The organism is Bacillus atrophaeus (assembly GCF_001584335.1).
GTDB classification, from domain to species: Bacteria; Bacillota; Bacilli; order Bacillales; family Bacillaceae; genus Bacillus; species Bacillus atrophaeus.
Genome location: NZ_LSBB01000001.1, coordinates 920,358 through 978,028 on the forward strand (window position 1 = coordinate 920,358; position 57,671 = coordinate 978,028).

Consider the following 57,671-nt stretch of genomic DNA (forward strand, 5'->3'; position numbering starts at 1 on the left):
CGATTGTGGAGAGCAACCGCGCGTTCTTAAATAAGCAATACAGTGAAGTCATCAGCAAGCTGTCCAAATACGATGCGGAAAGCCTGCCGGAATCGGTGCAGTATCAACTGGCTTCATCATACGTGGCGGTTGAAAAACTAGGTGAGAACCAACGGAAAAACATTCAAAATCTGGTCACGCTTCAATCAGACCCTCAGCATTTTCTGTATTGGATTGATATTGGAAGAGGCGATAACAAAGAAGCAATCAGCATCGGGCGCAAGCTTGAATACAACCCATATATAGGTTTAGGCCTCATTAAATATAAACAAGAACTATTAGCAGATGACAGTATGAAAGATGAAGAAAAACAAAAAGAACTCGACTCTGTACAAAGTGAGCTAGAAAAAGCAGATAAAGAAATAAATGAACAAAAAGAAGAATCAGACACTGAAAACGCTCAAAGCGATACAGCCGAACAAACATCCGCAGAAGAGGCGAAAGCAGCGGAAGAGAAAAAGAAAGCGGAAGAGAAAGAAAAACAAGAACAAGAGAAAAAAGAAGATAAGAATGATAAGAAAGATGAGAAAAAAGATGATAAATAGCTTCATTCAAAATGTGCAAATTGATACATGCTGTGCTAAGGCCGCGAGGAGGTTCGCCATATGAGTCTTTTATGGATTTTCTATCAGCAAAACTTCCAAAAAATAAAATTGTCTGATCTCCCGATATCCCAGCCGGTGACAATCGGACGTGATGTGAAGGATTCCGTCACCATCCTCAGTATGCCGTTTGAAAACGGAGCTGTTTCTCTTCACAGGAGTGAGGATGATGAATATGAAGTTTTCCTGGGAAATGACCGACTCGGCGTTTTGTCCTTAAGAGAATGGTTTTCTTTGCAGTCCGGTCAGCAGGAGGTTCGGCTGCTGTTGACAGACGATCAGCAGGGCGCGTCTTTCTTCTATGTAGGTGAAAAAAACGAAATCACTTGTTCATCTGATGTTCAAAAAGCCGACGTTTATAAAGAGAGAAATGAGTCTGCTTTTCCTGGTAAAGGCGCTTTTTCATTGCTTCAAACGATGGGGTGCTGGAATGTCATCCCGGCAGATCAGGACGTTTTCCTGAATGGTGAGAAGGTGAAAGAGGATACGCCGCTTCAGGCAGGAGATGAGCTATTTTGGAATTTTATTCAAATGAGAATTGTGGAACATGATCTTTTGGAGATTATGCATTATGAACCATATGAAACAACTTTAGTGGAAACGGCAAAGCCAAGCTCGGAAATGAAAAAGAAATATCCGCAATACCGGAGAACACCGCGGATGGTTTATGACCTTCCTGAAGACCGAGTGTCATTCAGCTTTCCTTCACAAGAAAGCGATCAAAACAACAGAGGGCTGTGGCTTGTTATCCTGCCGCCTATTGTCATGCTGATCGTGATGGGGATTGTTGCCCTCATTCAGCCGCGCGGAATCTTTATCATCGTGTCTCTGGCAATGTTTATGATGACCCTTATCACGTCGACGGTTCAATATTTCCGTGAAAAAAGCCAGCGGAAAAAACGGGAAGAAAAACGAGAGCGTGTCTATAAGCTTTATCTGGATAACAAACGGAAAGAGCTTCAGGAATTGGCTGAAAAACAAAAGCAAGTGTTGGAATTCCATTTCCCTTCTTTTGAAAAAATGAAACATCTCACCACAGAAATCAGCGACCGCATTTGGGAAAAATCACTGGAAAGCGCTGATTTTCTTCAGCTCCGCCTCGGGACCGGAACGGTTCCGTCCAGCTATGAAATTTCGATGAGCGGCGGAGACCTGGCAAACCGGGATATCGACCATTTAATGGAGCAATCGCAACACATGCAGCGGGTATATAAGGAGATCCGCCAAGCGCCTGTTACGGTTGATTTGGCAGAAGGGCCAATGGGGCTTGTGGGAAAATCGCAAATTGTGAAAAACGAAATTCATCAACTGATCGGACAGCTGGCTTTCTTTAATAGCTATCATGATTTGCGGTTCGTCTTCATTTTCCATGAGCATGAATATAAAGACTGGGAATGGATGAAGTGGCTGCCTCAATTCCAAATGCCTCATATTTATGCGAAGGGCTTTATATACAATGAACAAACCCGCGACCAGCTTTTATCTTCCATTTACGAAGTGTTGAGAGAGCGCGATTTGGAAGAGGAAAAAGAAAAGCTGCTGTTTAAACCGCACTTTGTATTTGTGATTACGAACCAGCAGCTCATTTCAGAGCATGTCATCTTAGAATATTTAGAAGGGCGGCACGAGCATCTCGGCATCTCTACGATCGTTGCCGCGGAAACAAAGGAAAGCTTATCGGAAAATATTCATACCCTTGTCCGCTACATCAATGAGCAGGAAGGGGATATTTTAATCCAAAAGAAAAAAGCGGTGCGGATTCCGTTTCAGCTTGACCATCATCAGCGGGAAGACAACGAACGGTTTTCACGAACGCTCAGAACACTGAATCATCAAGTCGGCATTACCAACTCCATTCCTGAAACGGTATCGTTTTTAGAACTGTTTCATGCAAAGGAAGTCAAGGAAATCGGAATCCGGCAAAAATGGAAAACTAGCGAATCAACGAAGTCGCTGTCCGTTCCGATCGGCTACAAAGGGAAAGATGACATTGTCTATCTGAACCTCCATGAAAAAGCCCACGGGCCGCATGGATTGCTTGCGGGGACAACGGGTTCCGGAAAAAGTGAATTTCTCCAGACCTACATCTTATCGCTTGCGGTTCATTTTCATCCGCATGAAGCGGCCTTTTTATTGATTGACTATAAAGGCGGGGGCATGGCTCAGCCGTTTCGCAATATTCCCCACCTGCTCGGTACGATCACCAATATCGAAGGAAGCAAAAACTTCAGCATGCGGGCGCTCGCTTCCATTAAAAGCGAATTAAAAAAACGGCAGCGCCTGTTTGATCAGTATCAAGTCAATCACATCAATGATTATACAAAGCTGTTTAAACAGGGGAAAACAGATATCGCAATGCCGCATTTGTTCTTAATTTCAGATGAATTCGCCGAGCTGAAGAGCGAGGAGCCTGATTTTATCAGGGAGCTTGTCAGTGCTGCGCGTATCGGCCGAAGCCTCGGAGTCCATTTGATTTTGGCGACGCAGAAGCCTGGCGGAATCATTGACGATCAAATCTGGAGCAACTCGCGCTTTAAAGTGGCGCTCAAGGTTCAGGATGCGAGCGACAGTAAAGAAATTCTGAAGAACAGCGACGCCGCAAATATTACCGTAACAGGACGGGGGTATTTGCAGGTCGGAAACAACGAAGTGTACGAGCTGTTCCAATCCGCGTGGAGCGGAGCACCTTATTTGGAGGAAGTGTACGGCACTGAGGACGAAATCGCCATTGTGACGGACACTGGGCTTATCCCGCTTTCTGAAGTTGATACGGACGAGCTTGCGAAAAAAGAAACACAGGCTGAAATTGAAGCCGTTGTTGATGAAATCGAACGAATCCAGGAAGAGATGGGAATCGAGAAGCTGCCAAGTCCATGGCTGCCGCCGCTTGCGGAACGAATTCCGCGCACTCTCTTCCAATCCAAAGACAAAGGGCAATTTCATTTTGCTTATATTGATGAGCCTGATAAACAAAGCCAAACGCCGCTTGCTTATACGATGATGGATGATGGGAATATCGGTATTTTCGGATCGTCCGGCTACGGAAAATCCATCGCGGCGACCACGTTCCTAATGAATTTCGCGGATGGGTACACGCCTGAAGAACTGCATATGTACATCTTTGACTTCGGCAACGGAACGCTGCTCCCGTTAGCGAAGCTGCCGCATACAGCGGACTACTTTTTGATGGATCAAACACGTAAAATCGAAAAGTTCATGATTCGGATCAAAGAAGAAATCGACCGCAGAAAAAGGCTGTTCAGGGAAAAAGAAATCAGCCATATAAAAATGTACAATGCGATCAGCGAAGAAGAGCTTCCGTTCATTTTCATCACGATTGACAATTTTGACATCGTGAAGGACGAAATGCATGAGCTTGAATCGGAATTTATCCAAATCACCCGTGACGGGCAGAGCTTAGGGATTTATTTCATGCTGACAGCGACACGGGTAAACGCTGTCCGCCAATCGTTATTAAACAACTTAAAAACAAAGGTCGTTCATTATTTAATGGATCAGTCTGAGGGCTACTCCATTTATGGCCGTCCGAAATTCAGCCTGGAGCCGATCCCCGGGCGCGTTATTATTAACAAAGAAGAGCTTTATTTCGCGCAGATGTTCCTGCCGGTGGAAGCAGATAATGATATGGACATGTTTAATGAATTAAAAGCGGACGTTCAAGCCCTTCTGGAGCGTTACAGTTCGCACCAGTCTCCGGCGCCGATTCCGATGCTGCCGGAAACCTTGTCATCAAAAGAATTTTCTGTCCGCTTCAAAAAAGACCGCGCGCCTTTATCTATTCCGATGGGCCTTGATGAAGAAACAGTCAGCCCGGTGTATTTTGATTTGGCGAAACATAAGCACTGTCTCATCTTGGGGCAGACGCAGCGCGGAAAAACAAATGTCATGAAAGTGATGCTTGAACACCTGATAGATGATGAGACTGAACTGATCGGCCTGTTTGATTCAATTGACAGAGGTATGTCGCAGTATGCAAAAGAAGCGGACGTGTCCTATCTGGAAACGAAAGAAGATATCATGCAATGGATCGATGCTGCCGAAGAAATTTTCAAAACGAGAGAAGCAATGTACTTAGAAGCCGTTCGGCAGGGAGATGCCGCCAGCCTTCGTTTCTCACAAGTTGTGCTGATGATAGACGGCATCACGAGATTCCAGCAAACCATCGACACGAGAATCCAGGATCAGCTGGCACTGTTTATGAAATCTTACGCCCACCTTGGCTTCAGCTTTATCCCGGGCGGAAATCACAGTGAATTCTCAAAAGGCTATGATTCATTGACGACAGAAATGAAGCAGATTCGCCATGCGATTCTTCTGATGAAAAAATCTGAACAAAATGTGATTCCTCTCCCTTACCAGAGACAAGAGCCAGACATCCAGCCGGGCTTTGGCTACATTGTTGAAAACGGGAAGGAGCAAAAAGTTCAAATTCCTTTATGTTCTGCGGAAAGGGAGAATGCAAGATGACAGAACAACGAAAAAGCGTGATCAAATTAATATCTGCCATCATCATCATTTTGCTTTTGCCGGTGTTGTTTTTCCGATTTATCGGAGACGACCCGACAAAGCAAAAAATAAACGCAACACGGCAAATCGCCGTGGTCAATGAAGATACCGGCTTATTAAATGAAGAAGTGTCGGCGGATGAAGAGGATGAGCAATCGGCACAGTTCGGTAAAGAGGTGGCAGCTGTCTTAGGCGAGCGCCCCGATTACTCGTGGACGGTTGTCAACCGAAGCGCCGCTGAAACCGGACTGGCATCCAAAAAGTATGATGCGGTAGTCTATATACCTTCTGATTTTTCGAAAAATATTTTGAGCTATGATCAAGAGCGCCCGCAAAAAGCAACGCTGGAATTCAGTGTTCAGGATAATCTGAATGCCGTAAACAAAGAAAAGGTGCAGCGTGAGCTTGAGGATGCCCAAAAGTCCATGAACAAAAAAATGTCGACATTATATTGGAACTTTGTCTCGCAGAAAGTTGACAATGTCAGAGAAGAATTTGACAACATCGTCAACAAAGAATCAGAATTTCAAAATGTCATGTACAATTTCTATAAACCGAGCTCCAATGATTTAGCAGGTGAGATCAAACGCCAAAAAGACCTGATCGACGAGCTGAAAAAATCAATGAATGAAGCGCAAGGCACAACGAAAGAAAAAGCGACAACAGCAGACGAAGCGAAAAGCGTGATGAAAGACTTCGTCGAAACGGTTGAGAAATACAAACAATATCAAGAAAATCAAAAGAAGCTGCTACTGGCGGCACAAGATTCAAACCAAAAACAAATCCAAACCGGACTTGACGCGATCAAAGCACAGCAAGCAGCTAATCAGTTCAGCGAGATGATGAGCCGACTGTCTACAGGCATAAGCCAAGTGAAAACCCAGCTTGGGCAAACAAGCACAGTTTTGGCAGCTACCCAGCAAATCAGAGAAGGCCAGGTGCCTAAGCAGGAATTTGGAATGGCGAAGATACAAAGCGAACTTATCAATCAATATCAAGCCGCATCAAGACAGACTGCGCTAAACCAAGTGTATGGTCAGCTCGTTGACGCGCGTAAAGCGCTCACGATTGCGAAAGATGACCCGGTTCCGGATGAAGATAAAGGTTCTGACGATAAAAATCAAGATCCAAAAAAAGAAGATCCGGAAGAACTGAAAATTGATCTGGAAAAACAGCGTGATGAACTGAAATACATCGCCGCCGACATTCAGGACATTTCAGACAGTCTGAAGGAGCCTGAAAAAGAAGATCCAACGACAGAAAAACCGAATGACGGAAGCACTCCTGGTCCCGGTCCTGATGATCAACAGGGAGACGCTGGGAACGGCGATAACGGCAGTGATACCGGGGACAACGGACAAACGGACGGCGGGACTCAGGAGGATAAGGACCAGCAGCAGGGGACTGCCGGCGAAGATCAGAACGGTGACGCCTCTAACGGTAAGTCATACAGCGGAGAAACCGAAACAAATGCATCTGCCAAACAAACTGCGTCATCTGATTCAGCACTCAATTTTGTCCAGCTGGCAAATGAAGACGGAACCGGAGATTCTGGTGATACCGGAGGCGGCGGAGACACGATACAGCCAGAGGATGAAGATCAGGCAGGAAGCGATTCTGATATCGCCAAAGCAAAAGAACAGCTCAGCAAAGCATCAGCACGAATTAAGAAAATTGAAGAAGAGCTTAAAGAAAAAGAAAATACGCATAATGAAGAGCTGAAAAAGAAACTCAAAGAACTGCAAGATCATATGGATGGTCTTAATGATGAAATTGACGATTTGAAAGACCAAGTAAAAACGCTCGATAATAAACTCGAAAGACTCGAAGAGAAACGAAAGCAGGAGTTTGAGAGGATTTACACTGCAATTCGCGAATTAGAATATAAAGATCAGCTTCAATTCTATGGAGAAATCAATACAGAAAGCATCTCTGCTTTAATGAAATACTATAAATATTTATCTGTATATGACTCTGTATTATCAGGAACCATTGATGCTGCTGCAAAAAGCAGTGCCATTGAGGGCCAACAAGGAAACGTCACATCAATCCTAGCCATCAAACCGGAAGAAACCGCAAGCTGGGAGAATCTTAAAAACAATACGATGGCTACCGATGAAGACATCGACAATTTCATTGAAGGCATGACTGAGTTTGCGAGCAACTACAGCAACTATATCAGAGACGAGCAGTCTGGCGTGTTAGATGAGCTTTCCAAAATCTCTGAAAGCGCGGCAAATGCTTCTGATCAGTTGGCAAGCGGCGCGGCTCAAGAAGCAGCCACATTTAATGACGGCGGCCTCTCGGGTACGATGGCGCTTACTGTACAGGATACGGTAGGGCAAAAAGTGCTTCAGATCTCAGACATGATGGGCTCATTATCTGACCGCCAGTCAGGCATCATTAATTACACCAGCAACATGCAAGAGAGTGTAAATGAAGTACAGACGAAAGCAGATACGTTAAATAACAACTGGGGTAAAAATGTGGATTCCACGAAGCTTGTGCGTAAAGATGTCTACGGAATCTTGGGCAACACGCTCGTCGACGGGCAAAACAACGGGTATGTCTATGACTATTTGGCGAATCCGCTCAAAATCAGCGGTGAAGTTCCTGAAGAACGGACACAGACTGTACCGCCGGTTGTGATACTCGTCATTATTTTAATCAGCAGTCTGCTGATCGGATATTTCAGCTCGTATTATCAAAATGCCCCGATTCTTGTAAAAGGTGCGCTCTTTGGTATTCTGAACATTTTGGTCGGACTGATGATCAGCTTGTTCGGGCTTAATATCTATTCACTTCCTGACGATCAGACGATTCAGTGGTCAATCTTTACAATTTTGCTTCTGGTTGCAAGTTCGGCCTTTATTCGGGCGGCATTTATATTTGGATCAATAGCGGGCTGGATCGCGTCATCGGCTATGATTTTATTCTATGTCGCACCGCTGATTGATTTGGTTATGCCGAACTTCAGCTTCGATAACCCTGTTTCAAAAGTATATATCGACATTCAGTACGGAACGGGCCATTTGTTTACGATGGGAATCACTGCTTTACTGATCATTACGCTGATTACAGTGGCTTTGCCGCTGGTTATTCGGCTGATGGCAGATAAAACGGCGGAGATTGAAGAAACCCATGACGTATAAGTGGTGTATGGAAAAGGGGATCATGCTTTTTATGCTCTCCTTTTTCCTTTTCATTCCGTCCGCCGCCGCCGTAACTGAAGAGAATACAGATGTAAAACCGAATGAGTATCAACAGAAAGATGTTGAGATCAATACAGATTACTTACATGAAGAATCCTATTATGAAGAAAAAACGGCTTTGCCTGAAGAGCAAAAAAATTTAACATTTGAACTGCCGTCAAAAGATCCCGACGCTGAGCTGAAAAAAGAGCTGTTCACCTCATCTGATATTGAGGATTCAAACACTATTAAAGCCCAAACGAAACAGCTGGGACTTACGTTTGATGAAAAACCGGCTGTAAAGTCAGCTCAAAGTCAAACGGATGAAACGGCTAAACCATCATTTTTGCTGCCGATGATATACACAGTTCTGATTTTGCTCGGAATTGCCGGCATTATCTTCCTCATTCCGAGGGTAACGCTGCAAGACAACAAAAAGCGTTAAGTTCAGATGCTTGTTTTCCCATTCTGCAGTACGTAAAATAAACCAGGAAGGAGGAATTGCCATGCAGCTTTATATCATCACCGGGGCTTCAAAGGGCTTAGGAGAAGCGATTGCGCAACAAGCTTTAGAAAAAGGCCACAAGGTGCATGCCTTATCCAGATCGGAAAGCAGGATCAGCCATGAGAGGCTCTCACAGCATCAAATCGACCTGACGAATCTTCAGGAAGCGGAGCATCAATTTAACACGCTGCTTCAATCCATACAGCCTGATGACTTCTCCGCCGTCACACTGATCAACAACGCCGGAATGGTCACGCCGATTAAAAGGGCCGGAGAAGCGTCGCTGGAAGAACTGCAGCGCCACTATGATCTCAACCTGACAGCTCCCGTGCTGCTAAGCCAGATGTTCACAAAACGCTTTAGCACATTTGAGGGTGAGAAAACGATCGTAAACATCTCATCCGGGGCTGCGAAGAACCCATACAAAGGCTGGAGCGCATATTGCAGTTCAAAAGCCGGTTTGGATATGTTTACGAGAACATTCGGATATGAACAAGAGGACGAACGTCTTCCAGTGAAAATGATTTCATTCTCCCCAGGCGTCATGGACACCGATATGCAGGCGGTCATCCGCTCATCATCAAAAAAAGATTTTCATGACATCGAACGGTTTCAAAAGCTGAATGAGACAGGAAACCTGCGCAGTCCGGAATTTATCGCAGGCACCTTGTTATCTCTTTTAGGCGATGAAGTGGAAAATGGGCGTATATATAGTATAAAAGAGTTGTTGTAGAGCGGGAGACATCCCGCTCTTTTTTATATGGAGAATTGGGCAGTCTCGGGGCCGGCTTATGTCCAATCATTCTCCAGTCGGGTGCATATACTGACTGAAACATACTTTTTGCCGTATAGGAAATGAGGATATAAGGCAAAATGATGTGACATAAGAATTGAGTTTCTTCTCAGGATATGTTAGGATTCTAAAAATATATAAAGGAGGGGTTTCCATGAGAAAGGTTACATTAATGGATGTCTTCACCCATCCAGTTGCACAAAAATATTTACAGCGTTCCGGTGTGGCTCATGCGATTGCCTGCGCTTTTCATGCGTATCGTCTTTCGGTAAAAGCGAGTGTCAGTCCTGATTTGGCTGCGAAAGCGGCGCTGCTGCATGACATCGGACATTACGAATGGTACACAGACGGTGAATGGGATTATGAAAAGTACAGAAGAAATGATATTCACGCCATCAAAGGTGCGGAGCGCGCCCATAAGCTGCTGATTCGGCTTGGTGAAGAACCTAAAGCGGCAAAAGAAGTGGCGCTGGCCATTTTGCTTCATACTGATTCTTATTTGCCTGAAGGCGAGTTGGATAAAAACACGCTGCAGCAAATTGTGAAAAAAGCGGACGAACTGGATGAAGAACCTGGCGGACATCATCATTACCGTCAAATAGATCACACGGCCGCGCTCAAAAAAATTCAAAAGCTTGATCAGTTAATCGACCAAGCCCAATCCCCCATAACAAAGCCAGTATAGGCCTTTTTCGGCCTTCCGCTTTTACATAACCCAACGGCGACACCGTTTCCCGTCATGTATCCCGCCCTTAGTTGTCTCCGCGTTGAATCTCTTCCTTTTCCTTTTCATTTCTTGGCGGTTTGCCTATGTCATATGCCTTATTCGAGGCATATGCTGAGGTAAACCAAGAAATAAAGGGGACTAAAAGAAATGGCTCATCAGGGAAGTCCGCAATTGGTGTCTTTAGTAGATCCTTACGTATATCAAACTATCCAAAAACTGATCGGCTCCAGGTTCGTTGTTCAGACTGTAAAAGAAATCGTCAGAGGGAAATTGAAAGAAGTCAATCCGGACCATATCATTATTGAAGGCAGCGGCGGTTCCGCTTTCTTAGTCAGAATCGGGCAAATCGTATCCGTTATGCCGGATTACAGCGAAAGAGTGTAAAGGAAGGCGGCATAGAAAGAGGAAGAAGGGACGATCCGGTTTTCCGGGGATGTCCTATTTTTCTGTTGCACGCTATAACGCAAAGAAACGCGATTTGCACCTCATCCTGCATAGATGGCTATGCTCTTAAAGAACTCTTTAAAACATGGAGTACTGACAGCCTCCTTTTTTTGATACAATCATAGTACCAGTCCGATCTTTCATCAGAAAAGATCGAAAAAACTAGGAGGAAAAAGCTTGTTGAAATCGAAAGTTCACTTTTGGACATTGCAAATCTTATTTGTATTGCTCATTATCCTTGTATCAACGAAAGTGTCATTTATTTTTCAGCCGTTTATCATCTTTATCTCTACGCTGTTCTTTCCGATTTTAATTGCAGGGATCTTATTTTTTATTTTCAATCCGGTTGTCCGTCTGCTTGAGAAAAAAATACCGAGGACATTATCAATCTTATTGATTTATTTACTGTTTATCGGTTTGCTTGTTTTTGTATTTGCGACGGTCGGGCCTATTCTTACGTCCCAAATCTCCGGATTATTTGGAAATCTTCCTGAATACATAAAACAAATTCAGGGCTTAACAAATGATTTATCCCATTCCCAGTGGTTTACATGGATGATGAATCAAGATTACGTGTCGATATCAAAAATCGAACAGTCACTGACAAGTTTTCTCCAGAGCCTGCCGCAAAATATTACATCAAGCCTGTCAGCGGTCTTTGGCGTAGTGACGAATATCACGCTTGTCATTATCACTGTTCCGTTTATCCTTTTTTATATGCTGAAGGACGGCCATCGTTTTCCGCACTTGGCTGTCAAAATATTGCCCGCCTCTTATCGGACGGAGGGAATGAAGATTTTTAAAGACTTATACGATACGCTGGCTGCTTATTTCCAAGGCCAGCTGCTGATCTGTCTTTTTGTCGGAACCGCTTGCTTTATCGGTTATTCCATTATTGGTCTGCCGTATGCTTTGATTCTCGGACTCGTCATGGCAGTCACTAATATTATTCCGTATGTCGGGCCATTTCTCGGTGCGGCTCCCGCAGTCATCATCGGGCTGATGGATTCACCGGCTAGAGCGCTTTTTGCGATCATTGTTGTAGTGGTCGTTCAGCAGCTTGACGGCAATCTTCTGTCACCGCTTGTTATCGGAAAAAGACTGAATACCCATCCATTAACGATTATCCTTTTGTTAATCGGGGCCGGAAGCTTTGGCGGTATTCTCGGCATGATTTTGGCTGTGCCGGTTTACGCCGTGTTAAAGGCGTTTTTCCTGAATATTGTCCGGCTCATTAAGCTTCGCCAGCGATCTAAGCTTGAAGCGGATCATTCACGCCTATAAGACGCGGGCACCTTTTCAGCCCATCCGCATATGATGCTTGAAATAAGCGCGGGAGGTGTGTGTATGCCTGCAATTGTAGGGCCGATCTATATCATGTCATTAACCGGAGATGCCGCGGCAAGCTTCGGCGATGTTTTTGCCATTTCCCCCAAAAGCGTTGATCAAACAGGCGCGGGATCCGGTGCGTTTCACAGCGGTGATTTTATGAAAGTAAACAACCGTTACAGCAAAACATATTACAGCGACGCCGATGTGATTGACGAGACAATATCTTTTAACGGGTAACAGCCTTGATAAGAGGCTGTTGCTTTTTTATAGTATAATATGAATAGTCTTTTATTAGAGGAGCAGTCTTATGAAAATCAGAAAAGCAAACATCATTGCACAAATCGGCATGATCGGCGACGTCTATCTTCATGAAAATAAAAAAGAATTTCATACACTTGTCGCCGTTCCCCAGCTGGAATGGAGCACAATCATCTCATATGAAGAAGAGAAAGCCTCTCTTTCTGAAAGGCTGGAGGTGTCATTACGGCGTCTGACAGAAGAAGAGCCGGCTTTAGAATTGACGAAAAAAATCATTCATTGGGTAACTGAAATGTAATCAGGCGGACAAGCATTCCGCAGATCAGTTTAGCCTCCGCCGCACGAGGGAATACTCCTTATCGGGGAGTACTGAGGGCGGGGCTGACATGCCAAGCGGTCTTGTCTGTGGGCTATATTGATTTCGAATCATTGAGTCCGGCATCATGCCGGTCACACATCATGTTATCTGAACCAGGAGGACGGGCTTTTGAGCGACGAAACAATTGATCTCTATTTGCAGCAGGGGATGTATGGGCCTTTGGAAACAAAACCTGATGAACGGCACTTATTTTTAGGCTCACTTCGGGAAAGAGTCATTATTGCGTTAACGAAAGGACAGGTTCTGAGGAGCAAACCCTACGAAGAAGTGAGGCAGGCGATTCAGAAAAATAAAGGAGCGTCTCTATTAATAAATGGTGAGCTGAATTATACGGCTTATTCTCCGTATATGAAGATGGCCCGCCAGAATGGCATGCATTTTTCTATCATATCAGACCTGCATTTCAATACGCCTTTAGGCCTCGTCATTGTTGAGCAACAGGCGATTAATCGAGATGCCATATATGTTCAGGACGATATTTTTAAACGGTCGGTTCTGAAAACCTGAAAGAGGCAAACTTACGGTTTGTCTTTTTACTGATTTTTCAGTTGCCAATTCACTTACAACTGTAGATAAGATATAATGTTCTCATACCGATGGCGGGGAGGCCGGCTATGAAAAAAGCACTTATTTGTATTGATTATACGAATGACTTTGTTGCAAGCGGCGGCAAATTGACTTGCGGAGAGCCAGGCAGATTGATTGAAGATGAAATCGTCAGTTTGACAGCGGCCTTTATAAAAAATGGTGAATACGTCGTTTTTGCCGTAGATTCACATGAAGAAGATGATGCATATCATCCGGAAACCCGGCTTTTTCCTCCGCATAACGTAAACGGAACGGAAGGAAAAGAGCTGTTCGGAAAGCTATTGCCTGTTTATCAGAAACATGAGAACGAAAAAAATGTATACTATATGGAAAAAACGAGATATTCTGCTTTTGCGGGTACCGATTTAGAGCTGAAACTGCGTGAGCGGCAGATTGAAGAGGTGCACTTAGCCGGAGTCTGCACCGATATATGTGTGTTGCACACAGCTGTCGATGCGTACAACAAGGGCTTTCGGATTGTTGTTCACAAACATGCTGTCGCAAGCTTTAATCCTGAAGGGCACACTTGGGCTCTTTCCCATTTTGCAAATAGCATCGGAGCGAAAGTGGCAGAGTAAGGAAGGGGAAATAAATTGGTGGAGCATGGTTTTAAAGATGACAGTTTGTCATTACATACAGATCTTTATCAAATTAATATGGCGGAAACGTATTGGAGAGACGGCATTCATGAAAAGAAAGCGATTTTTGAGCTTTTTTTCAGAAAGCTTCCGTTTGAAAACGGTTATGCAGTGTTTGCCGGACTAGAAAAAGCGATTGAATACCTGGAAAATTTCAAGTTTACCGAGAGCGATCTCAATTATTTAAGACTGGAGCTTGGGTACGAAGAAGATTTTATCGAGTATTTGCGCGGCTTGACGTTTACGGGTTCGCTTTATTCCATGAAAGAAGGCGAGCTTGTTTTTAACAATGAGCCGATCATGCGTGTGGAAGCGTCTCTTGTCGAAGCCCAGTTGATTGAAACGGCTTTGCTCAACATTGTGAATTACCAAACATTAATTGCTACAAAAGCAGCGCGGATTAAAGGCGTCGTAGGCAATGAAGAGGCCCTCGAATTCGGCACGAGACGGGCGCATGAAATGGATGCGGCCATGTGGGGAGCGAGAGCGGCCCTGATCGGCGGATTTAGCGCAACAAGCAATGTCAGAGCCGGTAAGCGCTTTAATATCCCGGTTTCGGGCACACACGCACACGCACTTGTCCAGGCCTATCGTGATGAGTACACCGCTTTTAAAAAATATGCGGAGACCCATAAAGACTGCGTATTTTTAGTGGATACCTATGATACGATCCGTTCAGGAATGCCGAACGCGATCAAGGTGGCAAAGGAATTCGGAGACCGCATTAACTTTATCGGCATCCGCCTCGACAGCGGCGATTTGGCTTACCTTTCAAAAAAAGCGCGGGCGATGCTTGATGAAGCGGGATTTCCGGAAGCTAAAGTCGTAGCTTCAAGTGATCTGGATGAACATACCATTTTGAACCTTAAATCACAAGGAGCACGGATTGATATCTGGGGAATCGGCACGAAGCTCATTACAGCTTATGATCAGCCGGCTCTTGGCGCGGTGTATAAGCTTGTTTCGATTGAAGAAGACGGTAAAATGGTCGATACGATCAAAATCTCTTCAAATCCGGAAAAAGTGACCACACCGGGAAGAAAGAAAGTATACCGCATCATCAATAAATTGAATCACCATTCTGAAGGAGATTATCTGGCGCTTTACGACGAGCAGGTGAATGATCAGAAGCGGCTGAAGATGTTTCATCCGGTTCACACGTTCATCAGCAAATTCGTTACGAACTTTTACGCGAAAGACCTTCATGAACAAATTTTTGACAAGGGCGTCCTTTGCTATGAAAACCCCGAAATTACGGACATCCAGCAATATGCACAAGACAATCTTAAGCTTTTGTGGGAAGAATATAAGAGAATCAGCAAGCCGGAAGAATATCCGGTCGACTTGAGTGAAGAGTGCTGGAGCAATAAAATGCAGCGCATTCATGAAGTGAAAAGCAAACTTGATGAAGAGCTTGAATAAGTATGAAACAGACCTTTCTGACGCGGAAAGGTCTGTTTTTGATTTGAATATTATTTTTCATATTTAGACAAGATTCGCCAATTTATTTGATATACTTAAGATTGAAGGAATGCGCCTATGCTAAGGAGGATAAATCAATGAGGGTGTTTGTTGCAAGACAGCCTATTTTTAATATAAAAGAACAGGTTGTCGCTTATGAACTTCTATACAGAGAGAGTGAAGAGAATGTTTACTCGGCCGCAGACGGCGATCAAGCAACAACCGATTTAATCATTAACAGTTTTTTAAACATCGGGATTGAGAAGCTGACAGAAGGAAAACGCAGCTTTGTAAACTTTACCGAAAGCCTGATGTTTTCAGATCTCCCCACCTCCTTCAATCCGAATCAGCTCGTCGTTGAAATTCTTGAAGATATTCCGATCACCCCGGCTTTGATCTCAAGATGCAGACAGCTGAAAAAAATGGGGTATACCTTAGCGCTGGATGATTTTTATACCATAAACCCAACGGATGAACAACTGCTGCACAAGATGATGCAATATATTGATATCTTAAAAATAGACTTTTTAAAGACATCGCGAGTGGAACGAAAAAAAATTATGCAGACCTATAGATCCAAAGGGCTGAGCTTTTTAGCGGAAAAAGTGGAGACCCGCAAAGAGTATGAGCAGGCTGCGGCAGACGGCTTTCATTTGTTTCAAGGGTACTTTTTCAGTGAACCGCGCGTGATCTGCGGACATGATCTGTCGTTTCATTTTCACTCATATTACGAGCTGCTGAATGAATTGAGCAAGGAACAGCCCAATATACAGCGTGTCACAGAATACATAGAACGGGATTTATCATTATCCTATCAAATATTAAAGTTCTTAAATTCATCGCACACCCGCTTGACCCAAAAAATCGAAAGCATCAAGCAGGCCATTATGCTGCTTGGCTTTAATGAAATAAAAAGATGGGTGTATATTCTTTCTTTTAAAGATTTAAAGAAAAAAGGAAATTCAAGCAAACATGAGGTTATTAAAATCTCTTTAATGAGAGCAAAGCTCTGCGAACTGCTCGCAAAAAAAACAGCCCGCCCGCATCCATCCTCATATATGCTGATCGGAATGTTTTCTTTAATAGACACACTGCTGCATAGAGAAATAGAAGATATCGTGAAAGAACTGCCATTAATGGACGAGGTCGGACAAGCTTTGCTGGGGCACGAAAATGATTATTATAACATTCTTAAGCTGGCGAAGCTGATAGAGTGCAACAAATGGGACAGCTGCGAAGAAATATACCGTGAACTAAACAGAGAAGATGCATATAAATGTTATCTGGAAGCCATAGAGTGGTGCGATAAGCTTATGGGCGAAAAGGGTTAAAATTGTATTACGTTCTGCTTACGACCACTGCAGTGCAACAACAAAACGGCTGCGCGAATGAAGCAGGCTGATATGAATCCCATCTGGATTAAAGGAGACATCAAGATTGCTTTTCACGCCTGTTTGCCGAATCAGCCGTTTCACAGTTTCTGTTTTAGACTCCTGCGCAGCGGCGATAATGCGGCGTGACAGTTCGGGTGAGGCCGCAATGCCATAAATTACAAGCTGGGCATCCGCAAGCAGCCCCGCAGCGTCTTTTGCGGAGCGAATAAAGGATGCTGTATTCACTGACGGATAAGCGGGCGGACGCCAAGAAGCGTCTCTATATAGGCGGACAGCTGATGGATTCACATGATAACAGGGAATGGGGTATCTCATTCGGCACCTCTTCTCGAAGGGTATCGTCTATATTAGTATAGACCCTGCCATAAAAGATATGACAATGCAAAAAGGCCCCAACCTGAGTTGCGGTCTTTTCGGTGTTTGTCGGTCAGGAATCATTCATGTCGGCGTATCGAATTTTGAAAAAGAAACGCAAAGGACTATAGTCTTGGTGGAAGAATTGAGAAAACACTGAAAAACCAATGGGGGCAAGATTTTCTGCAATATCCATTCAAAACATTTGCTTATAAACTTAGAGCAATAGTCCCGTTCTCTTTATGAGCAATTAGTGAATATTGACCTATTGATATTTGCGGTGTCACGCATAGACTTTTTGCATACTTTTCGGTGAAAAATAACGCAAAACCGTTTACACTATTAATAACAGATCAAATACCTAGGACTCGTTCACCATACACAATTCATTGATCTTTCAAAAAAAGGAGTGTGGAAACGGTGGAAAAGAAAAAACTTGAAGAAGTAAAACAATTATTATTCCGACTCGAACTTGATATCAAAGAAACGACAGATTCATTACGAAACATTAACAAAAGCATTGATCAGCTCGATAAATTCACATATGCAATGAAAATTTCGTGAAAAAGACTTGGAAACAAGTCTTTTTTTTGTGCTTTCCCATACAATAAAAGGATAAAGTATTATATGATTGTTAAAAAACGAAAAACCCGCTGTCCAACCTGGGCGCCATTTAGTAAAATGGAATGGGAGGGGGAAGTCGTTATTGAGCAAATGTGTTTAGATACTACTCTGATCAAGATGAAAATGAAGGAGATTGTAAGCCAAAAGATATTTAATGAGGATTTGAATCGATATCTTCAAAATTTTATTGAATCCAAAGGTACGTTTGAGTTTGCTGAATTGGCTTTTCATCATTATCAAGCTTTCAATGGACAGGACGAGAAGGCAATTGAACTGTTAGCTGCCGGAATTGAATTGTTAATATTGTCATTTGATATTTATGATGACTTAGAGGATAGAGATAACTTAAATGCTGAATGGATGAAGATAGACTTGCCTATTTCTTTAAATTCAGTGACTGCTCTTTATACGCTAAGTATACAAATTATGAGTCAATCCAGTCATGATCCTCAATTTTCACAAGAGATATTGAATTTTGCATTAAAATCTATTCAAGGCCAGCATGATGACATCGTTAATGCTCCGCAAACAGAAGAAGAATGTCTTGAAATGATTAAAAATAAATCGGGTTCGCTAACAGCACTGCCATGTGTTATGGGAGTAATGCTTGCGACTGGAAAAATCGATCCAATCGTTGTGTCTTATTCTTATGAGCTCGGCATTATTTCACAAATCGAAAATGATTACCAAGGTTTATTTTACTTAAATAACGATTTTGTTCAGAAAAAAAATACATTGGCATACTTATATTTGAATAAGCGTTTTAATGAAGAATCAGTAGAACTTCTGCGTTTATATGAAAATCCAGATGTGTTTGTTTCAATGAATACTAAAATTTTAAAACAAAAATTAACTGAAGCCGGAGTAATACAATATTTACTTGTGATGAAACATTTATCTCTTCAGAAAATTAAAAAAGAAATTTCGCATTTGAAATTAGAAAATTATAAAATACAAAAATTGTTGTCAGTTATGATCAAATAAAGGAGGGGATATAATATGCAAGAAATGGTTGGATATTTAGTTAGATACCCACATGTTTTAAGAGAAGTTATGGAAGGCAATGCATGTCTATTGGGTGTGGATAAAGATCAAATTGAAAGTATTATAAACGGTTTTAAAGGCTTTGAAATTTATTCAAATGTCGATTGGAAGTACTGAGGCTTAAATGAAGGCTAGATATAATAAAATTTCTATTCTGTTAGTTTTGATGAGCTTGGTATATGTAATATATTTAACTTATATTAGTAATAATAATTTGTTAGTTGGAGCATCTGTTTCTAAAAATAAAAAAAGTGACGTTGTAATCACGAATGTAGAAGATTATACAATGGCTTATTACAGCGGTATACAAAAAGGCGATATTGTAAAACGTATTAATAATAGCAATATAAATCCAAATGAAATAAAAATGAATAAACTGAAAAATGTGAGCTCAATGATTGTGGAGAGAGATGGCAAGAATGTTGAGCTTAAGCTGACTTTATTAAATGATAAGAATTTTTCTACCTATTTAATACCATTAATATTTTATGCTGTTTGTTTATTTTGTTGTTTATTTATATTGAAAATAAATGAATCAAAGAATTTACTATCGGCTTTAATATTAATCGTTTTTCTATTATCAGCCTCTATTGCATTTATAAGTGCGGGAGGATCTACTAAGGGAGATTTACTTAGCAGATGTATGATGGTATTAACATTAATATCTGTGCCGCTTAACTATCTTCTCTTTCTTTATCAATATTTTAAAGAGTTAGGCACTATATTATTTAGTAAAAAAGTTTTTATTTTGTATTTGATTCCTGCAATAAATGTAGTATGTGAACTGTTTCGTTCTTATCTTTTTTTCAGAGATTATGTGCCTAAACTAAATCTACTTTCGTTTTTTATTTTATTCATAATAGTAGGTATTTATTTCGTTCTTATTTTAATGAAAAATAAAGATACTGAACAAGCACATATTATAAAAATTCTTGCGATAATTAATATCTTTTCATTTTCGCCGTTCTTGTGTTTATATCTGATACCTTATGTTTTCTTAAATGCGCATTATGTTTCTTCATTTTTATCTGCTTCATTTATGTTGCTTATACCATTTTCTTTGGTTTATCAATTTATGACAAATAAAATTTATAATATTGATTTTATTTTAAGCAGATTAAAATACTATGGTTTTTTAGCTCTAACTCCAACAATTATTCTAATTTCTACAATCGAGTTATTTCGTAGCCCGGAAAGTGATTATTATAATATTAAACTAACTTTGTTAATTTACATTATTATGCTTGCAGTTTTTTATTATAAAGAAGTGCTGGATTTTAGGTTTAGATTAAAAAGGGTCTCTGAAAAGTTTAATTATTAAGACAGTGTATATAAATTTACACAACTAATTAGAGACTCATCTTCTGTAACGCAGGTATTTGGAGAACTAAAAACTACCATTCTTGAGGTTTTACTTGTAAGCCGAGCCCATATATATGAAGTTACATTTGATGGGAATATAAAACCATACGAGGAAGTAAACTTACATTCATATCATGATATCTATCAAAAACAATTTAGTAAAGTAATATCTGAAATTGGGAAAATCGTTGAATTTAATAACGGTTTTGTCATGAAGATAGGTGAGCGCGGTGGTAAATCATTTGTTATACTTTGCTTATCTAAAATGAATACTCCCCGTCTCACGCTTGAAGAAATTTCTTGGCTTAAAACATTGGCTTTTTATACAAATGTCTCGATTGAAAACGTCATGAAAATTGAAGAACTGATGAGTCATTTAGAAGAAATAAAACAACAAGAATCAAACCCAGTCTGGCTCAAAAAACTGATGTACACTATCGAAGAAAAACAACGATCCGACCTGGCGCGTGACCTCCATGACTCCGTTCTTCAGGATTTGATCTCCTTAAAACGGCAATGCGAGCTGTTTCTTGCTGATTTTAAGAAGGAAGATCCTTGTAAGAATGAGGTGCAGGACAAGCTGGTGCAAATGAATCAGCAGATGTCTGATGTGATTTTGATGACGAGGGAGACGTGCCATGAATTGCGGCCGCAGCTCTTGTATGATTTGGGATTGGTAAAGGCGCTGTCAAAGCTTGTTGCGCAGCAGCAGGAAAGCGCGCCGTTTCATATTCGGCTGAATACGGGAAGGTTTACGGCATCGCTCGATCTGGATTCTCAGCTGAATTTGTACCGGATTATTCAAGAGTTTTTATCAAATGCCATGAAGCATTCCCAAGCCGGCGAGGTGCTGATTATGCTGATCAGTTTTCAAAATAAAATCGTTCTTCATTATGAGGATGACGGCGTTGGCTTTGATAAGGAAAAATTGAATGAACAATCGATGAGTATGGGGCTTTCAGGCATTAAAGAGCGGGTTCGTGCGTTAGACGGGCATCTTCGGATCGATACAAGCGTAGGAAATGGATTGCGAGCCGATATTGAAATGGAATTGTAATGGATTTATAACGGAATCGACTTGGCACAAGCCAAGTCTTTTTTATAAAATGGAAATGAATGAGTAAAAGGGAGGAAAACATGAAAAAGATACTTGTGATTGATGACCATCCGGCTGTCATGGAAGGCACCAAGACAATTCTGGAAACAGATGCAAATCTTTCTGTCGATTGTCTCAGTCCTGATGCCAGTGAACATTTTGTTCATAATCATGATTTTGCGGCTTATGATCTCATCTTAATGGATTTAAATCTAGGTGAAATCAACGGGATGGAGCTTTCTAAAAAGATTTTAAAAGAGAATCCTCTCTGCAAAATCATTGTTTATACCGGCTATGAAGTGGAGGATTATTTTGAGGAGGCCATTCGTGCGGGGCTGCACGGCGCGATCAGCAAGACCGAATCAAAAGAAAAGATTACGCAATACATATATCATGTGCTCAATGATGAAATTTTAGTGGATTTTTCTTATTTTAAACAGTTGGTCACTCATCAAAAAACAAAACCTGCTGCCGCTTCGCAAAATGATCAAGATGTTCTGACGCCAAGAGAATGTCTTATTCTTCAAGAGGTAGAAAAGGGATTTACCAATCAGGAAATAGCTGACGCGCTCCATCTGAGCAAGCGTTCGATTGAATACAGCCTGACGTCCATTTTCAACAAACTGAACGTCGGTTCCCGGACGGAAGCGGTACTGATCGCAAAATCGGATGGCGTACTTTAAAAAAGGGAGTTAACGTAATGGATATGAAACATACATTGCTTGAAGCGCTGGGCATTGAGATTACGGAGAGCACGGCGGAGAGGTGTGTTTGCATAATGCCCGTTGACCATCGTACGGTGCAGCCGTTTGGCTACCTGCATGGAGGTGCGTCAGCCGCACTGGCGGAAACAGCGGCAAGCGTGGGAGCACAGCATTTGATCGACCAAGATACTCAGGCATGTGTGGGTCTGGAGATTAATGCGAATCATTTGAAAGCTGTAAACAAAGGAACGGTGAAAGCGATAGCTGAGCCCGTTCATAAAGGCAGAACGACAATTGTGTACGTCATCAACATTTATGATGACGAGGAGAGACTCATTTGTATCTCCCGATGCACGATGGCTGTCATTACGAAATAGAAAAACAGCCGGAACTCTGCCAGTCCGGCTGCTCACTTTTATAAGTATGAATCCTCTTTTCGTTTAATCACAAAGTTCCTGATTCCCTCGTAATCATCCTGCACACTTCTTTTATCCAGCTTGACGCCCGAATTATACGCGGCACGGCAGATTAAGTGTCCGCCGACAGGCGCTGTGATAAAGATGAATAAAATGCCGAGCAGAATTTTAATCGATATTTCTCCCGTTATAAACCACAAAAAGAAAAATACTCCTAGCAAAATCACATTCACACCGAGTGTCGATCCTTTTGAGGCGGCATGGGACCGCGTATACATATCCGGCAGCCGGAGCGTCCCGAAGGAAGCGACAAGACAGATGAGAGATCCCATAAGAATAAAGATGGCCACAATCCATTCAGCGATCTCGATCATTTTCGATAATCTCCCCTTTTTCCAAGAATTTAGAAAATGCGATTGTTCCGATAAAAGACAGAATGCCTAATAGCAAAATAATATCCAAAAACACGCTCGTGCGCAGCAAAATGGAGACGAGCGCCGTAATGGCAATCAGGTTGATGCCGATTGCATCAAGCGCAATCACCCGGTCTGGCACAGACGGCCCTTTGATGACCCGGATGACATAAAGAAGAGTCGAAACCGCCATAATGCCGAGTGAAATCTGAAGAATGACAGTAAGCATCAGCGGCTCACCTCCTGAATTGCTTTTTCAAAAGAAACGCGGATGTCGTGTATCGCTTTTTCAGCATCTTCGATATCCATCGCATGGATATAAAGAATGTCTCCATCATCGGAAATATCCATCACAAGTGTACCCGGCGTTAAGGTAATAAGCAGAGAAAGCAAAGTGATCTCCCAATCCTCCGTTAACTCTGTTTTAAACGCGAATATCCCAGGCCGTATGTTGAGTTTCGGCTTTATAATCGTTTTTAACACACTGACATTGGCAAGGTACAATTCTTTTATGAATATCAGAACGAGTTTGATGACAGCCCACAGCTTCCACAGGTAGAATGGGTGGGCAAAGAAGCGCCTGAAGAAAAAGAGCGACACCATGCCTAACACAAACCCCGTTACGAAGCTGACGGCGCTCGCATCATTACTTAGCAGCATCCAGCAAAAAGCGAGAAGAACATTTAATAAAAGTTGAAAAGCCATGCCATCTACTCCTTCAAAACAGCTTCAATATATTTTTCCGGATTCAGTAATGTTTCTGCCGCCTGGTTGACGTAAGGTGACACATACTCTGTTCCGAGTCCGAAAAGAAGGGACAATAGGAGGAATACCGCTGCCGGATAAAGCAGTCCCTTTGCTGTTCGTTTTTCCTGATTTGGCGTTTCTTTTTCTTCTCCCCAAAAAGCATACATGAAGATTTTCAGGACCGAGTACAGAACGAGCAGGCTGGACAATAAGACCAGTATGGATATCACAAATTCCCCTTGGGCAAAACCGCCTTCCGCAATTTTAAACTTACCGACAAACCCGCTGAACGGCGGGATTCCCGCGAGAGAGACAGCGGATATTAAAAACATCCAGCCGAGAACCGGATACCTCTTAATCAGTCCGCTCATTTTATGAAGGCTGGCCGTGCCTGTCAGCGTGATCAGCGTGCCCGCCAGCATAAATAACGCGCCTTTAATCAACATATCGTGGATTAAGTAGTAAATCGCGCCTTGAATCGAAGCGGGTGTATTGACCGCAATCCCAAATAAAATGACGCCAACCGCCGTAATAATATTATAAATGACAATTTTCATCACATCAGAATAGGCGATTGAGCCGATGACCCCGAATAAAATCGTAAGAGCCGCAAGCCACATCATGAGCTGATGGGTAAATTGGGTATCGTGGATGAAAATGAGCGTAAATACCCTCGTAATGGCATATAAGCCGACCTTTGTCAGCAAAGCGCCGAACAAAGCGGCAATCGCGGTCGGAGGCGCATAATAAGATCCCGGCAGCCAAAAATAGAATGGGAAGATCCCGCCTTTGAGACCAAACACGATGAGAAAAAGAACGCCGATCACAGTAATCAGTCCCGTTTGGCCCGATTCACTGATTTTTACACTCAGATCCGCCATATTTAACGTCCCTGTCACAGCGTACAGAAAGCCGACACCGATGACGAAAAGTGCGGATGACACAATGTTAAACACAATATACTTTAACGATTCTCTAAGCTGGATCTTTGTTCCTCCGAGAACGATCAGCATATAGGATGCAATAAGCAAAAGCTCAAAAAATACATACATGTTAAATAAATCGCCTGTTAAAAACGCCCCGCTGACACCGGCAAGCAAAAATTGCACACCGGAATAATAGAATGAGCGCTCCCGTTTTTCGCCGATTGAACGGTACGAATAGAGGACAATCAACAGGCCGATGACGGCTGTTGTTAATACAAGCAGGCTGGCAAACTGGTCTGCGGCAAGCACAATGCCGTAAGGCGCTTTCCAGCCGCCGAGATTCAGCGTTTGGACCCCTTTTGTAAAAACGGTCTGAACGAGGATTGCGCTGATGACAATCGCAAGAACAGAAGCCGCCGCGCTGAAGACCCGTGTGAGCATAATGCGCTTGTTCATAAAAATCAGCGCTACTGCCGCCAGCAGCGGAATAAGAATTGGTAAAATAACAAAATTATTCATGTTGATCATTTCCCCTCATTTGATCCATATCATCTGTATGCAATTCCTGATAGGCTCGAAAGGCCATAACGAGGATAAAGGAGGTAACGCCGAATGAAATGACGATAGCCGTCAAAATCAAGGCTTGCGGAAGCGGATCAACAAATGCCTTCGCATGCTCGCTTAAAACCGGCGGAGCGCCTTTCTTTAAGCCGCCCATGGTAAGAAGCAGCAAGTGTACGCCATGACTCAAAAGCGCCGTTCCGATAATCACCCGGAGCAGGCTTTTAGAGAGCAGCAAATAGGTTGCCGCCATAAATATAATTCCGGCAATTACAGCCATTAAGATTTCCATTATTCTTCCTCTCCAATCGTCTGAATAATGGTCATCGTCACACCGACAACAACAAGATAAACACCTAAATCAAACAGCGTGGCTGTCGCCAGTTCAGTTTTGCCGAGAAACGGCAAATGAAAATACCCGAACGTATGGGAGAGGAAAGGGGCGCCGAAAACGAAAGCCCCCGCACCTGTTAAAATCGCGATGAGAAGTCCCGTACCCGCCACATAAATGAAATTTACCGGCAAAATGGCCTTTACTGTTTTTAAATCGTAGGCCAAGAGTAAAAGGACGATAGAAGACGAGGTAATCAGCCCGCCGACAAATCCTCCGCCAGGCGCATTATGCCCTGATAAAAACAAATAGAAAGAGAAAAGCAAAATAATAAAGGATACGAGTTTTGTTACGGTTTGCAATATCATGTCATTTGTCTTCTCTTGGTTCAACGCTTTTCCCCTCCTCATTCACTTTTATTTTGATCATGCCGTAGATGCCGAGAGCGGCAATCGTCAATACCGTAATTTCGAACATCGTATCAAAGCCCCTGAAATCAACCAGGATGACATTGACTACATTGTCTCCTCCGCCAAGATCATGGCTGTGTTTTGTGAAAAAGGAAGCGATGCTGTCTTTTGTCCGCTGGCTTGAAGATGCGATGCCAAGCAGAGTGACGATGATGCCGACTCCTAAGCTGATGATAAAATTGTTCAGGCGGAACGTTCTTGTTTTCTTTTTCCATCGGAGTTTCGGCAAATGATAGAAGCAAAGAAGAAACAGCGCAACAGAAATCGTTTCGATGACAAGCTGTGTCAATGCTAAATCCGGCGCTCTGAAAATCACAAAAAACAGCGCAAGGGTATAACCGACGACCCCGAGCGAAATAATGGCAGTTAATCTTGATTTGGCGAATACAGTCGCCGCGGTTGCGCTGATCATGACAACTGAAAGAATGATTTCATATACCCCGATTTTTGCAGTTCCTTCTGTCGAAAACGAAAATCCGCCTTTAAAGACGAGAGCCGACCCCATCAGAATGATAAAAGCCGCAAATACATACAGCAAATAATCTCTTAAAAATCCGGTCATATACCGTTTTGTCACTTGATACGACCCTTTTTCCATCCCGATTGTCAGCTTGTCGTAAAGCCGGTTCAGCGTGAGCTTTTCGGGAAATAGCTGATAAATGCCTTTCCACTTCGATAAGGTCAAGTATCCGGCCGTTCCGATGACAATAATGCCTAGTGTCATAAATACCTCGGCAGTAAATCCATGCCATTGCGAGATATGAACATGAAATTTTTCATGGCTGTCCAGGAGAGTCGGATAAATCGAACTCACCGCCGGCTCTATCACGCTGTAGGACAATATATTCGGAAAGAAGAACAGGCTCACCGCAAACGCGACAAGAATAACAGGTGAAATCAGCATGCCGATCGGAGCCTCATGTGCTTTTTTCTCAAGCTTGTCCGGCTGATAGCTGCCCCTGAACGTTTGAAACAGCAGTTTCATGCTGTAGATAAATGTAAAGACACTACCGATCCAAGCGAGTACAGGGAAAAGCACTCCCCATGTCTGGACATTAAATAGGTCAACATGAGTTACCCGAAGCATACTTGTAAAAAACATTTCTTTACTCAAGAACCCGTTAAATGGCGGAAGGCCGGCCATTGAAAACGTTCCGATCAGAGAAATAGTGAAGGTGATCGGCATAATGGCCATCAGACCGCCCAACCTGCGTATATCTCTTGTACCCGTTTCATGATCAATGATCCCGGCTGCCATAAATAAACTTCCTTTAAATGTGGCATGGTTGATCAAATGAAAGATTGCGGTCATTGTTGCGACCGTATAGTACTCTGTGTTGTCATAATGCAGAGCGGCTGCACCGGCCCCGAGCATGGACACGACCATTCCAAGCTGGCTGACTGTGGAAAAGGCCAAAATCGCTTTTAAATCAGTTTGTTTCACAGCATGGAACGAGCCCCATACCATGGTAATGATTCCGGTAAGAGACACAATCCAAAACCACTCAGAAGAAAAGGCGAAAACAGGACTGAATCTTGCAATGACATAAATGCCCGCCTTTACCATAGTAGCGGAATGAAGATAGGCGCTGACAGGGGTTGGCGCTTCCATGGCATCCGGCAGCCAGATGTAAAATGGAAACTGTGCTGATTTGGTAAATGCCCCTAATAGAATCAGAATCATCGCAGGAATAAAGAAATCATGACCCGCAATCAAGTGAACCTGGTTAATCATTTCTCTGATACTGAAGGAATCTGTAATGATATACAGAAGGATAAAGCCCCCAAGCATACAAAGTCCGCCAAATACAGTAATCAACAATGATTTCGTTGCCCCGTAGCGTGACTTTTCCCGTTTGTACCAATACCCGATCAATAAAAACGATGACAGGCTAGTCAGCTCCCAGAACATATAAAGGACCATTACATTGTCTACCAAAACAACGCCGAGCATGGCGCCCATAAACATCAATAAGTAGACATAAAAAGGGCCGAGCTGTTCCTTTTCCTTTGATAAGTAAAAAATGCTGTACAGGACTACCAAAGCTCCGATCCCCGTGATCAATAAGGCGAATAGCAAACCGAGACCGTCTATATAAACGGTAAAGTTAATGCCTAATGACGGAATCCATTCTAATACGGACCTGACTGTCTCTCCAGCCATCGTGATGCTGAGCATACGAATAAAGTATATAAACAGCAAAACGGGAAGGACTAATACAAACCAGCCTGTATGAATTTTTTTTGCATATTTTGCAAAAAAGGGAATGAAAAAAGCGAATAAAAAAGGCGATAAAATAGCGAAATGTAATAGCTGCAAAAAATAAGACCTCCTTCTGTCTTTCTCAATTGGCGTATGGCTCTATGTATAAATAAATCGTAAGAATAAACGGTCAAACGACCCAGTCCAAATTATAACGCACATTTTATACGAATGTCATGATTCAATGCGAGAAAATGAGGTTTATAAGGTCTTTTGAACTCAAATTAAGTTTAACAAAAATCAGTCTCTTTGTATATTCAATTTGGCCCTGGCTCATGCTGTTAACAGGGAGCTGATAAGATGAGAAGAAAAGCCGCCGTATGTTCACTCTTATTTTGTTCGATCACAGCGGGAACATTCATCATGAATAAATATGAAGGTCGACGCTCATTCACAAGTGTGGATGAATGGGAACGATTTTTTCTTGCAGAGCATCTGACAGATGAGATAAAAGAAACGGAATCTCAGCATATTCCATTCGAGCCGCGGGAGTATATGAGGATTGTCACACGATAAAAAAGAGTTCTGCCGTAAGGGCAGAACTCTTTTCCGGTATACTATGAAGTGAAAAAGCGCAGTAAGATCGTTGCTGAGATGACTGTTCCCGCTCCGCCGAGACGGGTTGAGATTTGAGCGAAAGGCATAAGGCCCATTCTTCCTGAAGCGGACAAAATCGCGACATCTCCTGTTCCGCCGAGTCCGCTGTGACAGCAGGTGACAATTGCAGATTCGACAGGGTACATGTTCATCAGCTTGCCCACAAAATATCCCGAAGTAATCATGGCAACGACTACTGAGATACAGATGATAACAAATGGAATCGAAATCACAGACGCTACGTCATCTAACGGAATAAACAAAATACCGAGGCCTACCATAAGAGGCCATGTAAAGCTTGAAGAAATAAATTTGTAAAGCTGATAAGCTCCATCTTCCATCTTTTTCGGCAGGATATTCGCATATTTCACTGCCGCTGCCGAAATGATCATTAAAATCGCGCCGGGAATGAAAATGAATTTTTCTAATAATCCACCGAAGATAAAGAATGTACAGGCAAGCAGAACACCTGCACCCATTAGTTTAAAATCTATTTTTGCTTCAACTTCCTTCTGGTTGAAGATATCATTTGCTTGCTTCGACTTCACGAGGCGCCCATTGCCGTTAAGCTCCGGTCGTTTTTCGCCTAATTTTTTCATCAAAGCTGCACAGATGATGGCGACAACGTTTCCGATGATCGCAGCCGGCACAAGCTGAGACACGTATACATCGGCTGAAGAACCCAAGATTTGCGAGTACGCAAGCGAGAGAGGTAAAATTCCTTCACCTATTCCCCCGGCAATAATCGGAACGACCACAAAGAAAAAGGAGTCGTACACGCTGTAGCCAAAAATCAAACCGACAAGCACACCCGCAGCCACCGCAGCAAGCGTACCGGCGACCAAAGGGACGAACATTCTGATAAATCCCTGGATCAATACTATTCGGTTCATGCCGAGGATACTTCCTACAACAAGACAAGCAATATAGAAATAAAGGAAATTCGATGTTTTCATTAAATTTGTAACCGCGTCTAAAGAGGCGGGGTTTAACACCTTAAAAAACACCAAAAAAGAAGGAACAAACAGAGACAAAATAGCCGGTCCGCCGATATCTTTTAAAATCGGAATGCGCTGGCCGATATCTCCGAGAAAAACACCCAGTATCATAATGATGGCAAAACCGCCAAGCATGTTTGCCGGCAGCTCATTGTAATAAGCTGAAAGAATAATAATAACTGCTAAAACTGTATATAATGGCAGAGGTATCACACCGATTTCCCTTGTCCATATTTTTTGAAACAGGTTTTTCTTTTGTGGTACATCAGGTGAAACCACCTCTGTTTTATTGACAGCTCCCATTGTCATACACCCCCATGTCGTTTGTTACAGTGTAAAAGAAAGCGTTAACAATTTATATTTTTTTAAATTAAAAAATCAATAAACAATTAAATTAATAGGGTATATTGTCATAGAAAAAAATCCCCAGGAACATGCTTCCGGGGGAGGGTGAGTTAACGTTTTCCTTTAATATAAGGGACGCCGTTAGCTTTCGGCGCATCCGCACGGCCGATAAAACCGGTCAGTGCGAGAATGGTTAATACATAAGGTGCAATAAGCATATACACGTTCGGTATGTCCTTGAAAAGCGGAAGCAGCGAGCCGATGATGCTTAAGCTTTGCGCAAAACCGAAAAACAATGCCGCGCCGAGTGCTCCGATTGGATGCCATTTTCCGAAAACAAGTGCGGCGAGCGCGATGAAACCTTGGCCGGAAATGGTGGAGTGGGTAAAATCAAGTGCGATCGTAGAAGCATACACGCCGCCGCCGAGACCGCCTAGCAGTCCGCTTATCATGACGCCGATATACCTCATTTTATATACATTGATCCCCATAGTATCAGCCGCCAGCGGATGCTCGCCGACTGACCGGATGCGAAGGCCGAATGGTGTTTTGAACAGAATAAACCAAGATACAAAGGCCAGCACAATGGCGAGGATAGATGTATAATACACATCTGAAAAGAAAACCTTTCCTAACACGGGAATATCGCTTAAACCCGGGATATTCGTTTTATAAAAGGGTTCTGGGATTTTATCGGTTTGCGCTTTTCCATAGATGAGCTTTACGATAAATAAAGTGGCCCCTAATGCGAGCATATTAATCGCTACTCCGGTGACGGTTTGATCCGCCCGAAATGAAATCGCGGCGACTGCGTGAATGAGCGAAAACAGCGCGCCGGCAATCATAGCCGCTAAAAGCGAGAGCCAAGGTGCGGCTGCCCCGAGATCATGCCCAAAAAATAAGTTGAATAAGACACTGGTGAAGGCGCCGACGATCATCAGCCCTTCAAGGCCGATATTTACTACGCCTGATCTCTCGGAAAAAACCCCTCCGAGCGCCGTTAAAATGAGCGGGGCTGCATACACAAGCGTGGCCGGGACAATGATTGATAAAATTTGCAGGAAGTCCACTTATTTTGCCCCCTTTTTCTTCAATTTCTCCAGCATCAAACGGATGGCATAGCTGGACGCAACAAATAAAATAATAATGGCGATTACGATGTCGACAACTTCTGTCGGCACGCCCGATTCAATCGGCATATTTAAAGCGCCGACCTTCAGTCCGCCTAACAGACAAGCCGCAAGCACAACGCCTAAGGCTGTGTTTCCTCCGAGAAGAGCCACGGCGATTCCGTCAAACCCTACGCCTGTAAATGCTCCTTTCACTCCGGCGTAACCAAATGTTCCGAGACCTTCCATAGCGCCGGCAAGGCCCGCAAAAGCTCCGGATATCAGCATGGAGGTCATGATGTTTTTACGCACGCTCATTCCGGCATATTGCGAAGCGTGCTGGTTGAAGCCGACTGCCCGAAGCTCAAATCCTTTGGTTGTTTTATTGATGATAAACCACATCAAAACAGCCGCGAGAAGCGCGACAAGAATCCCCCAGTGAAGCCGCGAAAAATCCGTAATCTGCTCAAAAAAAGGAGAGCGGAGGGAGGCCGATTCATGGATTTTCTCTGTTTTATCCTGATTGTCTGTCATCACATTTGAGATCAAATAATTGGTCACATGCAGTGCAATATAATTCATCATAATGGTGACGATTACCTCATGAACGTAGAAGCGCGCTTTTAAAAATCCGGGAATGAATCCCCATAAACCGCCGGCGGCAGCTGCTGTAATCAGAGCAAGCGGCAGGTGAATATACGCCGGGCCGTCAAATGCCGTTCCGACCCACACGGCAGCCGTCCATCCGACAAGGAGCTGGCCCTCAACACCGATATTAAAAAGACCGGTTCTGAATGCGAAGGCTACAGCTAAGCCGGATAAAATATACGGTGTAACCTGGCGCACCGTTTCGCCGATATAGTAAATTTCGCCGAATATCCCATTCCACAAGGCGGAATACCCGCTGACAATGCTGTAGCCGCTGGCAAGCATAATCACTGCCCCGGCTGACAGCCCGAGAATAATGGCGATCAGCGGAATGAGTAAATGAGAGAGACGTTTATACATTTGCTTTCCCCGCTTCCTTGTGCATACTTCCTGCCATCAGGAGGCCGAGCTCCTGTTCCGTGGTTTCTTGCGGATTTACATTTGCGATAATGCTGCCTTCAAATAAGACGGCAATCCTGTCACTTAGATTGATGATTTCATCCAATTCAAAAGACAGAAGGAGAACGGCTTTTCCGGCGTCGCGCTGTTCAATCAGCTTTTTATGGACAAATTCAATGGCCCCGACATCAAGCCCGCGTGTTGGCTGTGCGGCGATTAACAAATCCGGGTTCCTGTCCACTTCGCGGCCGATAATGGCTTTTTGCTGGTTTCCGCCTGATAAAGCCCGCGCATGTGTATATTCATCAGGCGTCCTGACATCGTATTCTTTTATCAGGCTGTTCGCTTTTTTATAAATCTCGCTTTTATTTAAAACGCCGAATGCCGAAAAAGGTTTGTGGTAATAGCTTTGCAGGGCAATATTTTCTCCGATCGGGAAATCAAGCACGAGCCCGTGTTTATGGCGGTCCTGGGGGATATGACCGACGCCTGATTCTGTCACCTTTCTTGGCTTCAAGTTTTGAATTTGCTTTCCGTTTAAGGAGATTGTTCCAGATTCCGTTTTTCTAAGGCCAGTGATCGCTTCGATTAACTCGGTCTGCCCGTTGCCGTCGACGCCGGCTATACCGACGATTTCACCCGCCCTTACAGAAAGGGACAGCTTTCTGACCGCTTCTACTCCGCGGATATCTTTTACAGTGACCGCATCAAGCGTGAGAACTTCCCCTTTTTGCCGGGCGGCTTTTTTTTCAGTTGTGAACGAGACGTCCCGTCCGACCATCAGGCTGGCCAGCTCATCTTTGGTGGTATTTTGCACATCAAGTGTTTTGATGCCTTGTCCTTTTCGGATGATGGTGACGCGATCGCAAACCTCCATGATTTCTTTTAATTTATGGGTGATGAGAATAATGGATTTTCCTTCACTCACCAAGTTTTTCATAATTTGAATCAGCTCTTTAATCTCCTGAGGCGTCAAAACAGCAGTCGGCTCATCGAAGATCAGAATGTCGGCTCCGCGATACAGGGTTTTTAAGATTTCCGCACGCTGTTGCATTCCGACTGAAATATCGGATACCTTAGCTTCCGGATTAATTTGAAGGCCGTATCTGTCAGATATCTCCTGTACCTCTTGGGAAGCCCGCTTCCGGTCTATCCGGCCAAGCTTTTTTGGCTCCTTGCCGAGAATGATATTTTCGGCGACCGTAAACGTATCAACGAGCATAAAATGCTGATGCACCATACCGATTCCAAGTTCATTCGCCTTGTTTGGGCTGTTAATGTGGACGCGCTCCCCGCGAACCCGTATTTCGCCTTTTTCAGGCTGATAGAGGCCAAACAGAACATTCATAAGGGTTGATTTCCCCGCTCCGTTTTCGCCGAGCAGCGCATGAATTTCGCCTTTTCCGACTTGGAGAGTAATGTTGTCATTGGCGACGATTCCGGGAAATTCCTTGCGTATATTGAGCATTTCAATAATATATTCCACAGGTTTGACCGCTCCTTTTATGTAGAGATGCTTTTTAGAAAGAGTCTGGCAAAAGAAAAGCGGCAGAGGAGAAAGTGCAGCTTTTCCTTTACCGCTCTGTCAGTAAAACAGGGGATAAGGGTTCGCTTCTCCTTATCCCCTGGGCTCTTATTCAGCTTTGAAGTTTTTAAGTTCCTTATCGGTTGACGGAACTTTTAGCCCGTCGATGATTTTTTGTTTCCATTCATCAACTGATTTTTTGACATCGTCAGACAGGTTTTGGTCAGAGGATGAGATGCCCACCGCATCTTGGTCTAATCCGTATGTGATGGTTTTTCCGCCTGGGAAGTCGCCTTCACTCGCTTTTTTCGTTAAGTCTTCAACAGCCGTATCAACCTTTTTCACCATAGAGGTCAGTGTGACGTTATCGTCTGTTCCCTCCACTTGGCCTTCTGCGTATTGGTCTTTGTCAACGCCGATGACCCAGACGTCGCGTTTAGGATCTTCTTTTTTCAGGTTTTTCGCTTCTGTGAAGACTCCGGTTCCCGTCGCGCCTGCCGCGTGATAGATGACGTCTACGCCAGATTTATACATGCTTTCCGCTGTGGCTTTGCCGACTTCGGCTTTATCAAAAGCTCCGGCGTACTTTACTTCGACTGTCGCTTTAGGATCGGCAGCTTGTACACCCGCACGGAACCCGATTTCGAATTTTTTAATTAATTCAGATTCCATTCCGCCTACAAATCCGATTTTCCCTGTTTTACTGGACAGCGCTGCGGCAACGCCGACGAGGAAAGAGCCCTCATGCTCATTAAATGTAAGGCTTGCCACATTGTTTTTATCCACTACAGCATCAATGATCGCGAAATTCGCATCCTTGCGCTGATCGGCGATTTCACTGATGGAATCTTCCATCAAGTAGCCGACGCCGTAGATCAGATCGAATTTTTCACGGGCCAATTTATTTAAGTTCGTTGTATAATCTGCATCAGATTTTGATTGAAGGTAAGTGTATCCGTTTTTGCCTTTTTTCAGCCCGTTATCTTTACCGAAAGCTTGAATGCCTTCCCAAGCTGATTGGTTAAAGGATTTGTCATCCACTCCGCCGATGTCTGTTACCATCGCCACGCTGAATTTGTTTTTGTCTCCGCCGGAGCCGCTGCTTTTCTCGCTGTTCCCGCATGCCCCTAAAATGGTGCCTGCTGCGATCACAAGTGACATCGCCAAGCCGATTTTGCGTTTATTCAAGATATAACCCCCCAGTATAATTTGGTTCGTGCTGATCTGGCAGTCATGCTGATGGTTGTCCTGATCAAAGTTTGCAGTTGAAAAAGTGTGAGAATCAAGAAACTTTCTGATAATAATGAAAAGATTGATCAAGGGCAGGTCTTTCTTCCCCTATACGGCATTATTCTTTGAATTTCCATCAAAGGGCGGGGAAGAGATGGATGTTGGGTCATTCCATACGGAAAAACGTGAACACCGCTTTCAGAAGTGTGACTTATGACTTATGCGTGAGGATCAACTAACCAATCATAATTTATCATTTTACTGCCAATAAATAAATAGAATTTCACACAATTTTTTAAAAAATACCTATTTTCTGAATTAAACTCCTAATCATATCAAAAAAATGAATCAGACATGCCGTTGTTATTTCTATATAGCTTAAAGCGGGGAGGTTCAAGCTCTTTGGCATGAGATGTAACGCACAAAAAAAGCGCACTGTCCCGGGCAGAACAGTGCGCTTTTTTTATAGATATTGTTTAATTCCGCTGGCATTTCCCGTGTTAACGTTGTACTGGAATACGGGTCTGCCGATCGTTCCATATGCCATTTCGACATTCAGCACTTGAATGTCTTCTAAAAATTTTAAATATTTTCGAATGGATACTTGAGAAATCTCTGTATGATTCGCTAGGTCTTCCGTCGTGAAGGAGGCGCCTTCAAACGACTGAATGCTGGACCAAATGAGTTTCAGCGTGCTTTTTGTCAGGCCTTTTGGCAGATGCACTTTTTCAGATGCTTCTTTTTTCTGAAAAAGCTCCGCATCAAGTTCCTTTTGGCTCATGCTTCTGTGGGTCGAGTATACTTTTTGTTTACGGCGATAGTCAGAAAGAGCGGTTTGGAAGCGATCAAATTCAAAGGGCTTGATTAAATAATCGACGGCTCCGTAGCGGAGTGTTTTTTTGATGACATCAAGCTCACTCGCTGCTGAGATGACAATGACATCGACCGATTCATTCTGGCTTCTGATTTCAGTCAAAAGCTCCAAGCCGTTTTTCCCCGGCATATAAATATCGAGCAGAATCAAGTCGATATGATGCTCGCCTAAAACGTGCAGCGCGCTTTGAAAGGAAGAGGCGATTCCTTTCAACTGAAAGCCTTCAATTTGGCTTAAATAGCGTTTATTTAATTCACCCACCATGGGGTCATCCTCAACTATTAATACATTAATCATGCTGTTCCTCCTTCGATTCGTACGGTATGCGAAGACTGAAGGTCGTTCCTTCGTTCTTTTCACTGGTTATAATCATCTGGCCTTTCAGGTTCTCCATGCTTTGCTGGGTAAAATAGAGGCCGAATCCGCGATTTTTTCCTTTTGTTGAGTAGCCTTGTTCGAATATTTTTGTTTGGTCTTCTGCCGACAGGCCTGACCCGGTATCTGAAATTTCAATGTGCAGCTGTTTTTCGTGATAGCGCATGGACATGGATATTTGCTTTTTCGGCCTGTTTGACACCGCGTCGAGGGCGTTGTTTAAGAGATTGCCGATAATCGTAATCAGCTCATGGACCACAGACGGATCAGCCGCGTTCGGGATGACATTGTCGCATTGTATGTCCAAATCTGCGCCTTGCTCTCTTATATAGCTCTGCTTTCCTAACAGGAAACCCGCAAGGACCGAGCTTTTCACATCATTTATAATTTCACTTGTTTCTGATTTTTGCTGAATGGCAATGTCTTTAATATAATCTCCTAGATCATCATACTCTTTCAGCTGTACAAGGCCTAATATGACATGAAGTTTATTCATGAATTCATGAGATTGCGCTCTTAACGCGTTTGCGTACATTTTAACACCTGAAAGCTGTTCGGCTAAATGTTTAACCTCCGTTTTATCCCGAAATGTCGCGATTGCGCCGACAGTTTGTCCTTTCAGCTGGATTGGAACTTCGTTAAATACGAGCTCTAATCCGTTAATTCGGATATCTCTGTCTTGAAGAGGCTTTTTCGTTTCGATCACTTGTTTCAGCCGGCTCTTTGGCAAAACAGCATTGACATCCTGGTCGATCGGATTGACCAGGATGCCCATTTTAATAAACAGGCGCTTTGCTTCCGCGTTGGCAAGCTTGATTTTCCCTGATTCATCGACGGCAAGTATGCCTTCTTTCGTTGATTCAAGCATAGCGCTCCGTTCTTGAAGAAGTGTCGCTATTTCATACGGCTCGAGGCCATACATAATGTTTTTGACGGTACGGGCGACGATGACGGCTCCGATGACACCTACGAAGATGCTGACGCAAATAATAAAGTACAGAGGACGTAAGCTGTGGCTGATAATCTCATCTATTTCATTGATCGTTATGCCGACCGCTACCGCTCCGACCTGTTTCCCGTCCTTGTTATAGACAGGAACAAACGCTCTCATTGACTTTCCCAGCGTACCTGAGGCAGTGCTGATATGAACATGCCCTTTTAGCGCTTGTGTTTCATCTCCGCCGGTAAACCGTTTTCCGATTTTGTCCGGATTCGGATGTGTTTTTCGGATTCCGTTCATGTCCATCACCACGACAAATTCAGTGCTTGTGATTTTTTGGACTTGGGATGTATATTCGCGCAGCTCTTGATCTTTGCCATTCTCCAATGAATCGGGAACAATCGGGGCATCCGCAACCATTTCAGCGGTTTGCAGGGCAGTGGATTTTTCCTGCTCTCTGATACTTCGCGACGTTTGGGCGCCGATCGTAAAAAAGGTGATAAACAGTGCGATTAAGACGACAATACAGACAAAAATCGTTAATCTGGTTTGCAGTTTCAGCGTTTTTTTCATAGAAGCATTCCTCACGTTTTTAATTCCTGCGTACTACTTTACTCCCAAAATGCCGGTTTGTGAAGATTTGGGGCTTTATTTCGTAAAAAGGAGAAAAAATGGAATAATTTATCTTGTCAATGCGTTTTAAGTCCTCCATAATAAATGAGGTAGATTACAGAAAGGGACTTTACTATGAAAAATACATATTTGACAGGATATTTTCCGCTTATTGCTATCCTGCTCTTTAGTTCGTCTTTATCCATTTCAACTGCTCTCTATGCGATGAAGCTTCTGTCTTCATTGGGAATTTATGATGGAATGCTGGAGTATTTCTCGGAGAAAGGAATCAGACTCGCGTTATTCGCAGCATTTGCTCTTTTATATTTTATGGTTTTATCCGCTCTGAAATTAATTGCGAATACTGTGACGGAGCTTTCGCTTCTCTTTTTTGCACAAGACCCTGAGGGAAACAACCTGAAGAAAATCAGGCTGGGCGCTGCCATTTATTTAGGCGGAGGCATTTTATCCTTTGCGCTTGTCCAAAATGTGTTTTGGATTGCGGCTCTCTTTGCCGTTGTCACACTTGCTTATTTTATCTTTATTGTGTACAAAATCCATCCGACGCTGTCTATGGTTTCACTAATCGGCTTCATTCTGCTGGAACTGCTGTTTTGGTTTACGTTTATTATTGGCATTTTGTTCATATTTATCAAGCTTTATAATAGCATAATGGCTAGCTTACCTGTGTAAGCTAGCCATTTTTGTATTACGGTAAAAATCTTTTTTTAATTGCAGGGGAGGGGAGCATGCATTCATTTTTCTTGCCGAACCATTTGTAGCGGTTTTTGGCAATCAAAGAATAAACCATGTTTCTGACAGGTCTTGGCACGGCTAACAGGACAACGGAGAACCGCCACGCCCCGCGTAAATGGCGGAAGACTTTTATGGCGGCCGTAGATTTTGTGTAGACTTTGCCGTCTTCAATAAAAACAAAGCTGTCAAAGTGTTCCGTCGGCAGCCCGTTCAGCTTCAGCAGCCGCTGTCCCGTTTCTGATTGCAGGGATGAAAAGGAAATCAAACCGTCTGGATCTCGCTTAATGATGAATTGAACGGCGCCGTTGCATAAGTTGCACACGCCGTCAAACAGCAGCACGCGATTTGGAATGTTACCATGCTTCATGTCAGGTCCCCTCCGATCTTTTAATAAGCCGCTTGCAGCGTGTTTCTCCAAATGGAAAGCTGCGGCCCCGCATTGTGAAGATACTCGACGCTTCCCGGATTATCTTTTCCGACCCATACACCCATTGTGTACGTATCTGTTAAGCCGACAAACCACATGTCTTTATAATTATTCGAGGTTCCAGTTTTCCCGCCTACATAAGGAGCTTTAAAATTTGCTTTTTTCCCTGTTCCGCTTTTGACAACAGAGGCCATTAGCTGCCTTAATACATTGTTGGTGCGGATGCTGTATACTTGGACGGGTTTATCTTTCCATTTCAATATGGTTTTTCCGTTTAAATCAGTGACTTTCGTAATCGCACGGCTCGGCGTATAACTTCCGCTGTTTCCGAATGTCGTAAACGCGTTTGTCATTTCAAGCGGTGACATGCCGTCTGTAAAACCGCCAAGCGCCGCCGGCAGAACATAATCTGTATCTTTCAGTTCAGCAAAGTGAAACGGTTTTAAATAACTGAATCCAGTATTTACGCCGACATGGTCCAGCATTCTGATGGCAGGTGTGTTATACGAGTTTTTAAACGCTGTATCCAGCGTCACAGTGCCATATGTGCGATTATTGTAGTTTTGCGGACAATATTCCTTGCTGCAAAACTTGCTGGCATCAATTGAGCTGGATGCCGTGGCACCCGTTTTTTCAATATAAGGGCCGTAATCCAGCAGCGGTTTAATTGATGAACCGGGCTGCCTGTAAGCCTGGTATGCGCGGTTAAAATCATATTTCGCATAATTTTTCCCGCCCGATAAGGCGACGATTTGATGCGTTTGATGGTTAACGACCGCGGCACCGCCCTGCACACCTTCATAAGGAAGGTTCTGATTGACCTGGGCGACGACTTGATTTTGCATATACGGATCAAGCGCTGTGTAGATTTTCACCCCGTCTTTTAATAGGGTGCTTACTTTTTTTGACAGCTCTTTCTCTATTTTTGCTTTTTCTTTGTCATTGGCTTTTGCTAGACGTTTATCGAATCCTTCAGAAGAAGATACCAATTGTGTGAATTCCTCATTCACATAGGTAACATAGTCTGGATATTTGTTCTTCTTTTGGACGACGTCAAGCTTAATGTCCTCTTTGAGCGCTTTTTTCAACTGTTTGTTTGTGATGACTCCTGCTTTTTTCAAGCCGTTAAGCAATCGTTCTTGACGGCTTTTCGTGTAGTCAAAATGCTTTAAAGGATCATATAATGTAGGGTTATTAGGTATAGCGCAAATAAAAGCCATTTCTCCCAGAGTGAGAGATTTCAGCGGCTTATTGAAATAAAACTGAGCCGCAGATCCGACGCCGTAAACGCCGTTATTAAAATAAATCGTATTTAAGTAGCTTTCCAGAATTTCGTCCTTCGTAAGCTTTTTTTCAAGCTGATAGGAATACATGAGCTCAATCAGCTTTCGGTTGAAGGTACGTTCATGACTTAAATACAGATTCCTCGACAACTGCTGGGTAATGGTGCTCGCGCCTTGGTCGATTTTCTGGTCTTTGACATTGGACGCAGCGGCTCTGACCATTCCCATAAAGTCAAAGCCTTTATGTTCGTAGAAATGCCGGTCCTCGGAAGTCAGAAACAGCTGTTTGACTTCTTCTGGTATCTTCTTATAAGGCACCAGCACCCGGTTTTCATCATCGCTGACGATTTCAGATACGAGGGCGCCGTCTCTGTCATACATGTAGCTGTTTTGCACAAGGCTGACTTTTTTGAGATTGATATTTTTATCAAGCACCTGATCCAGAGATTTCATCTCTTTTACTTCTTTTCCGGAAGCGATTAATGTAAATGCGAACAACGGGATTATGCAAAGGAGCAAAATCCATCCGATAATTGAACGTAACATGGCCACTCTCTTTTCTCCTAAATTCTAGCCATATCGTACCACTCTTTTGAGATTACGAGAAGGTTAAATTTAGAAGAATCATGAATTTTTAAGAGAAATCAGCGTGCATTGGCAGGCGACTCCTTTTGCAGCCGCTGTGTGATCCAAAGCAGGCAGGCTCCGGCGAAAAAGAGAAAGCTTGTCACGTAAAAAGCAGCCGAAATCGTAAAGTGGCTGGATATGACGCCGCCTAAAAGAGGACCGAGAACATTTCCTAAAAATCGAAAGCTGACATTGTAGCCGAGCACTTCCCCTTGAATGCTGCCGGGAGCCTTAAGGCGGATAGCAGCCGTTATACAAGGCAGCAGCCCGCCCATCGCCATACCGAATAAAAACCTGAAAACGAGCAGCATGCTGAGAGAGGAAGCGAGCGCTTGAGGGATAAAGAACACCGCTGCCGCAGTCAAAAGAATCATTAAGATCCGATGGTGGCCGTAGCGGTCTCCAAAATCTCCCCACTTTCTTGCCAGCAGCAAACTCCCAAGTCCGGTGGCTGAGAATGCCAAACCGGAGAAAAAGGCTAAATTTACAGGTCCGTGCAGCTCATTTACATATAAAGCGAGCAGCGGCTGGATACTGAAATTTCCTATCTGAATCAGCATAGTCAGCAGCATCATCACAAGAAGCGCAGGCTGGTGAAAGATATAAGAAAGCACTTCTTTTCTGGAATAAGAAGCCCGCTTGCTTCCGCGTTCGTGAAGCGGCTGCTCTCTCACTCCCGCCAATACGAGGATCACGGCTGAAAAAATGACAAAGGATGTAATAAAAAAGGTATACGTAAATCCGAAATTGTCGGCAAGCAGTCCGCCCAATAAGGGACCGAACAGACTTCCCGATACTTGTCCCATCTGCAGGGTTCCAAGCGTTTTTCCCGCTGTGTTTTTAGGTGTCTGAGCGGAAATCATGGCAAGCGATGTCGGAATGAATCCGGTTACAAGACCCATCGCCATCCGGAGAAAAAATAATTGATGGACGGATGTGACAAAGCCCATTAATAGAATGCTGACTGCGATTCCGGACCCGGTCAGTAAAAGGATTTTCTTGTAACCGCGTTTGTCTCCGAACCGGCCCCATAACGGAGACACCAGAAAAGCCATTAAAAAAGTAATGCCGAACACGTAACCGCTCCACCTTTGAACATAGCCGTTCGAATGGGTGCTGAGCGTTTCAATATACAAAGAGAGGAAAGGAACAATCATCGTTGTGCTGGCTGACACGAAAAAATTCGCCAGCCAAATGATCAAGAAATTTTTCTTGCGGACAGAGATACCATCACCTTCTTATTATTTCGGGTACCTTAATAATTATAAAGAAACGGTGATTGATTTAAAAGAAAGAGTGTGGATGGGAAAATTCATTATTTTCAGAAAATGAGGAAAGTAAGAGAAGGGGAAATGATATACTATAAAGAATAGCATTTTCCCGATCGGAGGAAAGGCAGGTGTAAAAAGTGGACCAGAACAACTTACTCATTATTGATTTTGAGTTTACAATGCCCGAAGGAAAATACAGCCCGCAAAATTTTTTCCCGGAGATTATTGAAGCCGGGATTGTAAAATCGGTTGATGATGCAGTGGTTGAGACGTTTTCAAGCTATATTAAGCCAAAGAAGTTTCCGAAGCTGACCAAACGGTGTAAATCATTTTTGAAGATTACCCAAAAGGATGTAGACGAGGGGATGAAATTCGAAGAATTTATCCGGAAACTGAACGAGCTGGACCCGCAGAAGGATTGTACGATTGTTACGTGGGGAAATATGGACATGAAGGTGCTGAAGCAAAACTGCATGTTCAACCATATACCTTTCCCGTTTAAAGGAGAAATGCGAGATTTGTCGCTAGAATATAAAAACTTTTTCGGAGACCGGACGCTGACGGGGTTATGGAAGGCTGCCGAAGAGTATGGGGATGAAGGGACGGGAACCCATCATAAAGCACTGGACGACGCGCTGACGACTCATAAGCTGTTCAAACGTGTCGAACAGGATAAACAGTATCTCGAAAAACCAAAGCCGCCGACGATTGGCGAACGGATCGATCTGTCAGAGGTACTGCGGCGCGCCACATAAATAACCCAATCTGTTGTCAGACTGGGTTATTTCCTGTTGAAGTATTCTTTCTCCAACACATTCATATTCTGAAGCGAGCGCTTTGCCCACTCCGATCCATCTTCATTCAGCCGTTCTTTCATCCGGCTGACTGCCTGCTCCAAGGATTCCTTGTAATCCGGCACCTCGCCTTCATAAGGCTTTACCATCTGATGCGTAATATTGGTCTGTTCGCCGAAGGCAAGCGCTCTTCTTTCATGGAAAAAGGGCACATCCGCCTGCTTCGGGTGGTGCAGGTCACCTTGCGTCGGATGAGTCAGCACCGCTTTTATTTTGACTAAGTAATGCTGCGGCCTGCAATCGGTGATTTCTCCTATGTATACACCTGTTTTATAAAATCCTTTTACTAAAGACCCGATCTCAAAAGAACTCATTCGATTCACCTCTCTTTTATTCTATAGAAGATGGGTCCGATTTTCTAGTAGGGGAGATCCGCAGGAAGCTTAATGACAGCCGTGGTGCCTGAATGAAAGCTGCTATTAAATGATATTGTGCCTTGGTGATGCTTGATAATGGAAAAGGTGACGGTCAGCCCGAGCCCTGTTCCATTGGTTTTTAATGTGTAATACGGTTCGCCCAGTTTTTTCATTTGATGATCGGTCATGCCGATTCCGTTATCTGTAATGTAAATGTGGATCATATGATTGTGCCTTTTGGCGCTTACCCGGATTAAGCCGTTTCCGGGCGTTACAGCTTCAATGCTGTTTTTGATCAAATTGATCATCGCCTGTTTCAGTTTCGTCACATCACCGTATACAGACAGACCCGGTTCTGTTTCAACCTGTATCGCGACAGACTTAAAGTTGGCGTATGACACCATAAGCGAGCCTGTCTCTTTAAGAAGCGCGGATAAATCGAATACTTCCTTTTCATAGTATTGCGGCTTTGCCATGTCAAGGTAGTTTGTGATAATGTCTTGAGCGCGGTCAAGCTCTGACAGCACCAGCTTTTTATAATCTGCACTCGATTTGTTTTGAAGAGATTCATCGTTAAAAAGCAGCTGTACGAACCCTCTGACAACTGTAAGCGGATTACGCACTTCGTGAGCCACACTGGCGGCCAGCTCACTGACAATGGTCATTTTTTCTGATTGGATAAGCTGTGAGCGCAAGATGACAGTTTCAGCAATGCTTTCAATTGTATATATGCTTATCATCAGTACACAGATGCTAAAGAGTCCCGCGACAGCGCCATCTAAAACAAATGTTCCAAAATTTTGAAAATTGGAAATATTTTGTACGGAAAAAGTAAAGATTGAGATGAATAATAAGATGATTTCCCAGCATCCGATGAAAAAGCCAAACAGCAGTTTCTTTGTTTTGGACATAAACGGCCATTTCTTTTGCAATAAAATAGGAAGAATAATAATAAAAGGAAGTGCGAGTAAAAAGGCAAAGGCGGAAGAATCAAAGAACATCAGCTGAAAACAAAAAGCCGAAGCGGCGACAATAAGACCGGAAACAATGCTTATGTAAATAAAGCAGATGATGATAGGAATCGTCTGAAGTCCAAAATGGACATGGTGCTCCATTTCCTGAATGGGATATATAATGCATAAGCACGAGGAAACGGCCGCGAGCGCAGTCACCAGTTTGCTGTTCGCTTTTGGCGCGGTTATGATCGGTTTGTTCAGCCAGATGGCTTGGTAAAGAAAGATAGGAAATAAAATAAAAGAGATGTGAAGCAGATAATCTTTTAGAATTTCCATTTGTGTAAAATCCTTTCATGTGAAATATATTTATATTATAACACTTATTAAAAGAAAAATATAAAAGCAACAGAACAAATTTTCTTTAAAAAGAACGCCTTTTTTTGTCAGCTAATGGCGTTCTTTTTTGAATGTTATTGCAATGCGTTTTTGATTCTGCGAAGGCCTTCCTTGACGTCGGCCAAAGAACACCCAACGTTGATTCTCATAAACCCTTCTCCGCCGGCTCCGTATTTCGTTCCAGGTTCCAAAATAATTTTGCCCTGCTTCAGCATTCTTTGGTTTAATTCTGCATCTGACAAACCGCAAGCGCGGAAGTCCAGCCATATCAAATAAGAAGCATCAGGTTTCATCATTTTGACCGCCGGCAGTTCATCCTGCAAAAAGGATTGAACCGCATCTATATTTTTTTCGAGATAAGGAATCAGTTCATCAAGCCACGGTCCGCCTTTTAAGTAAGCGGCCTCGATAGCAGTCACCGCAAAAGCATTCAGATTAGATATGCCTTGGCGCTGCAGCGTCGCTGTGAACCGCGCGCGTTTATAACTGTCCGGAATGATGACAGCGGAAGCTTGCAGGCCGGCGATATTAAATGTTTTGCTAGGTGCCGTGCAAGTCAGGGAAATTCGGGCAAGCTCCTCAGAAAGAGAAGCGAACGGCGTATGATTATTCCCATACAGCATGAGATCAGAATGAATTTCATCGGAAACGACAATGACATCATTCCGGAGGCACATTTCTCCGATTTTCATCAAATCGTCGCGGCTCCATGCCCTGCCTGAAGGATTATGTGGGTTGCATAAAATAAACATCTTCACACTTGATTCGCTGAGCTTTGCCTCGAGATCTTCAAAATTGATATAATACCTTCCGTTTTCCTCATCTAAAAGATTGTGTAAAATGCGGCGCTCATTTTTCTCCACCATATGAAAAAACGGCGTGTAGACGGGTGACTGGACAACCACTTGGTCATTCGGCTCAGTAAAGGCTTGGACCGCCATGCTGAGTGCTGTGACAATTCCGGGACTGAACGTGATGCTTGCGGGATCGACCTGCCAGTTATGCCGTTTGCTCTGCCAAGTGCAGACGGCTTCTTTCGTCTTGGCGTCTGTCGATGTATACCCAAAGATGCCGTGGTCTAAGCGCTCTTTTAACGCTTCTATGACGGCTTCCGGCGCGCGGAAATCCATATCCGCGACCCACATCGGCAGTGCGTCTGACGTGCCAAATAAAGCCTCGGCCTTATCCCACTTAACTGATTGCGTGCCAATTCTGTTTTCTTTATGATCGAAATTCATTGTTGTCACCTCAGGAGTTCATTTATTTTTATTTGCATAACTATGATAAAATAGATTTGCAAACTTTATTATAAGCGGTGATGAATATGGAAGAAAGCCAAGCGGTCAGAGAAATGATGAAAATCATTTCAAAGTGGGACCCGTTTAAATATGGAGAAGAGTTTTATGAAACTGAGGCTGTGGATATCGTGCAGGCTGTATATGCGAAAGAGAACCCGCAGGCGCTTGCCGAATCCATTCAGGATATTTTTGAAGCTTCATTTGAACAGATTCTTCCTCTCGACAATTGCATGAAAGTGGCGGAGCAGCTATTGATCATCAAAGACAGCAGCTCCTGCACACCTTAAAAACCGGCAGACATACCGGTTTTTTTCATCTGACAAACTCAAGAATTTGTTCTGATACGAATTCGGGCCGTTCCTCAGGTACCAAATGCCCCGTTTTTTCGAGGGAATGCAGCACGGAATTGGGCAGGTCCTGATGCAGGCGCTTCCCGATTTCTACAGGCACCACCCGATCTTCATTTCCCCATATTAACAAAGCGGGCTTTTCCATTTTTTTTAATGCCTCAGACGGCAAATCTCCTTCTCTGTGCCGGATCAGCCTTGTCATCGCCTTGAAAATCTGGCCGTCCGTAAAAGGCTTTCCATATCCGTCTATCATTTCATCATCAATCAGAGATTTGTCGTACACCACATTATGCAAATTTTTCAGCACTCCGCTTTTTGAAAGCCAGCGTTTAACATACAGATGAAAATATGGAAGATGGGTCCCGAAAGTAATCGTTGGGTGCGAGCGCTGCAAATAGCCTGAGCTGCAAAGAAGCACCACCTTTGTGAATAACTCCGGCTTTTGCAGCGCGGCCGACAGAGAAATCTGGCCTCCCATGGAATGGCCGACAAGCGCGGCTTCTTTAATTTGCAATTGTTCAAGAAGGCCGATAATAAGCCGCGCCAAATTACTGTACGTATATAAAAACGTCTGTGACTTTTCCGATTGGCCAAAGGGAGGAAGATCAACGGCAATGATCTCATAATGATCCCGAAGAAGAGGAATCAATTTCCTGAAGCTGAAGGCTGATGATAAAAAACCATGTATACAGACAAGCGTCTGCTTGCCGGGATTTCGATAATGCTCATAATATAAATCGATTCCTTGTACGATGAGTCGGTTTACCGGTGTAACGGCAGTCATGTTGTCCTCACTCCATTTGCGGTCTGCTTTTATTCTGCCCTGAATTTGTCATTTCTAGCGGAAGTTTCTCGGCTTTTTTTCTTAGCATTCGCCAAGAAACGTGATATAATGTCGTGAAGATTTCTTGACATTGCAAAGGTGTGAAATGAATGAAATTGACAGAGAAAGAAACAGAAATATTAGAAATTTTAGACGAAAACAGCCGTGCTGATGTGGATATGATCGCAAAGATGGCGAACATCCCGGCAAGTGAAGTAAAAGACATCATTGATAAACTGGAAAAAGAAAAGGTTATCATTGACTATTCTGCCATGATTGACTGGCGCAAAGTTGACGGTCATGAAGGCGTAACTGCCATGATAGATGTAAAGGTAACGCCAAAACGCGGCGTCGGCTTCGACGAAGTGGCGGAAAGAATCTACAGATTCCAAGAGGTTGAATCCGTTTATCTCATGTCAGGCGTATATGACTTGTCTGTCGTGATCCGGGGGAGCTCGATGTCTGATATTGCCCGTTTTGTTTCTGATAAGCTGTCTACGCTTGATTCGGTCGTATCAACGACAACCCATTTCATCTTGAAAAAATACAAGCATGACGGCAAGGTGTTTGAATCAGGAGACGACGACAAAAGAATCGTGGTGTCTCCGTAAATGAGCACGTCCTATTTATCCGAATATGTACAGCAGATTAAACCGTCCGGCATCCGCAGGTTCTTTGATTTAGCTGCGACAATGGAGGGTGTGATTTCACTGGGGGTGGGTGAACCTGATTTTGTAACGGCGTGGAATGTCAGGGAAGCAAGCATTCTTTCCCTGGAACAAGGTTACACATCATACACCGCCAATGCCGGGCTTTACTCGTTAAGAGAGGAAATCAGCCGATACTTGAGCAGCCGGTTTGATCTTCACTATTCACCCGATCATGAGCTGATTGTCACGGTGGGAGCAAGCCAGGCCTTGGATCTCGCAATCCGGGCCATTCTGAATCCAGGGGAAGAAGTGATTATCCCTGAGCCTTGTTTTGTCGCGTATGAATCGCTTGTTTCACTGACAGGCGGACGTCCGGTTCACCTTCATACCACAGCCGCCAGCGGATTCAAAGCAACAGCGGCAGACTTTGAAGCACTTGTGACTGAAAAAACAAAAGCCATCCTCATTTGCTCGCCTTCCAACCCGACAGGTTCTGTTTATTCGAAGGAAGAGCTGAATGATATTGCCGAATTTGCAAAAAAACACGATATTATTGTCTTGGCCGATGAGATCTACGCGGAACTTACGTATGATCAAGAATTTACAAGCTTGGCCGAGTTAACAGATATGAAGGAACGGACGATTGTCATATCCGGTTTTTCGAAAGCTTTTGCCATGACGGGCTGGAGATTAGGCTTTGCAGCTGCGCCTGCCGAGATCCGAGACGCTATGCTGAAAATTCATCAGTACTCCATGATGTGTGCTCCGTCAATGGCGCAATATGCGGCGTTGGAAGGGCTTAAAAACGGCATGGAAGATGTAGAGAAAATGAAGAAAAGTTACCGCAGAAGACGTAACTTATTCGTAGATACACTCAATGAGATCGGCCTGGAATGCCATCACCCGGGAGGCGCTTTTTACGCATTTCCGTCTATTAAAAGCACGGGGATGAGCTCTGAGCAATTTGCCGAGGAGCTTCTTGTTCAGGAAAAAGTGGCCGTTGTTCCGGGAAATGTGTTTGGCCCGAGCGGTGAAGGCTATATCCGCTGTTCGTACGCAACTTCGATCGAACAGCTGCAGGAAGCCTTGACCAGAATGAAACGTTTTCTGAACCAAACCACATAAAAAAAGATACGAACTGTCAGTTCGCATCCAATAAAGGGGGGAATACTAGAAAGCCTTTGGTATTTGCAGTATACCCCCTTCTTCATATTGATAAACCAAAATACGCAAAAAAAGTTTTTTTGCTAAAAAAGGACTTGTATGATATAATTTTAAATTGCGTATAAACAGATATTTAATTTAACTTAGGAGTTGTTATGAATGGCAGCAAAATTTGAAGTGGGCAGTGTTTACACTGGTAAAGTAACAGGGTTACAAGCGTATGGTGCGTTTGTTGCATTAGATGAAGAAACTCAAGGACTTGTGCATATTTCTGAGGTGACTCACGGTTTCGTAAAAGATATTAACGAGCATCTTTCAATCGGTGACGAAGTACAAGTAAAAGTACTTTCAGTTGATGAAGAAAAAGGTAAAATCAGCCTTTCAATCCGCGCGACTCAAGCTGCGCCGGAGAAAAAAGAAAGCAAGCCAAGAAAACCTAAAGCTGCGCAAGCAAAAGAAGAAACATCTGCGCCTCAAGGCTTCAACACATTAAAAGATAAGCTTGAAGAGTGGATTGAGCAATCAAACCGCAAAGATCTTATCAAAAAATAAGCATGAAAAAAGCACCGGATAAAAGTTCGGTGCTTTTTTTTATGCCGCCTCTGCACTCCATACAAAGAATGCTGGGCAGCAAATAGCTTAGGGGTGCACCGGATATGTACACCTCGGTGCTATTTTGTCTGGCTTATCTCATTTCAGGTTTAGCTGCTTCCTCACGTGAAGCTTCTTCACTTGGCTTAAACAGCAGACCAAGATTGATCAGGCCGGCAATTCCGACTAGACCGTATATGATACGGGAAAGAGCTGAACTTTGGCCTCCGAAGATCGCCGCGACTAAATCAAATTGAAAAAAGCCAATCAGTCCCCAGTTAATAGCGCCAATAATTGTTAAAACAAGGGCAATTCGTTGAATCGTGCTCATTGTACAACCTCCTTCATAAATTAAGTGACACATTTATAGATTGTGACAGTTTGGGGAAACTATACATGTCAAAAGCTGATTGCTTTACATCGGAAAGAGAAATTCTGCATAATGAAAACCTAAGGAGGAGATGTCATGCAAAACTTTACATATTGGAACCCGACAAAATTAATTTTCGGGCGCGGAGAAGTTGAAAAGCTGCCGGAAGAGATCAAGCCGTATGGAAAAAACGTATTGCTCGTATACGGAGGCGGCAGCGTGAAGCGAAGCGGCTTATACGGACAAGTGACAGACTTACTGAATAAAGCAGGCGTCACAGTGCACGAACTGGGAGGCGTTGAACCGAATCCGCGTGTTGCCACTGTCAATAAAGGCGCAGCGATCTGTAAGGAACATCATATCGACTTCCTTCTGGCTGTCGGAGGCGGGAGCGTCATCGACTGTACAAAAGCGATTGCCGCGGGTGCGAAGTATGATGGAGATGCTTGGGATATTGTGACCAAAAAGCATCAGCCGAAAGAAGCTTTGCCGTTCGGCACAGTATTAACCTTGGCAGCCACAGGTTCTGAAATGAATGCAGGTTCTGTAATCACGAACTGGGAAACGCAAGAAAAATACGGATGGGGCAGTCCGCTTGTTTATCCGAAATTCTCTATTCTTGACCCGGTGAATACATTTACCGTGCCGAAAGACCACACGATTTACGGCATGGTCGATATGATGAGCCATGTATTTGAACAATATTTCCATCACACATCAAACACGCCGTATCAAGACCGGATGTGTGAATCATTATTACGTACGGTAATTGAAACAGCTCCTAAGCTGATCAATGATCTTGAGAATTATGAACTGCGGGAAACGATTTTGTATACCGGCACAATCGCGTTAAACGGCATGCTTTCAATGGGAGCCAGAGGGGACTGGGCCACTCATAACATCGAGCACGCTGTATCAGCGGTATACGATATTCCGCATGCGGGAGGACTCGCGATTCTCTTCCCGAATTGGATGAGACATGTGCTTGCAGAAAATCCTGCCCGTTTCAAACAGCTTGCGGTCCGTGTCTTTGATATTGACGAAGCTGGTAAATCAGACGAGGAAATTGCTCTTGAAGGCATTGATAAGCTGTCTGCATTTTGGACAAGCCTCGGCGCTCCGAACAAACTTGCTGATTATGAGATCACTGATGAAAAATTGGATACGATCGCAGACAAAGCAATGGCCAATGGCGCCTTCGGACAGTTTAAATCATTAAATAAAGAAGATGTTCTCGCTATCTTAAAAGCATCTTTATAAAAACGGAGAAAAAGGGGGAAAGCGGCGCACTTAGCGCCTGCCTCTTTTTCTTTTTTTAATTTTATGGTATATTGGAAAATCCGCTTTTTATTACCCAGCGACTATTATGGAGGTATATATATGGAGAATTTTACTTACTACAATCCGACAAAACTGATTTTTGGCAAAGGCCAAATCGAACAATTAAAAAAAGAGCTTGCGCAATATGGAAAAAACGTGCTGCTTGTGTACGGGGGCGGAAGCATTAAACGAAACGGCCTGTACGATCAAGTGACTGCCATTTTACAAGAGGAAGGCGCGGTTGTGACTGAGCTTGCAGGAGTAGAACCAAATCCACGCCTCGCCACTGTGAAAAAAGGAATTGAAATGTGTGAACAAAAGCAGATTGATTTCCTTCTCGCTGTAGGAGGCGGAAGCGTCATCGACTGTACAAAAGCAATCGCAGCCGGCGCGAAATATGATGGAGACGCATGGGACATCTTCAGCAAAAAGGTGACAGCGAAGGACGCTTTGCCGTTTGGAACCATTTTGACGATTGCCGCGACGGGCTCTGAAATGAACCCGGACTCTGTCATTACGAACTGGGAAACAAATGAAAAATACGTATGGGGCAGTGATGTGACTCATCCGCGCTTCTCTATTTTGGACCCTGAAAATACATTCAGTCTTCCTGAAAATCAAACCGTTTACGGCATGGTTGATATGATGAGCCATGTATTTGAACAATATTTTCACAATGTCGAAAATACACCGCTTCAGGACAGAATGTGTTTCGCCGTACTTCAGACGGTTATCGAAACAGCGCCGAAGCTCTTAGAGGATTTGCAAAACTACAAGCATCGCGAAACCATTTTATACGCTGGTACAATTGCGTTAAATGGCACGCTTCAAATGGGCTACTTCGGCGATTGGGCGTCTCATACTATGGAGCATGCCGTTTCAGCTGTGTATGATATTCCGCATGCAGGCGGACTCGCGATTCTCTTCCCGAACTGGATGAGATATACGGTAGATACAAATGTGGAGCGATTCAAAGCGCTTATGCTTAATATGTTTGACATCGACACAGAGGGCAAATCTGATAAAGAAATCGTCCTTGAAGGGATCGACAAGCTTTCCGCATTTTGGACAAGCCTCGGAGCGCCTTCCCGCCTTGCAGACTATGAAATTGGAGAAGAAAAGCTTGATCTGATTGCCGATATCGCTGCTAAAGAAATGGAGTACGGCGGTTTCGGAAACTTCCAAAAACTGAACAAAGATGACATACTTGCCATTCTTCGGGCGTCACTATAATATCAAAGGACGGAATCAAGGTATTCCGTCCTTTTTCCTGACTTGATTTAACCGTGTAGTTCATATAAAGTGAAAGGGAAAACATTATATCGTTATGGAGGGACAAGCAATGACGCATGTACGCTTTGACTACTCAAAAGCGTTGACTTTTTTCAACGAACATGAACTTACATACCTACGTGATTTTGTAAAAACAGCACACCATAATATCCATGAAAAAACAGGCGCGGGAAGCGACTATTTAGGATGGGTGGACCTCCCTGAACATTATGATAAAGAAGAATTCGCGCGTATTAAAAAAAGCGCTGAAAAAATTAAATCTGATTCAGACGTATTGCTGGTCGTGGGAATCGGCGGTTCATATTTGGGCGCCCGCGCTGCGATTGAAGCGCTTAACCATGCTTTTTATAATACATTGCCAAAAGCCAAACGGGGCAATCCGCAAGTCATCTTTATCGGAAACAACATCAGTTCATCCTATATGCGAGATGTGATGGATCTTCTTGAAGATGCTGACTTCTCCATTAACGTGATTTCTAAATCAGGCACGACAACTGAGCCTGCAATCGCTTTCCGTATTTTCCGCAAGCTTCTTGAAGAGAAATACGGCAAAGAAGAAGCGAAAGCCCGCATTTATGCGACGACTGATAAAGAACGCGGCGCGTTAAAAACGCTTTCTAACGAAGAGGGCTTTGAATCGTTTGTCATTCCTGATGATGTCGGCGGCCGTTTTTCTGTATTGACGGCTGTAGGTCTTTTGCCGATTGCAGTCAGCGGTGTAAACATTGACGACATGATGAAGGGTGCACTTGATGCGAGCAAAGATTTCGCAGCTTCAGAATTAGAGGAAAATCCTGCATACCAGTACGCTGTCGTTCGCAACGTTCTTTACAATAAAGGCAAAACCATTGAAATGCTGATTAACTATGAACCGGCTCTTCAATATTTTGCTGAATGGTGGAAGCAGCTTTTCGGAGAAAGTGAAGGGAAAGACGAAAAAGGCATTTATCCGTCTTCCGCTAATTTCTCAACTGATCTTCACTCACTTGGCCAATATGTGCAGGAAGGCCGAAGAGATCTGTTTGAAACTGTACTGAATGTAGAGACGCCAAAACATGAGCTGACCATTGAAGAAGCTGAGAACGATCTTGACGGCTTAAACTATTTGGCCGGAAAAACGGTTGATTTCGTCAACAAAAAAGCGTTCCAAGGCACAATGCTTGCTCATACGGACGGGAAAGTCCCGAACTTAATTGTCAACATTCCGGAGCTGAACGCATATACTTTTGGATATCTTGTGTATTTCTTTGAAAAAGCCTGCGCCATGAGCGGTTATCTCCTCGGTGTCAATCCGTTTGACCAGCCGGGAGTTGAAGCTTATAAAGTCAACATGTTTGCGCTTCTTGGCAAACCCGGCTTTGAAGAGAAAAAAGCAGAACTTGAAAAACGTCTCGAAGAATAGATATCAAAGGCTGACTGGCTTGCAAACCCGGTCAGCTTTTTTTAAAAAAACATAAAGGATGCTGATGTGTTTATGAAACAAGCTGTTATGAAACATCTCATCATTGCCGGCCTATCTTCGGCTGTTTTATTTTTGCTGATGTATATCGAAGTCGTTCAGCCTGAGTTTTCTTCAAGTATCGGCAGCACGTTCCCACACTATTTCATTCATTCATTTCTTCTTATCGGCCTTCCGCTTGGGCTTTTTACAGATGCTGTACAGAGGCTTTTACAGCTCAAACGGCCGCATACGCTTCTGACCAAATTAGGTCTTTATCTTGCAATTGTCTTTATTTCCTGGGAATCAGCCGCCGGATTTGCGGCAGGGCTTCTGATTTACTTCTTAATTGAATGCGCTTTCTTTTCTGTGTCCCGAACGAAAGAAAATACATTCTCTATGTAATCGGCTCTTTTTGTAAAGTTATTCCGTCCCGAATGAAGATGACCGGAGAGGGGAGGATAATGAAAAAAGGAGCCATTCGATGATTACAATACCTTCTGCGATTGAGGGAGAATCCTTTTCTCTGCATGATCTTGAACAAATAATGAAACCGCTCGGTTATGTAATAAGCGGCGGCTGGGAGTACGATCATTGCTTTTTTGATTATAAAATTGATGACAAAGACGGCTATTTGTTTTTGAGAGTCCCTGCAGAAGCCAAACAAGGGCAGCTTGATGAACGTGGAGCCGCCGTCCGCATGGGAATGCCTTTTTTGCTGCGCCATGTGTATCAGGCTGAACTTGACGATCATGCCGGCAGCGGACAATTTCAATCTATGTTTAATCAATTTTCTGAGCCGGAAAGGCGGGACGCAGACATTGACCAGGCATACATGGATATCGGTATTTCTCTCGTAAAAGAATTAGAAGATGTACTTTTGCATTAAAGAGCGAGAAACTGGTCGGTTTGAAGCACTTTATAAGTAAGAGGAGGGGTGAGCATTGGCCCTTCCTCTTTTTGAATGCCGATAATCGTTACTTTATGATCAAGATAGTGTAGTACGCAGGAACGGTAAGAGGCTCCCGCTAATTCCGCGGGCACAGGAATCATATACACCATCTTTTCCAGTGTCAGCTCTGTAAGGGTTCGCGGTTCGGCAAGCTGCCGTTTCACCCGATAATGCTCAAGCATCACCCGGCTCAGCAGCTGTGATGTTCCGAGAATTTTATTTGCTCCGGCCCGTTCAGCATTTGTCACATAGCGGTCAGTCAAGATTTCAACGATACAGTAGACTGAAGGGTTCAGCCCTTTGACGGAAAGAAGCGTCAGCACTGAAAGCATATCGGCTTCCGCTTCGTTTTTATGCTGATCAGCAGTGACCATGACGGTGTCAGCAGAGGCGATATTCGCTTTTTTCAGCGTATCGTCATCAGCAGCATGCCCGCGGATAAAATGTACATTTTCAATCAGCGGCCCTTCTTTTAACGAATCATCAATCAGTACCACGGTTTTGGAAGGAGCGGCAAGCTGAAGCTCCCTCAGCAAATGGTTTGATTTTTCATTCCAGCCGATAATGATGACATGGTCCCGCCCTTTGAATTTCACCTTTCCTTCAACATAGCGGTGCTGTTTGCTGAAAGCTGCGGAGGCAAGCGTTGCAAAATAGGCGGTGACAAAGCTTGCGCCGCTTAAGACGAGCAGCATTCCGACGATCTGGCCTAACGGGGTTTGCGGAACATAGTCTCCGTAGCCGACTGTAGAGACTGTAATCACTGCCCACCAAATGCCTTCAAATACCGACGTGAACTGCTTAGGCTCCAGCAAATAAATGGTCTGCCCGAATAATAGGATAAGGACAAGGATAATTAAGCCGATTCTGATATATAGCGGCCATCTCAGCCAGGAAATAAAAATCCGGTTTGACTTCATTTTTTCTTCCCCTCTTCTGATAGAGAAATAGATAAAATTTGTTTAATGATGGCATTTAGTGTTTCGTTCAGCTTATCCTGTCCGTATAATTCACGGGCTTCTTTCATTAATTTGGCTGTATCGTCCTCAAGCTGAATCAGCGGTTCATCTTTTTCCGATTCGTTATAAAACTGAATAAATACATCCAGCCCTTCATTCATCCGGTCAATTGCAGCGCTTAGCTGTTCTTTCTCGTCACTTGTCATTTTCATGATCATCACACCCGTGTGTCTTTTTTATTCAGTATGTCCCAGTTCTTGCGATGTGTTTCAAGAAATAGCGAAAACATATTAAACCCTTTTTCTCCATACACTAAAACAAACTAGACGCAGAGGATGGGAAAGATGACGATCATACAAAGAACCATCACGATATTGATCGGTGCGCAGCTGATTGCTTTCGCAGTCATTTTAATTATTTTTGATCTGAATGCGTATGACCATTTTCTCGGAGATTTTTCCTGGATTCGTTATATCAAGGAACTGAACGGAACGATCCCCTTTTTTTTGCTGATGGGCGGCCTGTTCTGTTTGCTTCTCGGTTTTTGCTTCCCTGCGAGAAAAAGGAAGCGCATTTCTGTACATGGCAAAGAAAACTCATTAAAATAATCTAAAAAGAAATGTCGATCAATATAAAAAGGAAGATGATAATATGCTGTTTATATTTTTAACAATTGCCGCATTGGGATTGTCGTTTTGGGCACAATTTAAAGTGAAGAGCAACTTTGAAAAATATTCAAAAGTCGAAGCCTCCAGTCAGCGTACAGGGGCAGAAACGGCAAGACGGATTCTTGATTTGAACGGTCTTTATGATGTGCCGGTAGAACCGGTAAGAGGCGCTTTGACAGACCATTACGACCCGACGAAACGGGTGGTGCGTTTATCCGAGCCGGTCTATTACGGCCGCTCGATTTCCGCCATTTCCGTTGCTTCCCATGAAGTCGGACATGCCTTGCAGCATCAGGAATCGTATGGTGCGCTTGTGCTGAGACACAAAATCTTTCCCGTCGTGAATTTTGCTTCCGGTGTGGCCCCTTTGCTATTCCTAGGCGGCATGCTTCTAGGCAGCTTGAATTTAATCGGCCTTGGAATTATTCTTTTTTCCGCCGCCGTCTTTTTTCAGCTTATTACTCTGCCGGTCGAATTTAATGCAAGCTCACGCGCGAAACAGATTATCGTGTCAGAAGGAATCATTCGAAACAGCGAAGAACATGGCGTGAATAAAGTGCTGAATGCCGCCGCTTTGACCTATGTGGCAGCCGCGCTTGTGTCATTGTTTGAGCTGCTCCGATTTGTGATGATCTTCTTAAACGGTCGTAATGAGAACTAACGTTAAGGAGGTGGCCCCTTACCATTTGTGGTAAGGGCTTTTTTTGCTTATATTAAATATCGCTCTGATTATTTTATTAATCGGCTTAACCGCTATTTTCGTCGCTGCTGAATTTGCGATTGTGAAAATACGCGGATCGAAAATCAGCCAGCTTGTAGAAAGCGGCGACAGCCGGGCGATTGCGGCGCATAAAGTCATTTCGAATCTTGACGAATATTTATCCGCCTGCCAGCTCGGCATTACGATAACGGCTCTCGGCCTTGGGTGGCTCGGAGAACCGACTGTCGAACGGATCCTTCACCCTGTGTTTGCGCTTATCGGGATGCCTGGATCTATCACTCATATCGTGACATTTATTGCGTCATTT

At 43.6% G+C, this 57,671-nt stretch carries 59 protein-coding genes and 1 pseudogene (2 of these 60 cut by a window edge); 35 read left to right on the plus strand and 25 right to left on the minus strand.

Translation table 11 applies throughout. The features are described from left to right. From essB to AXI57_RS04585, 14 genes are all read left to right on the plus strand, one after another. A protein-coding gene (gene essB / locus AXI57_RS04520) for a type VII secretion protein EssB (RefSeq protein WP_061669352.1) crosses the window boundary here: on the plus strand, positions 1-584 show its 3' portion. 745 nt of this gene lie to the left of the window's left edge; only the last 584 of its 1,329 coding nucleotides appear in the window; its start codon lies off the left edge, out of view; the stop codon is at positions 582-584. Positions 585-644: 60 nt separating this feature from the next. Then, positions 645-5,129, plus strand: a complete 4,485-nt coding sequence (essC, locus tag AXI57_RS04525; protein ID WP_061669353.1) for a type VII secretion protein EssC — start codon at positions 645-647, stop codon at positions 5,127-5,129. Further along, a complete protein-coding gene (esaA, locus tag AXI57_RS04530; RefSeq protein WP_061669354.1) occupies positions 5,126-8,320 on the plus strand; it encodes a type VII secretion protein EsaA in 3,195 nt (1,064 codons plus the stop codon). Before essC ends, esaA begins: the two co-directional genes overlap by 4 nt. A gap of 7 nt (positions 8,321-8,327) precedes the next feature. Beyond that, a complete protein-coding gene (gene essA, locus AXI57_RS04535) occupies positions 8,328-8,804 on the plus strand; it encodes a type VII secretion protein EssA (protein ID WP_010789796.1) in 477 nt (158 codons plus the stop codon). Positions 8,805-8,865: 61 nt separating this feature from the next. After that, positions 8,866-9,597: a (S)-benzoin forming benzil reductase gene (locus AXI57_RS04540; protein WP_061669355.1), complete on the plus strand. Its 732-nt coding sequence runs from the start codon at positions 8,866-8,868 to the stop codon at positions 9,595-9,597. A gap of 214 nt (positions 9,598-9,811) precedes the next feature. Beyond that, a complete protein-coding gene (locus tag AXI57_RS04545) occupies positions 9,812-10,342 on the plus strand; it encodes an HD domain-containing protein (RefSeq protein ID WP_061669356.1) in 531 nt (176 codons plus the stop codon). 189 nt (positions 10,343-10,531) lie between these two features. Beyond that, positions 10,532-10,768: a YuzF family protein gene (locus AXI57_RS04550; RefSeq protein WP_061669357.1), complete on the plus strand. Its 237-nt coding sequence runs from the start codon at positions 10,532-10,534 to the stop codon at positions 10,766-10,768. A 237-nt stretch (positions 10,769-11,005) separates the two neighbouring features. Next, positions 11,006-12,112, plus strand: a complete 1,107-nt coding sequence (locus AXI57_RS04555) for an AI-2E family transporter (protein ID WP_010789794.1) — start codon at positions 11,006-11,008, stop codon at positions 12,110-12,112. A gap of 63 nt (positions 12,113-12,175) precedes the next feature. After that, on the plus strand, positions 12,176-12,397 hold the full coding sequence (locus AXI57_RS04560; protein WP_003327142.1) for a spore germination protein: 222 nt from the start codon (positions 12,176-12,178) through the stop codon (positions 12,395-12,397). Positions 12,398-12,467: 70 nt separating this feature from the next. Beyond that, complete coding sequence (locus AXI57_RS04565; RefSeq protein ID WP_061669358.1) at positions 12,468-12,716, plus strand: YueH family protein; 249 nt, start codon at positions 12,468-12,470, stop codon at positions 12,714-12,716. A gap of 189 nt (positions 12,717-12,905) precedes the next feature. Beyond that, complete coding sequence (locus AXI57_RS04570; RefSeq protein WP_003327144.1) at positions 12,906-13,304, plus strand: YueI family protein; 399 nt, start codon at positions 12,906-12,908, stop codon at positions 13,302-13,304. A gap of 107 nt (positions 13,305-13,411) precedes the next feature. Beyond that, positions 13,412-13,963, plus strand: coding sequence for a cysteine hydrolase family protein (locus tag AXI57_RS04575; protein WP_061669359.1), 552 nt, complete (start codon positions 13,412-13,414; stop codon positions 13,961-13,963). A gap of 15 nt (positions 13,964-13,978) precedes the next feature. After that, entirely contained in the window at positions 13,979-15,445 is a 1,467-nt protein-coding gene (locus AXI57_RS04580) for a nicotinate phosphoribosyltransferase (protein ID WP_141292162.1), read from the plus strand. 137 nt (positions 15,446-15,582) lie between these two features. Beyond that, entirely contained in the window at positions 15,583-16,815 is a 1,233-nt protein-coding gene (locus tag AXI57_RS04585; protein WP_061669360.1) for an EAL and HDOD domain-containing protein, read from the plus strand. An 18-nt stretch (positions 16,816-16,833) separates the two neighbouring features. Here AXI57_RS04585 and AXI57_RS04590 read toward each other — a convergent pair whose 3' ends face one another. After that, positions 16,834-17,193: a YuzC family spore coat inner layer protein gene (locus tag AXI57_RS04590; RefSeq protein WP_061669361.1), complete on the minus strand. Its 360-nt coding sequence runs from the start codon at positions 17,191-17,193 to the stop codon at positions 16,834-16,836. A 459-nt stretch (positions 17,194-17,652) separates the two neighbouring features. On the opposite strand from AXI57_RS04590, the gene degQ reads away from it, so the two are divergent. The 6 genes and pseudogenes from degQ to AXI57_RS04620 all read left to right on the plus strand — a co-directional run bounded on the left by degQ (position 17,653) and on the right by AXI57_RS04620 (position 22,439). Next, on the plus strand, positions 17,653-17,796 hold the full coding sequence (gene degQ, locus AXI57_RS04595) for a degradation enzyme regulation protein DegQ (protein WP_003327149.1): 144 nt from the start codon (positions 17,653-17,655) through the stop codon (positions 17,794-17,796). Between the two features lie 183 nt (positions 17,797-17,979). Beyond that, positions 17,980-18,840: a polyprenyl synthetase family protein gene (locus AXI57_RS04600; RefSeq protein ID WP_061669434.1), complete on the plus strand. Its 861-nt coding sequence runs from the start codon at positions 17,980-17,982 to the stop codon at positions 18,838-18,840. Between the two features lie 15 nt (positions 18,841-18,855). Then, positions 18,856-19,017 carry a competence pheromone ComX gene (locus AXI57_RS04605; protein ID WP_061669362.1) on the plus strand — a complete coding sequence of 54 codons (162 nt, stop codon included), beginning with the start codon at positions 18,856-18,858 and terminating at the stop codon, positions 19,015-19,017. A gap of 7 nt (positions 19,018-19,024) precedes the next feature. Beyond that, positions 19,025-21,319, plus strand: a pseudogene (locus tag AXI57_RS04610) (histidine kinase). Between the two features lie 80 nt (positions 21,320-21,399). Next, positions 21,400-22,041, plus strand: a complete 642-nt coding sequence (gene comA / locus AXI57_RS04615) for a two-component system response regulator ComA (protein WP_003327154.1) — start codon at positions 21,400-21,402, stop codon at positions 22,039-22,041. 17 nt (positions 22,042-22,058) lie between these two features. Beyond that, entirely contained in the window at positions 22,059-22,439 is a 381-nt protein-coding gene (locus AXI57_RS04620) for a hotdog fold thioesterase (protein WP_061669363.1), read from the plus strand. Positions 22,440-22,477: 38 nt separating this feature from the next. Here AXI57_RS04620 and mnhG read toward each other — a convergent pair whose 3' ends face one another. The 7 genes from mnhG to AXI57_RS04655 are packed head-to-tail and all read right to left on the minus strand — an operon-like array spanning position 22,478 to position 28,246. Beyond that, on the minus strand, positions 22,478-22,852 hold the full coding sequence (mnhG, locus tag AXI57_RS04625; protein ID WP_003327156.1) for a monovalent cation/H(+) antiporter subunit G: 375 nt from the start codon (positions 22,850-22,852) through the stop codon (positions 22,478-22,480). Further along, on the minus strand, positions 22,836-23,120 hold the full coding sequence (locus tag AXI57_RS04630) for a Na(+)/H(+) antiporter subunit F1 (RefSeq protein ID WP_010789784.1): 285 nt from the start codon (positions 23,118-23,120) through the stop codon (positions 22,836-22,838). The genes mnhG and AXI57_RS04630 overlap by 17 nt, the downstream gene beginning before the upstream one ends. Further along, a complete protein-coding gene (locus AXI57_RS04635) occupies positions 23,120-23,596 on the minus strand; it encodes a Na+/H+ antiporter subunit E (protein WP_003327158.1) in 477 nt (158 codons plus the stop codon). The genes AXI57_RS04630 and AXI57_RS04635 overlap by 1 nt, the downstream gene beginning before the upstream one ends. Positions 23,597-23,601: 5 nt before the next feature. Beyond that, a complete protein-coding gene (locus tag AXI57_RS04640; protein ID WP_061669364.1) occupies positions 23,602-25,083 on the minus strand; it encodes a Na+/H+ antiporter subunit D in 1,482 nt (493 codons plus the stop codon). Further along, complete coding sequence (locus tag AXI57_RS04645) at positions 25,076-25,417, minus strand: Na(+)/H(+) antiporter subunit C (protein ID WP_003327160.1); 342 nt, start codon at positions 25,415-25,417, stop codon at positions 25,076-25,078. The genes AXI57_RS04640 and AXI57_RS04645 overlap by 8 nt, the downstream gene beginning before the upstream one ends. Next, complete coding sequence (locus tag AXI57_RS04650) at positions 25,417-25,848, minus strand: Na(+)/H(+) antiporter subunit B (protein WP_003327161.1); 432 nt, start codon at positions 25,846-25,848, stop codon at positions 25,417-25,419. Before AXI57_RS04650 ends, AXI57_RS04645 begins: the two co-directional genes overlap by 1 nt. Further along, positions 25,826-28,246, minus strand: a complete 2,421-nt coding sequence (locus AXI57_RS04655; protein WP_061669365.1) for a Na+/H+ antiporter subunit A — start codon at positions 28,244-28,246, stop codon at positions 25,826-25,828. Before AXI57_RS04655 ends, AXI57_RS04650 begins: the two co-directional genes overlap by 23 nt. Positions 28,247-28,489: 243 nt before the next feature. Here AXI57_RS04655 and AXI57_RS04660 point away from each other — a divergent pair, with 243 nt between their 5' ends. Next, positions 28,490-28,705 (plus strand): hypothetical protein, encoded by a 216-nt coding sequence (locus AXI57_RS04660; RefSeq protein WP_061669366.1) that lies wholly within the window; start codon positions 28,490-28,492, stop codon positions 28,703-28,705. A 41-nt stretch (positions 28,706-28,746) separates the two neighbouring features. On the opposite strand, the gene AXI57_RS04665 is transcribed toward AXI57_RS04660, so the two are convergent. The 7 genes from AXI57_RS04665 to malK all read right to left on the minus strand — a co-directional run bounded on the left by AXI57_RS04665 (position 28,747) and on the right by malK (position 37,802). After that, the gene (locus AXI57_RS04665; protein ID WP_061669367.1) at positions 28,747-30,087 is read right to left on the minus strand and encodes a 2-hydroxycarboxylate transporter family protein; all 1,341 of its coding nucleotides are present in this window, start codon (positions 30,085-30,087) and stop codon (positions 28,747-28,749) included. 152 nt (positions 30,088-30,239) lie between these two features. Next, positions 30,240-31,199 carry a guanosine ABC transporter permease NupQ gene (nupQ, locus tag AXI57_RS04670; RefSeq protein ID WP_061669368.1) on the minus strand — a complete coding sequence of 320 codons (960 nt, stop codon included), beginning with the start codon at positions 31,197-31,199 and terminating at the stop codon, positions 30,240-30,242. Then, positions 31,200-32,246 (minus strand): ABC transporter permease, encoded by a 1,047-nt coding sequence (locus AXI57_RS04675; protein WP_003327167.1) that lies wholly within the window; start codon positions 32,244-32,246, stop codon positions 31,200-31,202. Beyond that, positions 32,239-33,771, minus strand: a complete 1,533-nt coding sequence (locus tag AXI57_RS04680; protein WP_061669369.1) for an ABC transporter ATP-binding protein — start codon at positions 33,769-33,771, stop codon at positions 32,239-32,241. Before AXI57_RS04680 ends, AXI57_RS04675 begins: the two co-directional genes overlap by 8 nt. 147 nt (positions 33,772-33,918) lie before the next feature. Beyond that, complete coding sequence (locus tag AXI57_RS04685; RefSeq protein ID WP_061669435.1) at positions 33,919-34,998, minus strand: BMP family lipoprotein; 1,080 nt, start codon at positions 34,996-34,998, stop codon at positions 33,919-33,921. Positions 34,999-35,503: 505 nt separating this feature from the next. Beyond that, positions 35,504-36,211, minus strand: a complete 708-nt coding sequence (locus tag AXI57_RS04690; RefSeq protein WP_003327170.1) for a response regulator — start codon at positions 36,209-36,211, stop codon at positions 35,504-35,506. Further along, positions 36,204-37,802, minus strand: a complete 1,599-nt coding sequence (gene malK, locus AXI57_RS04695) for a malate sensor histidine kinase MalK (protein ID WP_061669370.1) — start codon at positions 37,800-37,802, stop codon at positions 36,204-36,206. Before malK ends, AXI57_RS04690 begins: the two co-directional genes overlap by 8 nt. Before the next feature lie 174 nt (positions 37,803-37,976). Here malK and AXI57_RS04700 point away from each other — a divergent pair, with 174 nt between their 5' ends. Then, a complete protein-coding gene (locus tag AXI57_RS04700; protein WP_061669371.1) occupies positions 37,977-38,534 on the plus strand; it encodes a YufK family protein in 558 nt (185 codons plus the stop codon). A gap of 16 nt (positions 38,535-38,550) precedes the next feature. On the opposite strand, the gene AXI57_RS04705 is transcribed toward AXI57_RS04700, so the two are convergent. The 3 genes from AXI57_RS04705 to AXI57_RS04715 form a co-directional block, all read right to left on the minus strand. Beyond that, entirely contained in the window at positions 38,551-38,964 is a 414-nt protein-coding gene (locus AXI57_RS04705) for a thiol-disulfide oxidoreductase DCC family protein (RefSeq protein ID WP_003327173.1), read from the minus strand. Between the two features lie 20 nt (positions 38,965-38,984). After that, a complete protein-coding gene (locus tag AXI57_RS04710; protein WP_141292164.1) occupies positions 38,985-40,859 on the minus strand; it encodes a transglycosylase domain-containing protein in 1,875 nt (624 codons plus the stop codon). A gap of 92 nt (positions 40,860-40,951) precedes the next feature. After that, on the minus strand, positions 40,952-42,160 hold the full coding sequence (locus AXI57_RS04715; protein ID WP_307190426.1) for an MFS transporter: 1,209 nt from the start codon (positions 42,158-42,160) through the stop codon (positions 40,952-40,954). A 182-nt stretch (positions 42,161-42,342) separates the two neighbouring features. On the opposite strand from AXI57_RS04715, the gene kapD reads away from it, so the two are divergent. Further along, positions 42,343-42,960, plus strand: a complete 618-nt coding sequence (gene kapD / locus AXI57_RS04725) for a 3'-5' exonuclease KapD (RefSeq protein ID WP_003327178.1) — start codon at positions 42,343-42,345, stop codon at positions 42,958-42,960. A gap of 26 nt (positions 42,961-42,986) precedes the next feature. Here kapD and kapB read toward each other — a convergent pair whose 3' ends face one another. The 3 genes from kapB to AXI57_RS04740 all read right to left on the minus strand — a co-directional run bounded on the left by kapB (position 42,987) and on the right by AXI57_RS04740 (position 46,005). After that, entirely contained in the window at positions 42,987-43,373 is a 387-nt protein-coding gene (gene kapB / locus AXI57_RS04730) for a kinase-associated lipoprotein KapB (RefSeq protein WP_061669372.1), read from the minus strand. Positions 43,374-43,417: 44 nt separating this feature from the next. Continuing rightward, entirely contained in the window at positions 43,418-44,707 is a 1,290-nt protein-coding gene (locus AXI57_RS04735) for a sensor histidine kinase (RefSeq protein ID WP_061669373.1), read from the minus strand. A gap of 134 nt (positions 44,708-44,841) precedes the next feature. Then, positions 44,842-46,005, minus strand: a complete 1,164-nt coding sequence (locus AXI57_RS04740; protein ID WP_061669374.1) for a MalY/PatB family protein — start codon at positions 46,003-46,005, stop codon at positions 44,842-44,844. An 86-nt stretch (positions 46,006-46,091) separates the two neighbouring features. Between AXI57_RS04740 and AXI57_RS04745 the strand changes: the two genes are divergently transcribed. Further along, entirely contained in the window at positions 46,092-46,352 is a 261-nt protein-coding gene (locus AXI57_RS04745) for a DUF1871 family protein (RefSeq protein WP_061669375.1), read from the plus strand. A gap of 25 nt (positions 46,353-46,377) precedes the next feature. Here the strand turns inward: AXI57_RS04745 and AXI57_RS04750 are convergent, their stop codons facing one another. Then, complete coding sequence (locus tag AXI57_RS04750; protein WP_061669376.1) at positions 46,378-47,199, minus strand: alpha/beta fold hydrolase; 822 nt, start codon at positions 47,197-47,199, stop codon at positions 46,378-46,380. 149 nt (positions 47,200-47,348) lie between these two features. On the opposite strand from AXI57_RS04750, the gene AXI57_RS04755 reads away from it, so the two are divergent. The 3 genes from AXI57_RS04755 to yugI all read left to right on the plus strand — a co-directional run bounded on the left by AXI57_RS04755 (position 47,349) and on the right by yugI (position 49,604). Next, positions 47,349-47,849 carry an Lrp/AsnC family transcriptional regulator gene (locus AXI57_RS04755; protein WP_003327184.1) on the plus strand — a complete coding sequence of 167 codons (501 nt, stop codon included), beginning with the start codon at positions 47,349-47,351 and terminating at the stop codon, positions 47,847-47,849. Further along, positions 47,850-49,013, plus strand: coding sequence for an aminotransferase (locus AXI57_RS04760; RefSeq protein ID WP_003327185.1), 1,164 nt, complete (start codon positions 47,850-47,852; stop codon positions 49,011-49,013). 198 nt (positions 49,014-49,211) lie between these two features. Beyond that, entirely contained in the window at positions 49,212-49,604 is a 393-nt protein-coding gene (gene yugI / locus AXI57_RS04765; protein WP_003327186.1) for a S1 domain-containing post-transcriptional regulator GSP13, read from the plus strand. Positions 49,605-49,737: 133 nt separating this feature from the next. Here yugI and AXI57_RS04770 read toward each other — a convergent pair whose 3' ends face one another. Beyond that, entirely contained in the window at positions 49,738-49,974 is a 237-nt protein-coding gene (locus AXI57_RS04770; RefSeq protein WP_003327187.1) for a DUF378 domain-containing protein, read from the minus strand. Positions 49,975-50,109: 135 nt separating this feature from the next. Here AXI57_RS04770 and AXI57_RS04775 point away from each other — a divergent pair, with 135 nt between their 5' ends. The 5 genes from AXI57_RS04775 to AXI57_RS04795 all read left to right on the plus strand — a co-directional run bounded on the left by AXI57_RS04775 (position 50,110) and on the right by AXI57_RS04795 (position 54,953). Continuing rightward, the gene (locus tag AXI57_RS04775) at positions 50,110-51,273 is read left to right on the plus strand and encodes an iron-containing alcohol dehydrogenase (RefSeq protein ID WP_003327188.1); all 1,164 of its coding nucleotides are present in this window, start codon (positions 50,110-50,112) and stop codon (positions 51,271-51,273) included. Positions 51,274-51,393: 120 nt separating this feature from the next. After that, complete coding sequence (locus tag AXI57_RS04780) at positions 51,394-52,566, plus strand: iron-containing alcohol dehydrogenase (protein ID WP_061669377.1); 1,173 nt, start codon at positions 51,394-51,396, stop codon at positions 52,564-52,566. A gap of 109 nt (positions 52,567-52,675) precedes the next feature. Further along, on the plus strand, positions 52,676-54,028 hold the full coding sequence (locus AXI57_RS04785; protein WP_003327190.1) for a glucose-6-phosphate isomerase: 1,353 nt from the start codon (positions 52,676-52,678) through the stop codon (positions 54,026-54,028). 72 nt (positions 54,029-54,100) lie between these two features. Beyond that, the gene (locus AXI57_RS04790) at positions 54,101-54,469 is read left to right on the plus strand and encodes a hypothetical protein (RefSeq protein ID WP_061669378.1); all 369 of its coding nucleotides are present in this window, start codon (positions 54,101-54,103) and stop codon (positions 54,467-54,469) included. A 79-nt stretch (positions 54,470-54,548) separates the two neighbouring features. Then, the gene (locus tag AXI57_RS04795; RefSeq protein ID WP_061669379.1) at positions 54,549-54,953 is read left to right on the plus strand and encodes a YugN-like family protein; all 405 of its coding nucleotides are present in this window, start codon (positions 54,549-54,551) and stop codon (positions 54,951-54,953) included. Here AXI57_RS04795 and AXI57_RS04800 read toward each other — a convergent pair. Together AXI57_RS04800 and AXI57_RS04805 are read right to left on the minus strand one after the other, a co-directional pair. Beyond that, on the minus strand, positions 54,950-55,936 hold the full coding sequence (locus AXI57_RS04800) for a potassium channel family protein (RefSeq protein WP_061669380.1): 987 nt from the start codon (positions 55,934-55,936) through the stop codon (positions 54,950-54,952). The genes AXI57_RS04795 and AXI57_RS04800 overlap by 4 nt on opposite strands. Further along, positions 55,933-56,187 (minus strand): protein mistic, encoded by a 255-nt coding sequence (locus tag AXI57_RS04805; RefSeq protein ID WP_061669381.1) that lies wholly within the window; start codon positions 56,185-56,187, stop codon positions 55,933-55,935. Before AXI57_RS04805 ends, AXI57_RS04800 begins: the two co-directional genes overlap by 4 nt. Positions 56,188-56,319: 132 nt before the next feature. Between AXI57_RS04805 and AXI57_RS04810 the strand changes: the two genes are divergently transcribed. The 3 genes in view from AXI57_RS04810 to AXI57_RS04820 are tightly spaced (at most 43 nt apart) and all read left to right on the plus strand, a layout consistent with a single transcriptional unit that may run on beyond the window. Further along, complete coding sequence (locus AXI57_RS04810; protein WP_061669382.1) at positions 56,320-56,583, plus strand: YuzI family membrane protein; 264 nt, start codon at positions 56,320-56,322, stop codon at positions 56,581-56,583. A gap of 43 nt (positions 56,584-56,626) precedes the next feature. After that, positions 56,627-57,304 carry a zinc metallopeptidase gene (locus AXI57_RS04815; RefSeq protein ID WP_003327199.1) on the plus strand — a complete coding sequence of 226 codons (678 nt, stop codon included), beginning with the start codon at positions 56,627-56,629 and terminating at the stop codon, positions 57,302-57,304. 43 nt (positions 57,305-57,347) lie between these two features. Then, a protein-coding gene (locus AXI57_RS04820) for a hemolysin family protein (protein WP_003327200.1) crosses the window boundary here: on the plus strand, positions 57,348-57,671 show its 5' portion. Its footprint extends 966 nt past the window's final position; only the first 324 of its 1,290 coding nucleotides appear in the window; the start codon lies at positions 57,348-57,350; its stop codon lies off the right edge, out of view.

Bases quoted from the DNA above. Each gene is read 5' to 3' on its own strand.
- essC (WP_061669353.1), top strand. From the start codon at position 645: ATGAGTCTTTTATGGATTTTCTATCAGCAAAACTTCCAAAAAATAAAA.
- esaA (WP_061669354.1), top strand. From the start codon at position 5,126: ATGACAGAACAACGAAAAAGCGTGATCAAATTAATATCTGCCATCATC.
- essA (WP_010789796.1), top strand. From the start codon at position 8,328: ATGGAAAAGGGGATCATGCTTTTTATGCTCTCCTTTTTCCTTTTCATT.
- AXI57_RS04540 (WP_061669355.1), top strand. From the start codon at position 8,866: ATGCAGCTTTATATCATCACCGGGGCTTCAAAGGGCTTAGGAGAAGCG.
- AXI57_RS04545 (WP_061669356.1), top strand. From the start codon at position 9,812: ATGAGAAAGGTTACATTAATGGATGTCTTCACCCATCCAGTTGCACAA.
- AXI57_RS04550 (WP_061669357.1), top strand. From the start codon at position 10,532: ATGGCTCATCAGGGAAGTCCGCAATTGGTGTCTTTAGTAGATCCTTAC.
- AXI57_RS04560 (WP_003327142.1), top strand. From the start codon at position 12,176: ATGCCTGCAATTGTAGGGCCGATCTATATCATGTCATTAACCGGAGAT.
- AXI57_RS04565 (WP_061669358.1), top strand. From the start codon at position 12,468: ATGAAAATCAGAAAAGCAAACATCATTGCACAAATCGGCATGATCGGC.
- AXI57_RS04575 (WP_061669359.1), top strand. From the start codon at position 13,412: ATGAAAAAAGCACTTATTTGTATTGATTATACGAATGACTTTGTTGCA.
- AXI57_RS04585 (WP_061669360.1), top strand. From the start codon at position 15,583: ATGAGGGTGTTTGTTGCAAGACAGCCTATTTTTAATATAAAAGAACAG.
- AXI57_RS04590 (WP_061669361.1), bottom strand. From the start codon at position 17,193: ATGAGATACCCCATTCCCTGTTATCATGTGAATCCATCAGCTGTCCGC.
- AXI57_RS04600 (WP_061669434.1), top strand. From the start codon at position 17,980: ATGAAGGAGATTGTAAGCCAAAAGATATTTAATGAGGATTTGAATCGA.
- AXI57_RS04605 (WP_061669362.1), top strand. From the start codon at position 18,856: ATGCAAGAAATGGTTGGATATTTAGTTAGATACCCACATGTTTTAAGA.
- comA (WP_003327154.1), top strand. From the start codon at position 21,400: ATGAAAAAGATACTTGTGATTGATGACCATCCGGCTGTCATGGAAGGC.
- AXI57_RS04620 (WP_061669363.1), top strand. From the start codon at position 22,059: ATGGATATGAAACATACATTGCTTGAAGCGCTGGGCATTGAGATTACG.
- mnhG (WP_003327156.1), bottom strand. From the start codon at position 22,852: ATGATCGAGATCGCTGAATGGATTGTGGCCATCTTTATTCTTATGGGA.
- AXI57_RS04630 (WP_010789784.1), bottom strand. From the start codon at position 23,120: ATGCTTACTGTCATTCTTCAGATTTCACTCGGCATTATGGCGGTTTCG.
- AXI57_RS04635 (WP_003327158.1), bottom strand. From the start codon at position 23,596: ATGGCTTTTCAACTTTTATTAAATGTTCTTCTCGCTTTTTGCTGGATG.
- AXI57_RS04640 (WP_061669364.1), bottom strand. From the start codon at position 25,083: ATGAATAATTTTGTTATTTTACCAATTCTTATTCCGCTGCTGGCGGCA.
- AXI57_RS04645 (WP_003327160.1), bottom strand. From the start codon at position 25,417: ATGGAAATCTTAATGGCTGTAATTGCCGGAATTATATTTATGGCGGCA.
- AXI57_RS04660 (WP_061669366.1), top strand. From the start codon at position 28,490: ATGAGAAGAAAAGCCGCCGTATGTTCACTCTTATTTTGTTCGATCACA.
- AXI57_RS04665 (WP_061669367.1), bottom strand. From the start codon at position 30,087: ATGGGAGCTGTCAATAAAACAGAGGTGGTTTCACCTGATGTACCACAA.
- AXI57_RS04675 (WP_003327167.1), bottom strand. From the start codon at position 32,246: ATGTATAAACGTCTCTCTCATTTACTCATTCCGCTGATCGCCATTATT.
- AXI57_RS04690 (WP_003327170.1), bottom strand. From the start codon at position 36,211: ATGATTAATGTATTAATAGTTGAGGATGACCCCATGGTGGGTGAATTA.
- malK (WP_061669370.1), bottom strand. From the start codon at position 37,802: ATGAAAAAAACGCTGAAACTGCAAACCAGATTAACGATTTTTGTCTGT.
- AXI57_RS04700 (WP_061669371.1), top strand. From the start codon at position 37,977: ATGAAAAATACATATTTGACAGGATATTTTCCGCTTATTGCTATCCTG.
- AXI57_RS04705 (WP_003327173.1), bottom strand. From the start codon at position 38,964: ATGAAGCATGGTAACATTCCAAATCGCGTGCTGCTGTTTGACGGCGTG.
- kapB (WP_061669372.1), bottom strand. From the start codon at position 43,373: ATGAGTTCTTTTGAGATCGGGTCTTTAGTAAAAGGATTTTATAAAACA.
- AXI57_RS04735 (WP_061669373.1), bottom strand. From the start codon at position 44,707: ATGGAAATTCTAAAAGATTATCTGCTTCACATCTCTTTTATTTTATTT.
- AXI57_RS04740 (WP_061669374.1), bottom strand. From the start codon at position 46,005: ATGAATTTCGATCATAAAGAAAACAGAATTGGCACGCAATCAGTTAAG.
- AXI57_RS04745 (WP_061669375.1), top strand. From the start codon at position 46,092: ATGGAAGAAAGCCAAGCGGTCAGAGAAATGATGAAAATCATTTCAAAG.
- AXI57_RS04750 (WP_061669376.1), bottom strand. From the start codon at position 47,199: ATGACTGCCGTTACACCGGTAAACCGACTCATCGTACAAGGAATCGAT.
- AXI57_RS04755 (WP_003327184.1), top strand. From the start codon at position 47,349: ATGAAATTGACAGAGAAAGAAACAGAAATATTAGAAATTTTAGACGAA.
- AXI57_RS04760 (WP_003327185.1), top strand. From the start codon at position 47,850: ATGAGCACGTCCTATTTATCCGAATATGTACAGCAGATTAAACCGTCC.
- yugI (WP_003327186.1), top strand. From the start codon at position 49,212: ATGGCAGCAAAATTTGAAGTGGGCAGTGTTTACACTGGTAAAGTAACA.
- AXI57_RS04770 (WP_003327187.1), bottom strand. From the start codon at position 49,974: ATGAGCACGATTCAACGAATTGCCCTTGTTTTAACAATTATTGGCGCT.
- AXI57_RS04775 (WP_003327188.1), top strand. From the start codon at position 50,110: ATGCAAAACTTTACATATTGGAACCCGACAAAATTAATTTTCGGGCGC.
- AXI57_RS04780 (WP_061669377.1), top strand. From the start codon at position 51,394: ATGGAGAATTTTACTTACTACAATCCGACAAAACTGATTTTTGGCAAA.
- AXI57_RS04785 (WP_003327190.1), top strand. From the start codon at position 52,676: ATGACGCATGTACGCTTTGACTACTCAAAAGCGTTGACTTTTTTCAAC.
- AXI57_RS04790 (WP_061669378.1), top strand. From the start codon at position 54,101: ATGAAACAAGCTGTTATGAAACATCTCATCATTGCCGGCCTATCTTCG.
- AXI57_RS04795 (WP_061669379.1), top strand. From the start codon at position 54,549: ATGATTACAATACCTTCTGCGATTGAGGGAGAATCCTTTTCTCTGCAT.
- AXI57_RS04800 (WP_061669380.1), bottom strand. From the start codon at position 55,936: ATGAAGTCAAACCGGATTTTTATTTCCTGGCTGAGATGGCCGCTATAT.
- AXI57_RS04805 (WP_061669381.1), bottom strand. From the start codon at position 56,187: ATGAAAATGACAAGTGACGAGAAAGAACAGCTAAGCGCTGCAATTGAC.
- AXI57_RS04810 (WP_061669382.1), top strand. From the start codon at position 56,320: ATGACGATCATACAAAGAACCATCACGATATTGATCGGTGCGCAGCTG.
- AXI57_RS04815 (WP_003327199.1), top strand. From the start codon at position 56,627: ATGCTGTTTATATTTTTAACAATTGCCGCATTGGGATTGTCGTTTTGG.